The organism is Acinetobacter sp. WCHAc060033, from assembly GCF_004209125.1.
Taxonomy (GTDB): domain Bacteria; phylum Pseudomonadota; class Gammaproteobacteria; order Pseudomonadales; family Moraxellaceae; genus Acinetobacter; species Acinetobacter wuhouensis.
Map to the genome: position 1 here is coordinate 1 of NZ_SGSW01000026.1, position 54,832 is coordinate 54,832.

A 54,832-nucleotide genomic window follows, 5' to 3' on the forward strand; every position below is an offset into this window, starting at 1 on the left:
GGCGTTAGATTGGCTTACACCATTAGAGAAATTTGCTCAGCTTGTTGATTATCATATGGCTTTTGAAACTGTCGCACCTCATGTTTGAATTCGCCCCATATTTTTGCTACAGTGAACCAAATTAAGATCATCTATTTACTAGGCCTCGCATTTGCGGGGTTTTTAATGCTGAATAAAAGGAAAACTTGATGGAATTGCCCAATATTATGCACCCGGTCGCGAAGCTGAGCACCGCATTAGCCGCTGCATTGATGCTGAGCGGGTGCATGCCCGGTGAAATCCGCCCGACGATTGGCCAGCAAATGGAAACTGGCGACCAACGGTTTGGCGATCTGGTTTTCCGCCAGCTCGCACCGAATGTCTGGCAGCACACTTCCTATCTCGACATGCCGGGTTTCGGGGCAGTCGCTTCCAACGGTTTGATCGTCAGGGATGGCGGCCGCGTGCTGGTGGTCGATACCGCCTGGACCGATGACCAGACCGCCCAGATCCTCAACTGGATCAAGCAGGAGATCAACCTGCCGGTCGCGCTGGCGGTGGTGACTCACGCGCATCAGGACAAGATGGGCGGTATGGACGCGCTGCATGCGGCGGGGATTGCGACTTATGCCAATGCGTTGTCGAACCAGCTTGCCCCGCAAGAGGGGATGGTTGCGGCGCAACACAGCCTGACTTTCGCCGCCAATGGCTGGGTCGAACCAGCAACCGCGCCCAACTTTGGCCCGCTCAAGGTATTTTACCCCGGCCCCGGCCACACCAGTGACAATATCACCGTTGGGATCGACGGCACCGACATCGCTTTTGGTGGCTGCCTGATCAAGGACAGCAAGGCCAAGTCGCTCGGCAATCTCGGTGATGCCGACACTGAGCACTACGCCGCGTCAGCGCGCGCGTTTGGTGCGGCGTTCCCCAAGGCCAGCATGATCGTGATGAGCCATTCCGCCCCCGATAGCCGCGCCGCAATCACTCATACGGCCCGCATGGCCGACAAGCTGCGCTGAGCCATGGCTGACCACGTCACCCCCAATCTGCCATCGCGCGATTTCGATGTGACAGAGGCGTTTTATGCGAAGCTGGGCTTTGCGACGAGTTGGAAGGATCGCGGCTGGATGATCCTGCAGCGCGGCGGTTTGCAGCTCGAATTCTTCCCCTATCCTGACCTCGACCCAGCTACGAGCTCGTTCGGCTGTTGCCTGCGGTTGGATGATCTCGATGCCATGGTGGCATTGGTGAACGCGGCGGGAGCCGAGGAAAAAAGCACCGGCTGGCCGCGCTTCAAAGCTCCGCAACTGGAGGCGAGCGGCCTGAGGATCGGCTACCTGATCGATCCCGACTGCACGCTGGTGCGGCTGATCCAGAACCCCGACTGACCGCATGCCCGCGAAAATCAAGATTTGCGGGATCAGCACACCCGAGGCGCTCGATGCGACCATCGCGGCGCGGGCGGACTATGCCGGGTTGGTGTTCTATCCAGCGTCGCCCCGTGCGGTTACGTCGAATGTCGCGGGCGCTTTGACATCGCGCGCAGCTGGCCAGATCGCCATGGTCGGTTTGTTCGTCGATGCGGATGATGCTGTTTTATATACTCCATAAACCCTTTAAATTAATTAGGTGGTTTATGTCGCACTTCAAGTTTTACTCTGCCGACTTTTATGTTGAATTATCATTTTAAAAATGCCTTATAAAAGAAGCTTAATGTGTTTTCTTATATAGGTTTAAACATAATTGTTGTATATCTTAAATCCAATTGATCTTAAAATTTTCCTTTATTTTTTGTTATGAGTGCGAGAAAATTGTCAAAAAGGTCAATCAGACTGGGCGTTAATTTGTTTTGCATACTTTTTCCTATATCGAATTAAAGTCATATAACTAACACCATAATCTTTAGCTATTTGAGTGAAAGGGTATGAATCGTCCTTATTTTTAAGGGTATGAATTAACTCTTTTAGTTTTTCTTCTGTAATCGCAGGCGATCTTCCCTTGTATTTACCTTTCTTTTTTTTAGCTAATTTAATTCCCTCTGCTTGATTCTCACTAATAATACCCCTTTCAAGTTCAGCTACAGCGCCTAATACATGGAGTTGAAACTTATCGAACTTGTCATCTGAATTGGGGGTAAAGTTCAGGTTATTTTTGACAATATGAACAGACACTCCTTTTTTATTTAGCTTTTGAACAATGGTTACAAGGTCAATCAAGCTACGTGCCAATCTAAAAACATCATGAGCGTACACAATGTCCCCACTACGGACATAATCGAACATTTCCTGAAGTGCAGGGCGTTTGGCAGTCTTTCCGCTAAAATGATCAATAAAAGTTTTATCTAGCTCAAAGGGTAGATCATGGAGCTGTCTTTCAGGGTTTTGGTCTTTAGTGGATACACGGATATACCCCACTCTTTGAAAGGGTGTGTTTTTAATTTGATCTTCAATATCTAAATTTTCTTTTTCCATAACCAGTATAACAAAATTAGATAACCTCAATGTTATATCACATTAGATTAACAAAACAACCCTATTGTTATAGGGTTTTTAGGGTGTATTATTATATAACAATAGGGTATACCCTATTGTTATATATCTTCAGGTATAAGGAAAAATAACGATGATTAATTTTAATGATCTAAGCGAATCTGAATTATTAAGGATTGCACAGACTGGCATATCAAACCGTATAGGATTGCGTACTTCAGGACATTTGCCTGAAGATGATAGACAGGCTCTTTCAATGGAGCTTCAGGGCTTGTACGAGCAAGATAGAGAACAGTTGATACAATCAATCAAGAAACATAGTGAAGCCTATAAAAGCGAGCAGAGTAATCAGGAATGAAAATTTTTTGCTGAAGCTAATTATAAGTCTAGTCGTGATTTATGGTTGCTTGGGCGTAGTGTTTGTTTCAGAGAACTTATCAGATAACACTGTAGGCATTATTGGATTTTGTGGACTGATATTACTACCTACAGTTTATAAGTTTGTTGGAACATTCTTTAAGGCACAATGAAAGGGTGATCAATGGACAACCAATACAAACTAAGTGACGAAGAACATAGCCTTGTATTTGAGAAAATTAAAGCTGATTTTCTGAATAACTCACTGTCTATAGTCAGCCCTAAAGTCGTCATTACTGGCGGTCAGCCTGCATCGGGTAAAGGCAAGTTGGCAAGAGATTCTATAGATCAGTTCAAAGATAAAGGCGGGAGTGTAATTATTGACCCCGATCAATTAAGAGCCTATCACCCCAAGTATAATGAACTGCAAAAATTGGATGATAAAACATCTTCAGGATTCACCCACCATGATGCTAAAAAGTGGAGTTTAGAATTAATTGAAGAAGCTATAAGCCATAAGAAAAATATTGTTCTTGACCAAACAAGTGCAGATTTTCAAACCTTAAAAAATACAGTTCAAAATTTCAGAGATAAAGGCTACAAAGACGTTGAATTAAAAATAATGGCTGTGCCTGAAATTACATCACGACAAGGTATATACCATCGTTATGAAATGGAAAAGGCGCTGTATGAAACTGGGCGTTTCGTCAATATTGATATTCATAGTGAAATTTATCACAAGCTAGAAAACACAATAGAACAGTTAAAAGATGAACCCATAGTAGACAAGCTAACCGTTTATGACCGTCACTATAACGCTATTGAACAAAAGGACTTTAAAGCTGAAAGGGAAAGACCATTTTCAGATCAGGAGCGCCAACAGCATGAATATAAATGGTTCAAAGTAATAGAAGCAATGCAAACACGCTTTGCCCCATATACAGAGGTTGAGATTGTAAAGGGGCTTCAGGAAAGTGACAGACTTAAATTGAATAATCAAAAACTGGTTAGTGAAGTGACCCAAGTTGATGAAAGTACAGGTGAGAAAATGGACGTAAAAATAGTCAGTAACTTAACTAGCAACTTACTTGTTGCCAAAGATGATTTTGAAAAACAAGATGGTTATTTATCTAAAAATATCAAAGTTGATGGCGAGGACAATTTAGTTATGTTCCGTCAAAATCGAGATCATCTTGAGTTAATCAATGTTACTAAAAATGAAATGATGCTCGATAAGCCGATCGGTAATCATGATTCAAAACAACCTGAATCTACGGCATTACAGGTTTATATGGAGGTTAAAGAAAAGTTAAATAACCTTGAAAATAAAATTTTAATGAAAGTAGATGAACAGCTATCAAATAAACCTAAAGCGCCTGAAGTGAAAGGAGATAGTAAGGCTGAAGTATCTCAATTTCAAAGCAAAGCCCCAGAGCTAGATAAACACCAAATCATTAAAGAAGTCCGAATACAGCTAAAGCAAGAGGGGAAATTGGGTGCTGATTTTGCTAAGTCAGCTAATGGGCTATCCGTTGCTCATGGTGACTATATCAAGCTCAATGAAGCATACAGTCAAAAAGATGGTTTATTTAAAACCACTAATTTACCTAAAGACGCTGAAATTAAAATCACAGGTCACACAACTAAAAAAGGTGAAACCTATGCAACAGGCGTTCATAACAATTCAAATGTAGAGTTAAAAATCAGAAGTGTTGAAGCCCGCTATGGTGATCAATATGTGAAACGCTATGAAACCAATCCTGAAGTAAAACAGGCTGTAGATCAGAGAGTGATAGCACAGCAAACAACATTTAAATCTTTATCTGCTTCAAGGGTACAGGAGTTAAGCCAGTCAAGCCCAAAGCAGGATAAGCCCACTTCAGGCATGAAATTTTAATATTTCTTTCGCCAGTCATAGGGGTTAATCGGGTTAGGACTTTTCCATAACCCGATTTTTTTTGATCGAGCATTATTCTCTAAATCTATGTATGTTCTATCAGGAAGATTGTAGCGATAAGCCCAAGCGTAGCCACTGGCGACCATTGCTTTATTCACATTTAATTTATTCAAGTACAGCTCACCAAGAAACCTACCATTGTTATCAGTTCCATGCTCTTTAACGAGTACCGTTTTGTTTAAGACCATAGACATTAAATATTGTTTCGATTGTTGACCATAAGGCTGTGTAGGCGAATTTTTAGCATTATTGGCAACTTCAGGGGCATCTATGAATGACAGTCTAACCCGCCATTTAGTGTTGTTTGGTTTTGTGATACTCACAGTATCACCGTCTAAAACGTAAGTGACTTTGCCGTAATAATCAGCGTGACAGTATGCTGAAAACAAAAAAAGGGTAATACAAAAAAGCTTATTCATTTTGGTTCACCATAAAACCGTTTTAGCACGTATGGACTTGCAACTTCATTGCTTGGTCCATACGTGCTAAAACTCTTACTGTGAAAAATCATATCCCGATGCTTGGTCAAAACTGCAAGTATGCAGTCTTAACCAGGCATCTACTTTATTGAATGATTTAAGTGGGTTATGAGTGCGAGGAAATTGTCAAAAAGGTCAATCAGTAGTTTGGATTCTTTTGGCGTAAAATCTTCAATTCTTCTTTGCTAATCGCTTCGTTATTAACGATCTTGCTTTCAATTGAGTTGATTTTATCGTTTGAATTTACAGCCTTGATATAGTCAAGATCGGCTTGACTAAGCTCAGGCATAATTTCACTGGCTTGATAAATCACTACAGGTTCTTTGACTGATTCAGATTGGATCTCTTTTACTACTTTTTTAGCTTCAGGCGCTTTTGAAGTTGTTTGTGTAGTTGTGACTGTATTAATTAAAGGGCTTTCAGGTACTTTAGAAACAGATACAGTTTTTCCGTCTTTTTTAACCTCTATTTCGCCTTTTTTAGTGGTCAGTGATGTATGACTAGCCTCTATAGCAACTGGCGTTTCTGTGCCATTCTGTGCTGTTTCAGCGTATGTATTGAAAGCGATTAAGGCTAATACAGGGATTATGATTTTTTTCATAGATAATCCTAAAATTTAGACAAAAAAAAGCTAACAACCTGAATTGTTAGCTTGTGATGAAATTAGTTACCAAACCACGATTTAAAGCTTTGCGTACTGGTCACACCGCTTGAAGCATTGTTAGATGCAAGGTTAGTTTGAACAGCCGACAATTTAGCACCAATCGAGTTGATATAACCTTGTTCAATAGCAATGGCATTTGCTAAGTCTTGGGCTTCTTTAATATTGCGGGTCGAGTTAATTTTGTTCTTCAGTGTGGTTAAGTTTGCTACATGCTCATTTAAAGCATTATAGGAAGCATCACTGAAAGCAAAGCCAGTCTTAACCGTGTTGTAATTTCGCTTGTATTGATCATTGCCTAGCAATTGATTCATACCATCTGAACCAATGGTAGTAAGCACTTTGTCATAAGCCTTTTGAGCATTACCAAATGAGCCAGTCTTTTGATTGGCTACTACGTCTTGCCAAGAGCCTGAAACAACGTCTTGCACATTCTTAACGCCTGAAGTTCCGATACCAGTATTACCAGTCGTACTTTCATATTGTTTCTTCATGATCTCGTATTGCTGTTGCATTTGAACCAATTGCTTGACCATATTTGCAACGGCTGTCGGGTCGAATACAACGTCCCAAGCGTTTGCTGTGTTGGCAGTAAAGGCTAAAGCAAAAGCTACAGCCGACATTTTTATTTTATTCATTTTCATGATTTCACCCTTTCGTTAAATTCGTGTACCCACTGGGAGTAGGTCAAGTTTTCATCTTTACTCAATATTTCCTCAAGAATATTGTGTCTTAACTCATTGCCTGAAAGTATTGGGATAATTTCAGACATATTGCTTAAATCTAATTTGCTAATAACTGAATCATGCGAGTTTTTAATCATAAATTGGCGTAAATAAGGCGGTGTATTCACAACCCAATCAAATTCTGCTTGAGTACAGCCTAAGCCATTATTTTTCTCATTACCCATATATGTAGCGACATTCGCTTTATCATTCGGCAATAGAATTGATGTTTTAAACTGCCCGATCAGATCGTCATCTCTTGTAATGACTTCAGGCGTTGGCGTAACAAAGATCATCATACCGTTACGTCTACGGTACGTGGTTAGCATGATTTTAAGCCATGCTAAGTTAATCGGATTGCTGATATATCTTTGACCTTCTTCGACAACAACAATAAAGGGCTTGCCCTCAGACATGGATATATCAATTTGATGGAAGATATACATAGACATAGCGCCTAACACCACATCATTATCAATGACATTTTTCATTTCATAGCCGAAAATTCGAGCGCCATCAATTGAGAAATTGTCACTTTCATTGTCAAAAATATTGGCATAAACCCCATCATTAACCCATTTTGACATGCGTTCAGCCATGTTGTTATCTTCAGCCATACCAAACAAGCCAATAAAGTTTCTAAGCCGTCTAAGGTGCTTTTCATAGCTATAAACAGCATCTACAACGTCTTTGATCTTGTTTTCTTCAGCAGTGCTTAAAGGCTTTGGATTACCATTATCGTTGTAGTCTTGAGCCATAAAAGAAAATAGATTTCTTAGAAACAAACGGTTTTGTTCCGTGTCATCTAACTGCAATGGATTCCAACCAGTTTTAACCATTTCACTTAAAACAGTATGTCGCCCGCCCATGCTTTTAATCCAAACTGAAGCTGAATATTCAAAATCAAAATGAAAAATATAAGGCTTAAACTTATCTGAAGCAGTCAAAAGCGTATTAATTACAGTAGTCTTACCGCCACCAGTACCAGTCGTGATACGAGTATGACCTACATCATGTTCATGGAAATTGAAGTAGTAAGGCGTATTACTTGTCGTTTTAAGCTGAATGACATTCTCACCCCAATGGTTGCCATCTTTTTTGCCAGTAGAACTATTGTGCATACTGGCAAAGCCCGCAAAGTTAGTCGTGTTAATAGTTGCGGGTCTTTGGAGTAAGTGATAGTTGCCAATCAACATAGAGTAAAAAGTAGGTTCAGAAATTAAATCTTCTTTTTTAGGTATCATGTGATTGCGCTGAAATGCCCCGCTAGTTTTCTGCATTGCTTCTTTAAATTCAGATGGGGTCTTAGAGGTAACTAAAACATTTAATGAATAAATGCCGTTTAAGATACGCCCTGAAGCTAAGTCATCAATGGCAACATTAATCGCTTCAATTTGAGATTCTGACTTGTCTTGAGCATTTTTTAATTGGTTCTGACGAGTTGTACTCATGCTGATAGATTTACGTCTGTCCATCATCATGAAAGTTTGAGAAATAATTAAAGGATGATCAACTTTTAGAAATTCATCTAACATGGTGTGATCGCTACCCTCTGGATAGCTAGGAGTAGGCAAACTATAGATTGCCCCTGCCGTTAATTCACCGCTTGGGTGATAGAATTTAATAGTTCCATCAGGCGCAAAAACTCTACGTGTATAGCCTAAGTAGTTTCTGATTTCAGTTGGATGAAGTGGAATTTCTGCTTTTTCTAAGTTTAATAAATAACCGAGAAAATTCACTGTTTCAGAATACAAAACGCTATCTTTTGAATAAGTGCCTAGCTGTCTTGGGTTCGCATCTTGCAGATACTCTTTAAACATACTTACTGCATTATTTAATTCGGCAATCATTTGTTCTTCATTATCACTTCTGAAAAACAGATTTTTAAGACGAGTTAAAGGCGGGTCACTTGGGTTAGATTTTCGGACAAGCAACGACACATAAATATCATTTTGAAACATGCGTTCATTAGATAGTTTTTCATAATATTTTTGGTTAAAACTATCTGAAAATTCATTGCCATTTGCAGGCGGTATTTCGGTTTTAACTTCGTGACGATCATAATAAACGCTAACAACAAAACGAGAGCCAAGTTGTTTAAACATATCTGCACGATATTTTTTTAAAGTCTTTAATTGAGCATAGCTTTTAGTTTCATACGGAAAGCCAGTAATTTTTAAAACCGTAAAAATATCACCATTAACTAGCTTAATATCATGTTCATTGATTGGGCTTAGATAAGGTAAATTATTGATTTCCATTTGTTCAGCACCCGCTAATTTCTTTTGACTATATTCAATATTTTTATCGTCAGCTTTTGCGTGAGAATCAAAACTATAGCCACCAAAAACTTTAGTTCGCTGAAGTCTACGTTTGATCGAAAACCATAAATATTGAATCCCTCTATCTTCTTGGTAGGTCACTACAACCAACAATAAATAGATTATTCCCGATATTATTAATCCTAATTTTAGGTTGCCAATTAGTGCTAAAAAGCACGTAGCAAAACCACAAATTAGGAAAAAGTAAGTGAAAATATCTACAGGTATATTTGCCACCCTTGCAGTTCGGGCAAGACCCGCAAACAGCAAGTCTTTTTCTTCGTTTTTTTCAGTGGTTTTGCTCATGGCTCACCTATTTAGTTAAAGAAGAAATTACCAAGATCAGGGGCAACGAAAACAAGGATACCTGCAACGATTAAGCCGATACCCCAACGCTTAACTTTCTCACTACCACCGCCAAGCATTGTGATTGCCAAACAAATAACACCAGTCACGAAAGCGACTGCTGCGATAATGACTAATTCATCATTAAATTGGTTAAGCTTTTGAGCAAATTTTTGACCAAACGCAGCATTTGCCAATTGAGCATAAAAAACAGCAAATAAGACAATTGCGTATTGCTTAGGATTGAGTTTATTTAAAAGATTCATGATCTATTCCTTAAAATACTTGGACGTATTGCCCTTTGTTAAGAGTTTGAACAAACGATGCTTGTTGCACGTTTGGTTGATTGCTTGGTTGATTATTTACACGCAGGCGCACAGGTTCAGATTGTGCTGAATAGCTATTGTTTTCTGTACTTTGATTTTGACTTGCGGAGTATTGCGGGTACTGATTTTGTTGCCATGAAGCGAGAACTAGAATGTCACTTTTTCGACTGGCTTCAGTAGGGTTATTATTTGCAGTGTAAGTTTTAAATGAACCACCCCCATTTAGTGTTTGGTATTTACTGGATACAAGGCGTACATAGTTTTGTGTTTCACGGTAAGGGGGAATACCTCCAAACTTTTCAACTGCCCCATGCCCTGCATTGTATCCAGCAATCATTTTTGTAAGATCACCATTAAATCTTTTATTCAGGAAAGCGAGATAACGAGTACCCGCAATAATAGACTGTTCAGGTTCATATAATCGGCTAGGGTCTACACCCATTAAACGAGCTGTAGAGGGAATGACTTGCATCAAACCCCTAGCATCTTTATGTGATCGAGCATTTGGCTTAAAGGCGCTTTCTCTTGCCATAATTGCCGTTACTAAATTAGGGTCTAAACCATTGGCTACAGAATGTTTGTGAATAAGATCATCATAAGGTGACGCATATACAAACAGTGGCGTACTGCAAGCTAAACCGATTATAAGTTTTTTAAACATTGTCATTATTCCTTATAGAGTTATAACAGTATAACTCTACTAGCTTAATCAATAAATGGTCTATTTGAAAATTTATGTTTCTCTTTAAAGAACTGGTCTAAAGCGATAAGATAAATTAAGTTTTTGGTAAGTCTGCGGTTCTTAAATTCTTCAGGAACTTTTAATTCACCACGCTTATATCTCAAAAAGTGTTCGTCCATTTCTGCGAAAAATTCATCACTTACATAAAGTTGTTCACGTTTCATAACTTGTCCCTAAAATTTCTATACAGCCAAAAAAGAATCCGAAACTTTAGCATAGGTGCGGTATTTCATCGTTACTAAAGTTGGCGGGTAATGTCCTGAAAACTTCATATAAAAGTGCAGAGGTTTAAGACTGCTTATTTCTTCAGCTTTAACTACATTTTCTTTTTCTTTTACAAGTTCAGGTCTTGAATCTTTATTTGCAGATTTCATTTTCCTTAATACTTCAATTGCACCGAAAGCTTTTTCATATTCTTGGGGTGTATAAGTGTCTTGAGAGTTGACAGCACAGACACCAAAAGAAGAAAAACAACCACGTAGCGTAATAGAGAATTTTTCTCCATAGATCGTGATTAATTGAGCCAGACTTTGAATGCCTGCTAAAGCAATAAGTCTATGTTTACGTCCTTTAGTTAATACTGCTTCGAGATACGATAAACGGTTCAAAGAGCCGAGTTCATCTAGGCAGAATATAAAATCAGAATAGTTATCAAAGTCAGATAATAAAGAACTACAAATAACGTCAGTCGCACAGCTAACTAATGGTTGCAATGCAGTTAATTGATCTTCACGCCAAGTAATAAAAATATTGCCAGTACCATGCTTTAAATAATCCCTAAACGAAAAATCACCAATTTTAGAATGAGTGTGAGGGCTTAAATATGTAGTAACAATACTGCGTAAAGTACCGACTAATTCAGAGTTGCCAAGTAAGCTGTAAGCTTGAGTACCTACTAAAAACTCTTTGAGTTTATCGTCACTTGAAATTAATAAAATTTCTAAAAATTGTTGTGTCTGCTGTTCTCTAGTAAGTTCATCCATTTCTAAAACTTTGGTCATGGCAGACTTAACAATAGTACGAGCCATCGTATTAAAATTTTCGTGATTTGCGTCTGAAGATTTAGGAATGATTGTCATTGAATATGTTTCAATGTCATAAGAATTTTGTACTTCATTAATCACTGACCAATGGACTGATCGAGCATCGAAAGGGTTGAAAATAACATCACCTTTCTTAGCAAATAAACTTGCGTAAGTTCCGTTAGGGTCAACCACAATTAAGCGGGTTTTACTGCGAGAATCAGCAACACAAGAATCTAAAAAATCACTGATTGAAACTGACTTACCTTGACCAGTACCACCAGTTAAAAGGAAGTGTTTATATTTTAAATCTTTAGGAACAGGCATACCGCAAAAACGGATTTGGTAATCTTTTTCTTTGGTCATTCTTCTTAATTTGAATGGGCTTACTAATTGCAAGCCCCGAAGAACACGAACGTATCTTTCGCCCCCAAAAGGTGTTTTATTGTTTTGAAAATAAAACCAAGCCAAAGCACTACTAATAACCAAAGCCAACAGCAATATTAAAACGTATAAAGGCGTTTTAAACGTCAATGGAATTGCATAAAGAATAGCTTGGACTTTATGATCTTTTGGGATAATAAAAAACTTCGGTAAAAAAATAGCCCATGTTGTAATCACAGTGATTACAACAGCTAAAACAGCGTGACCGAAGATTTTTTGCGATTGATCATTCATTTTACTGTCCCCAAGAATTTTTGAACGGCTTGATGGGAAGCGACCTTATAAGAATCCATGCTTGACTGCATCATGAGCATGTTAGCTTTAAGCTTCGCTTGATTGGCTACCAACATACTGTTTTCAATAGCAAGGGCATTCGCCAAGTCTTTTGATTGCTTTAACGTATTGGTACTTACTTGAGCCAACGACTTTAGGTTTTGCATATTACAATTTACTTGTGTCCAAGCTACTTCAGCGTCTACATAAGCTGTGTTTACACGGCTTGCAGTTATGTTTTGAATCTGTGCCAATTCCTTGCTTGCATATACACCAGTATTGGTCGCAATTTGACGTTGCAATTCGTTGTAGGCGTTTTGCTCTTTAGGTGTATTGAAAATATTAGTCGGTTGAGCATCAAAGCCATTAGGCAATTCAAAGCCTGCAATTTGCATCACATTGGTAAGAAGTCCTAGCCCTGCAAGCCCTTTAGTCACACTGTCATATTGCCCTTTCAAGACTTGAATCTGCTTCATTAATTCTTGAACTTGTAGAACTGCATCGGCATTTTTTGTCGGGTCAAAAACTGTTTTACCTACGCCACCAGTTACAGGGGGAACAGGCGGTAGGTTGATAGGTGAATCAATATCAACTTGTTCTGCTTCAGGTAGCTTTACAGGCTTACATGCGCTTTGTGTTTCTAGCTTGGCTTGTATCTTCTTCTGATTACTGTTTTCTATGCCAGTCGTTGCAGGCTTGCCACCTGAAGTAGTCCCGCCTTTAATTACGTTGCCACCAAAATATGAACCAGTACCGCCATAATTTCTATAAAACTGGGCGATCTTAGGCACATAGTCTTGCGTTTCTTTAGGCATAACTTTTTTATTACCTTTCAGATACGAACGTAAATTACCCATACCCCAGTTATAGGCATAGAGTGCATGGGGCATGTTGCCGAATTGCTGATTTAATTGCTTCAGGTAACGAGTACCCGCATTAACATTTTGTGTGGGGTCATTGGGATTGGTAACGCCCAAAGAACGAGCCGTTGCGGGCATAAGTTGCATTAAACCTTGAGCGCCTACGCCTGACTTAGCAGTATTGTTATGCGAAGATTCTTTTTGAATTACTGCATGAATTAAAAGCGGGTCATATCCATATTTAGCTGAAGCTGAAGTCACAATATCGTTGTAAGGTAAATTTGAAGCAATAGTTGCCCCGCTTAAACCTACCAGTACCAGTAGCGATAGTTTTTTTAATTTCATTTTCATTATTCCTCTACCGCAACGAGGACAGTTTAACCAGGAACTACGTTACCTGTTTAAACTTGGCCCGTTGCTATTTCATCACTTAGCCACAGCCAAACGGTTAGCTAGATCAACTAAGGTTTTATAGTGTGAGCCTTGTTCACCCATTGATAACTCATAGCACCCGCCATTTGCTTGAACTCGCATGAAGTCGTGAGCTTGGCTTGTATTGTCAGAAATGGTCGGAGATACAAACAATGCTTTTGCGTTAGGGATGCTTACTGGCAATTCACCAAATAACCCCACTTCTTGCGGTACACAAGCAGGGTCAATGCTGTAATAAACTTTAAGATCGGCACATGCTTCGTTTTGGCAACTGGCATCACTTGAAAATTTATAAGTGACATAGTTCCCTTGATTGGGAGCTTCAGGCACATAAGTTAATTTATTGCTTTGAGCAAATGACTGAAGAACTTGGGTAAATGTCTGCGGTAACTGTGCTTCAGCAGACAAACTAATTAAGGCGCAAAGAGCAATAGTTGTTTTTTTCATGGCTTAGTCCTTTTTAAATTTGTATGCTTGGCTTGGGTTATCAACATCGGTCAGAGTAATAACACCGCCCTTTTGTTCCATTAAGAAAGCGTCTTGATTGTTATATTGAACAACCATTTTTTTATCTTTCTCTACAGCCGATAATGCAACATCACCCCATGAGTTTTTTAAGGTAACTTGAGTACCTTTATTGGCAACGATAAGCCCGCTACTCATGCCTTGTTCTTTCTCAAATGCTGTTTGATCAATACGATTGTATTGTCCGTCCAAGCCCTTAGATGAGCAGGCAACACTAGCTAAACTAAGCAACGCTAGAAAAATGTGTTTTTTCATTTTTGAAATCCTCATAAGCTTTAAAATAAATAGCTGAACAGCCATAACCGCCTGTTTCTGTTCTTCCAAGTTGAACAATAATGTCTACACTTTGTTTAACAAAAGATTTAACTTGGTCACTGGTTAATGTAGTGCCTGCCATAAGAACCATAAGCGTTAAACGCTCAATAGCATTAAGTGGGTCATTGGCATGTAATGTCGCAATTGAACCGCCATGCCCTGAAGAAATTAGGTTTAAATAAGTGAATGCTTCAGCACCTCGAATCTCACCCAGTAAAATGCGTTTTGGATACAAACGCAGGCAAGCTTCCATTAATGACTGTGCATCGACTTTAGCTTTACCCTGTCCACCTCTTGAATAATAAAGTTGCAACGTATTTTCATGCGGAGGGCGTAACTCCTTAGCATCTTCAATAGTGATTAGTCGTTCGCCCAGTGGTATGCAGTCATGAATAATGGAGTTAAAAAAAGTTGTTTTTCCTGAACCTGTACCCGCAGAAATAATGATATTTTTTTCATAACCCACCGCTTTACGAATGAACTCATGAAAGTTTCGGGCTTCGTATAAATCGAATAGCTCTTGATCTTTTGCAGTGATTTTTGCAAATGGTTCAACAGAATTTAAAACTTCCTCATAAGCTGAAAATGGCAGACTTAAAATACTTGGTTTACGAATAGATAAGCCGATCGACCCGCCAGTTACGGCAGGGTCACGGACAAATTGAATACGGAAAAATAAACCCTCATGTTGCGGTGATGCAATTTGAGCAGAAAGCAAAGGCTGTGCTTCTGAAATTGTTTGATTGGTTTCAGTTGCAATGCCTTCGGCTAATCGCTTCAAAAGCGCATAGGTAAGGTTAGGATTCTCTTTTTTAATCATGTCCCTTGTACCTTTCATAGCAATGAAATATTCCAAAGGCTTATTAACTGAAATTTCAGTAATTTGATCATTATCAAGATCATCACCAAAAGCTTTTTTCAAATCTTCAAGTACAAGGATTGACATAATTAAGCGCCTTTCTTATTGGTTTAAAATAGTTGAAAAGTCCAAGTCTTTAGCAACTAGAACTTTAATGCGTGTGCCGTGAGCGACTGTAATAGTCGGAGGAATTGACAAGTTACGTTGTAGAACACGGTCAGCTTGATTGCCGAATGAGTTTGCAACTTCAGTACGATAAGTCTGTGAAGCATTGTTTTGGTCGCTACTGCTAACACCTGCATTACTTACACCCGCACCAATAATGCTAAGTAAAGTAGCTGTTCCGAATATGCGCCCATAATGGTTGTTCACTTTACCGCCTAAGCCTGCGATACCAAGACTGTTAGTGCTTGGGCTATCGAGCATAATTTCTACGCCATTAGGTGTGATTGCACGATTCCAAACCGCCCCGATTTCTGCTTGTCCGTCATTAACAATTGATGAGTATTGACCGAATAAACGAGTACCCGCAGGCAGTAAACGATTACGTCCTTGTTCGCTATAAACATCATTAGTTACACGAGCAATAATGTTGCTTGGTAAATCGCTTTTAACAGCAGTTTCTAAAACTGCATCTACGATCTTGCCTTGTTGTATAAGCATTCTACGATCAGCGTTATAACTTGCATGAGCAATAGGCGCTTTTTGATTAGAAGTGCTTGAATCAAAACGACCACCCATAGAACCCGCAGTGCTATTTGCAATGCGTGGATTTACATTGCTTGCACCCGCTTGGTTGCCATTGGCATTAGATTGTTGTGAAGCTTGCATACCCATAAATAACGGTGCAAGTTCAGGCGGTATGCCTGCCATTGCACTAGCATCACCATTAGGGCTAACACCGCCACCTTTACCGCCATTCTCATTAACCATGATTCCAGACTTGTAGCGGGCGTTTAAAAGGGCTTGTTCTTTAGCCATAGCATCTTGTCTAGCCTGCTCTTGTTGCATTGCTAGTTGTTGTTGCTGTTCAGCTAATTGACGCTCCATTTCGAGCTGTTCAGGGCTTTTTTCAGTAGGGTTTACAGGGTCAGGGGTAGTCGCAGTTGGGATTGGTTGCGGATTTCCGAATCCGAATCTATCCATGCCATTAAAATTACTGCCGTCCATCCCTGTTACTGGTTTAGCAACAGCACTTTCTACACCGCTTTCTACACGGCTTTCTTTGTTCTTTTGCAATTTCAGATAAACGCCAAAAATTACCAAGCCAATAATGAGGGCTAGTAAGCCACCGAACTTAACCAATTTGCCTATGTCTATATTTTTAACAGACGTTTTAGGCTTATTCTCAAAAGCATCTTGACGTTCAAAATCATCTTTACCATGTTCTTTTTTTTCATCATGGAAAACATGATTTTCAGTGCTGAAGTTATCTTGGGTTTTAAAGTCATCGTTACCCAAATTTTTATTTTCATTTGTCATTTTATTTTCCTCCAATCACTTCAGGTTTACGGAGAATACAAACGTATTCTTTGCCAAGTCGCAGAGTGAAAGCATCGTTTACTTTCTCAATCACGATTACATCCCCCTCTTGTCTTGAGTTGGTAAGTTCTTCGTATCCCTCACCATTAACCGCATAAACTGCGGGACGAGGTGAATTTTTCGCAATACGAATAAATGTGAATTGGTCATCATCACTTACGCCAAGAACTTTAATAGATTTGCTTTTAGTGGCATCCATTCCCCATTTTTGGCTTGTCATAGGCAGTTCACCTAAAGCGGGACGAGGTGCATTTTGTTGTGCCAATTGAATACAAATAAGATAAGTAATAAAGAATATTGAGATAATTGTGGGATATTGAGGGATAAGTTAGGATTTATTGGGATAGATTTTGAAATGTTTTTGCGTATGTTGCAATAGAGTTTGGGGGAAAATTTGGCTGCCGATGGTTTAATCCATGGCAGCCATTTTTATTACTCGTCTGTTGGAGTGATTCTTTCGATACCACAGCGTTTGCACCAGCTGCGTAGATGGTTGATGATCATATCTGCGTGATGGCTGCTTAAAAACTGTAATGCACTTACACTTACCTTATTTTCTACAAACTTAGCCAAGGCTTTCTCGCTTCCGTTTCGAACTTGGCCTGCGTTATACAATTCAAGCCATAGATGGCGTATAAGGCGGCTTTGTGGGTCGCTTGCAAGGTTATTTACGCCAGACTTATTCTTAGATTCAACAGCAAAACCGAGCTGTTTAAGTCGATTCAGAACTGCATCCAACTGTTGGATCGTCATGTCTTTAGAGCTGGTTTTACCTGTACAACTTTCAAGTACTTCACGGTATAGCTCATCATCAAGACCAAGCTGAGTTTTACCGACATGAATGAGCTGAATAAGCTTGGATTTTTTATTGAACTTCATCTTTTTCACCTCGCTGTGCTTCTAAAATTGATGGTGGTACGGATGTATCAATTTTTTGGTCAATTACGGCATAGCATTTATATGTCTTAGAACCAACAAAGAAACCGCCAAGTCGTTCACATTCTGAGGCAATTTTATTGTGAGCAACTGAGTCTGACCAAAGCCATGCAATTATGAAACCTAGAATGAAAGTCCCCATATCAAACTCCTGCCATTGCTTGAAATAAACCTAAAATTGCAAGAAATGCCAATGCTAGTGAAGCACTAGCTTTGAGTTTATAAGTACGCTTTTCAAATACTGTTAAACCAGTGTTATTGCGTGTTACCCAAGACAGTTTTGCATCCTTAAAACAGGCCACTAGCCCCATTAAGAAAACTGCAAAATATGCAAGTACTGTTAGCCAACTCATTAACTCAGTCATGATGAGCCTCCAATACGCTCATATTGTTTGCCACCATTCATGGCTTGATTAAGCTGTGCTGATTTTCCAGATTGTTTGCCTGCATGATAGTCATTGGCTGCGCGATCATTTAATGCTTTACCTTTATTACGATCTTTAGGCGTGAATGATCCGAGTTTTGAATGGGTCTGGTTCATATACTTGGTGATGCGATCTTTTGTGTTGGCTGGTGTTTCAATATCTAAGCCAGTAATTAAATACTTAACTGAATCTACCCAGCCTTCACAGAATAAGTCTGCCCGACGTACCTTATTTTTTTTAACAGTGACACGTTTTAAAGTTGTTTCAATAAAGTTCTTTCGCGATCGAATGACTTGGCGATAAAGCACGTCAAATGTATAAGAGGCAACTTCAGGTGCTGGATCGACACCGATAAATGTCCATGAGGCCTTGATTCCCCATGCGCTACTACCAGAACTGAAAATAGGTTTACATTGCATTGCTCTAGCAATCAGCAAAACTAAACTAGCTTCCCAAGCTTGTGGGGTTTTAGTCGCCTTGCTATCACAACTGGCTTCTACAATATCGAGCAAATCAGGATCAATCTGGAACTCTCGCATCAATGCTTGTGCTTGACGTAATGCAATCGCAGCCTCGTTTTCATTTGCTGATTTTGCCAATGCCAAACACTTTTTGATTTTTAAAATAGCTTCTTCTCGAGTCATGCTCATTACGATATCTCCTTAATACTTTGAACAACTTCGGGTGGTAATTTTTCTAAGTCTTCACGTGTGATCATTTACATTTCCTAAAATTTGGGTTAAAAAAATCCCGCCAAATGGCGGGACCTTTGGCAATTCAGGCTTTAGCCTGTGTTTCAATTAACAAAGTGTTTCTGGTTGGGCTATAGCGCGAACCAAAGCCATGATTCCTTGTTGAATATCTGTCTTAGCGATTGCGGCCCAACGTAAAGGTTCGGCAGCTTCAAAACGACGATACTCATCACATTCTTTAGAGCTGCCTGAATAAACGGTGTAAGGTCTGCCTTCAAATTCCATTCCCTTAATCGAACGGCACGCTTCTGCAAGCTTGTATTCAGTATCAGTATCTAAACGTGCCGTTAGTTCTTGCTGTAATTTAAGCAATTCAGCACCAGTAGTTTTGATACGATTAATTAAGTCGATTTCTTCTTTAGAAAGTTCTCGATAGTCCTTTATTTTTTGATTTTCCATTATTTCACCGCCTCTTTAAGTGCTTTACCAGCTTTGAAAGTTGGAACTTTTGATGCTGCAATTTGAATCTCTGCACCTGTTTTCGGGTTGCGTCCTGCACGCGCAGCACGGTCAGTTACTTTGAATGTGCCGAAGCCTGTTAATGTGATTTCACCACCTTTAGATAGCTCATCAGTTACAGCAGCTTCGAACGCCTGAAGAGCCTCTGCTGCTTTGGCTTGAGTTAATTCAGCACGTTCAGCAATTTGTTTAATAACTTCAGATTTAGTCATGGTTTTTTCCTTTTTAGGGTTGGGGTTTAAACGCTTGCAAAATCAAGCGAAATGGGTTGGTATTTACCGTCTTTATCGCGTTCGTAAAAACGCACATAACTTTTGCTATCAACAATGTTGATACTGTCGCCAATGGCTTCCATTGCTTTAATCCACTTCGGATCGTCAATCTTGTGGCGACGTAGACCAAGGACACGACCTGTAGAAATCTTTCCTTCACGGTCAACTTGGAAAGCATCATTGATCAAGGTTTTGATATGATCATTTGAATCTGCGGACCAAGATTGAATACATTCATCAATTAAAACCTTGGCTGCTTGAAGGCGCTCATCAAAGCGAATTGAGTCTTGGATCTGACGTACAATTTTGTATTGACCGTCGAAGCTATACAGCGTGATATTGCCTTTATTGCCCGCAACATGAGCGCCATATTGCTCAAGTGAAAGGTCAATAAATGCTTCGATATCACCAAAAGCCACAGCCTTAAAATCTTTCAACATTTGACGTGTTGCTTTGACTTTGCCAATCAAGCTGCTGACAACTGCATCACGCTCAACATCAATTGGTTTAATGCTGTTGATGGGTACAAGGCGACCTTTGCTGTCTGCTCGGTAGCCTTCGGGGATTTGGGTTTGTGCGTTCATATTCTTTTTCCTTGCTTTACTGTTTAAGTGCGTTTGCGCACTAAGACATAATCGTTGCTGATCAACTGGTTTAAATTCTTTGTAAACTCAGCACGTTTACGATCTGTCGCTTGCTGTTTAGCCCATTTATTAAAGGCCGCTTGTACAACCTCCAGTTCAAACTTGCCTTGGGTTTCTTCAAAAATTTCAAACTCTGGGTAGTGTTTGTTTAGCTCCGCATACTCTTTGGTTTTTTTAAAGAGATGAACAAAGCGCTCTATCTTTCCTTTACAGCGTGAATAACTTAAGTTCATGGCTCTTTAACCTCTTAAATGTTTAGCTTGTGATTCAACACATGTTTGGCAGTCTATACAGCGAGTTACACCTCCAAGGGTTCTACGCTGTGTGGGTATTTCTACACCACAGTCTTCGCATTCAAAGTTACTGGTAGCATTGAACTGAGAGCGTCCTTCAAGTGATTTCCGTAAATGCTCTTCAGTGATGGCACTAGCTACGTCTGCAAAATCAGCCATTACATCCCCCAAGTACTGCTACAAAGGCAGTGAATAAAAGATAAATTGGGCAGTTGATTAGCATGACGTTGGTTAAGGTAAAAGCCATGTTAGACCTCCATGACTAGGTCACCAGTAATGACATCTGAGCCAAGTTCTGCTGCTGCGTTTAATGCGCCTGTTAAAAGGTTGCCAACTGCAAGTGGGTACAACAAACTTTCATGTTGGTTTTTGCGGCCTACATTGCGGGTCAGTTTTGTGCAAATAGCATCTACCCCTGACTCATCAATAAATTCAGACAGCTTGCGATCCGCAGCCTTACAGCGGTGTTGCAGGTAATCCACCAAAGTGGTTTGAGTGAACGGTTCAAGTGTCACGATTTCACAGCGTTGAACAACTTCTCGAACTTCTTGGTTGTTTTCAGCCAACTTGAGCTTAAGTTCGTCTTGACCAATCAGGATGATGCTAAGAAGTGGTGTGAAGCCATTTTTAAGTTCAATGAAACGTTTAAGATGCTTCAATGTTGGGATTGGAAGACTGTGGGCTTCCTCGATAATAAGCACGTGGTGATGTCCTGCACGGCTCGACTCTTTAAGCAAGCTATGAATTTGGCGGAAACGTGCTTCAGGTGAACGTTTTGCATTGGTGCTTGGTGCAAGTGCTGACAAAATTGCTTCAGCGATATGAAGTGATTTTAGTGTTTTGCCTTTAGCATCATTGTCTTCAGTGGCTAAAACATAGGGTTCGATCAAAATGACAGGCTCACGTTCGCGCTCAACACGATCATGAAGCTCTTCACGTAAGGTCGTTTTGCCTGAGCCAGACTGTCCAACCACGGCAATAAAAGAAGTATTGCCTTTAGCAGCTTGCCACATGCTTTCACGTACATAGTTAATGTCGCTGTTGTTGAAAAGTTCTTCAGAACTACGGATATTTTCCGTAAAAATGTTCTTAAACAGCATGAATTGTTTTTTAGCTGCTGGTGTTAGGGTTTGTTTGCGTAGTAGCATAAGTTGCTCTTCCTCGTGTTGAGTTGCTGCACCCGCTGAGGCTTGGTCGTTTTCAGCTTCGGGTGCAGCAGTTAATGCTTGTTGGATTTGATCTGCGGCAATTCCTTTTGCTTCAAGAAGTTCAATGAACTTCGCTTGGAATTGTTCAGGGTGCTTTTTTGGTCGTTGACCATGATTTATAAAAAGATTGACGGTTGCTGTACTTACTCCCAGTGGTTTGCAAAGAGAGCTTTGCGAAATATCGTTATCTTTCAGCAATTTTTTTAGTGCGCTCATCGATCACTCTCCAACCACTTTTAATTTCGGTTTTTTACTTGCAGATTGAATTCGGTCAACCCAGAACTGAATATCAGCTTGTGGCACATTCCCATCTGAATATGTCGTTTTAAGCATGCTCATATATTCAGCAGTCCATGCATCCCCAACAAAACCTTTGATGGCTTTGGCTGCTTGAATATAGTTAAGTGGGGCAACCTCACGACGTTGGTTGGCTGTTGTCATTTGTTCACCAGCTTTAGGCAAGTACTCAGGGACGTGATGTTTAGTCACATGTGCATTCGGGTCGATTTGACCTTGATACGCTGGAGTACGTTTCTTGATTGCCTTGTCGACTTCTGCTTGTGTATCAGCGCCATAAGCTTGTTTCTGTATGCGCTTGCGAGATTGATCAATTTGACTATCAGGCATGCTTTGGATGTCTTCACCAATCGCTGGTGATTCTGCCAATTGTCCAAAAATGTCGTACTGATCTGGCTCACAGGTATAAATAACTTGTTCGCCTTGCTCGTTATGCATCAACACATCAATGTCAGGTGCGCGGTATGGATTTACAACCACATCGACTTTTGCACCGACATAAATGTTTGGAATATGCTTCACGCTATAGAAGTTTTCGCCATAACCTTTAATCGTATGTTGAACCGTTAAATCACCTTTAACTGTCCGTTCAATTGGAGCCGTGCTCACTAACTCCATGCACAGCTCTAATGTAGGAGCAATACGCAACTGCTCAGGGCGAATCATTTGCCAAACTTGGTTGCGAGTCCGTTTAGTACGGCTGTGAACTTTAGTTTCGTTAAACATAATGCGCCATTTGGCAGCATCAGCATTCAACTCATCCAAGCTATTAATCGTTTTGAATGTGAGTGTTGATTCATATTGGGTTTCGATTAAATTATTCGCTTGCTCAACTTGACCTTTTGCACGGCTGTTATGCGTTGCATGGGCAATAAATTCGACATTTAAACGTTCAAGCAAGTTTCTGAATAAACCTGATGTATTGGCAGAGCCTTGGTCTACATAAAAGATGAAAGGCACACCATGCAGCGGTTCTTGCAAGCTACGTTTTTGAATCGCATTTAAAAATATGTTGGTCAGATTTTCACTACTTTCGGCTCCCCATACATATTCAAAATAGATTGATCCTGATGTGTGGTCAGTAATGACATAGCGAACCACACGTTCTTTCTCAATTTTTTTAATGTTGCCTGGTTTGTTTTTGTAGAACTGACGTTCATCCATCACACATACGCCAGACTTAGGTAAATAGAACACCACACAAATCGAAGCATCACATTGCCAAACATGATTTGGGTGTAATGATCGTTGTTGCTGGTGTGCTGATGGTGTAGTCAATTGCGTAGGGTGGCAAAAGAACTGTTTCATGGCGCGACTAATGGTCGCTGCTGAAACTTTTGGTGCCTTGCCACTATCACTTGCAATTTCTAAAGCAAGATTAATCGGCATGCGCTTTTTCCCTGTTTTGCTGGTTGCTGCCAACACCATTCCGCCTACAAGCTCAGCTACTTCCTGCGTCACTACTGTTTTGCCTTTGTCAGAACGTTGTTTACGCCCAGACTTGTAACCTACAGTTTCTAGTTCGCGGTAAAGCTGAGCATTGCTAATCTGTAAGTGTTTGCATGCTGTTTCTGCGATGTTCTTTTTTGCCCCAAACTCAGCATTTGAGAGCTTTGTCGCAACTTCACGTAAGTAGTCTTGTTTTGCTAAGTTTAGAGACATGATTATTCTTCCTCTGCGTTAGGAGCTTCAGATACAGCTTCTGCTTGAGGAAATAACCATTCAGGGGTGACCATATTTTCAAAGTCAATTTGAATGCCTAGGTTTTGTGAAAATTGGGCAATACGTTGATATGATGCAACTACTGACTCGTCAATACGGTCAAAGAGTTGGTGAATACCTTTTTCATTGGCTAAATCCAATACACTATTGATAGCGTTTTGATAACGCATGACAGCATTTAAAAGCATAAGGCTTTCAGTGCTTATGGTTTCTAGAGCAGCCTTTTCTAGCCCTTGGTCTTCAGATTCAGCGCGTTTTTGAATCTCTACTGGACTATTGGCTTTGCTAAGATTTGCATCAAGTTCATTGATCTTGCTGTCTTTCTTCTGAATCAGTTGGTCTTTTGCAACATTATCAGCTTTAACTTCACGGAGTTTCTTGCGTAATTCGCTTGCTGTCATACGGTCAATATCATCTAAAGTGATATTGTTTACGCTGCCACCATCGCTAAGCTCTTGAATTTCTTCATCATCTAACACCAGCAATTCAAGCAATTTTGTTTGATTTCCTGCGGCTTTCAAAACGGACAAATTGTCCGTTTTATTAAACTTAAGTGCAGTTGTCATAAAGCGACGAGCAGTACGTTCATTGATATTGAGCATTTCAGTACGTTGTTTAAATTCTCCATGCGGAGTAATTTCTTTTAACAATATAAGTCGTTTACCAAGCTCGAGGCAGGCTTCAACAGTGCGTTGTTGATAAAAACGGATTTCATCTTCAAGTGCACCTACTGTTAGAGAGCCTTGATAACCAAGCTGTATCGCTAAGCCACCTAGTTTTTGTGCATGTTCAGAAACTGCTATTTCTGTGGTTTGTTGTTCGAAGTCCATACGGCTCACCATTATTAATATGCAACGTTTGTACGTTGTTCAATTTCAGCAATACGTGCTTTAGCACGTTCCATTTCAGCGTTATGTGCTTTTGCAATCTGAATGAATGCAGGTCCCAGCGTGAATAAACCGTTTTCTTCCTGTTTGGCTAAGCCTGCTGAAATCAAAGTTTGTAAAGCGCGATGTATTTGTGACGGTGATTCATCTAGTTGTTTTGCTAAATCTTGGTTGCTAAGGCCATGTAAGCTATGACCGCGCAATGCTTTTAGAACTTTTAGAACTTTTTCTGCTGATTTAACTGTGCTCATTTACGCACCTCAGTACCTGTATAAGATGAAAGTTCTTGGCGTAATATTTCGTTATCTGCTTCAGCCATATACCAACCTGCAAAACCAAAAAAAGTCAGGCACATAAAAATTACTGCAAATAAATCATTTTTCATTGCTCTTGCTCCATGTGCGAAAATGTGCAAATATGTGCAAAGTAACTAAACAGTGACTTTTGATTCTTTTTTTAGACCTAAAGCCACTGCAATTCTGTGAGATTTTCCAAAGTTCCCTTTAGATTGACCGTTTAAAACTTTGTAGACTTCTTGCGGAGTGAAGTTATTTGCAGCTGCCCAAGCAGAAACTGGAGTACCACTCGCAAGGAATTCTTGTCTGACTTGTTCGGGAGTTTTAACTTTCATTTAAGTCACCTTTGTGTGTCTTTGTGTGTATTAAGTAGAACCTTTAAGCACACAATAGTAACTAATAAGTTACCTGTCAATACATTTGGAGTGTTTTTTGTGACTATTGGGCAAAGATTGAGAGAAGAGCGTGAGCGTCTTGGATATACGCAGCCTGCTTTTGCTGATTTGGCAGGTACAACCAAGAAAAGTCAGATCGACTATGAGAAAGATTTGACTCAACCAAAGGCGGGGTATTTAGCTGCAATTGCTACAGCGGGTGCAGATATTGGTTATATTGTTACTGGTACACCAACCAAAAGGGAACCAAATCCTCACCTTGGTGAAGGGCCAGATGGTTTTTCTTTAGTTCCAGTACATGAAGAAGTGATGATTTCTGCTGGTCACGGCAGTGTTTTATGTGCGCCTAACCAACCATCAGGTTTTATGGCTTTTCGAAATGATTGGATCAGATCTCGTGGGTTTTCAGTAAAAGACCTTAAAGTCTTTATTACACGTGGTGATTCTATGAGTCCAACCATCGAAGACAAAGAGCCCATTCTTACGAATACTGCTGAAAAAGATCCTCAAGATGGGCATATCTATGTTATTCGTTCAGGTGAAATGACATGGGTAAAGCGTATTCAGCGACAGATTGATGGTTCATTGTTATTAATTTCTGATAATAAGCTGTATCCACCGATGTCTATTAAACTTGATGAATCAACAGATGTAGATGTGATTGGTAAAGTAGTAAATTCAAGTAAGAATTTCTATTAATTAAATGATGACAGAGACTTAACATGAAAAAAGTGATCTACGGTCTTGTATTTTCAGCGCTTATCTACAGCCAAAATATTTTTGCAGTAGATGTGGAAGACAATGTAAAAAATTTTCTTAAATCTAAAGATTGGGTTAGTTTTGCTATTACTGATGATGCAATGGGCCGTGTGGTTGCGACAAGAGCGGCAACAGAAGATGTGCGAAAAAATACCACTCTTACGTTAACGTACCCAACTGTTAAAAGTTGTGGACTAATGCCTGTAGATTTAATTATTAAGCTTGATGCTCCAGTTGCAAATGCCGAGCACAAAAATATTTTTGGATCGTTTCAAATTGATGATCATCAGCCGATAGAAGTAAAGGCTATTTTGCAGAATGAAGAAGACTCTCAATTCTTATTCATAAGTGCAGAAGTAAAAGACTTTGAAAATAGAATTAAAAATAGTAAATCGTTAATTGCAAACTTTAAAGGTTATGGCGTAATGGAATTCTCATTATTAGGGGCAACCCAAGCAACCACAAATGCTAAAAATACATGCAAGAACTTTAGCTAAAAGCTTTGATGGCATACTTTACATGATTATTAAAAAAATATTTTAGTACAAAAATTGAGGATGAAATTATGAAAAAAATTCTATTAAGTTCAGTGGTTTTTCTTGGTTTACAAGCATGTACCAGTGTCCAAGTGAAACCGATTGCTGCAAGTGATGTGAATGCCATAAATGAAATTTGTATTGCTCTAAATCCAGCAGTAACTATTGATGACTTTGTCCCTGTGGTTGAGAAACGAATTAAGCATCATGGTGTAAAAACAAGAGTTCTAAGTTCCGATGAAGCACGAAAATGTACACACCAATTGCAATATTCTGCTCGTCGTTCATGGGATGGAGTTACATATTTGTCATGGGCTGAACTAAAAATTTATAAGAATGGACAACCTATAGGCGATGCTGAATATAAGCTTAAAGGTAAAGGTGGTCTGTCGCTTATGAAATGGCAATCTGTGGAAACAAAAATGAATCCTGTCGTTGATGAGCTGTTCGCTGGAAAAAATGTGAGTGTATCTAGTCCCCTAATTGCACCGCATCAAGAGCAGATTTTAGTGCCTAAGAAAATCGAGAGTCTTAATTAATAAAACATATCAGCGCTTTACATCGCCTACAAAAACAGCATAATGCCCGTAAAAGGTAACGTTTTGGTGATGTTATGTCTAAAAAGGAACTGGGGAAACAAAGTAGACAAGGTAAAGCATTGTTACTCGATTTGCGTGACCATGCTTGTCGACTCTTAAAAAACATACAAGCCGTTGATGCAAGTACTGCGGATCAAATATCAAATGAACTCATGTACCAGATCAGTCAAGACTGGGGTGGTCAGTCTATTTACATCATTAAAGATGATACCTTCCACGCTGAAGAGCGCGATATTCAAATCTATAAAGAGTTCAATGGCTATAACCATTCAGAACTTGCTAAAAAATATAAGCTGACTGAAGTTTATATTTATCGGATTGTTAAGCGAATGGCAGAACAAGAGCGCAACCGAATGCAACCCTCATTATTCGAGGTCTAAAGTTTTAAAGTAGTTTAAAAGACCCCAACCAAGTTACCTATGAAAATGCCCTTAATTAATTCTAATTAGGGGCTTTTTTATGGGTGAAAAACTCGGTTTCGACCAGATATTTGAGCGTTGTATGGGGCACGAAGGTGGCTATGTAAACCACCCTAAAGACCCTGGTGCAGAAACAAATTGGGGAGTCACTATCGCAACAGCCCGTGCCAATGGTTACCACGGTGCAATGCGTTCAATGACACGCCTTCAGGCAAAAGAAATCTACCGTAAAGCATTTTGGGAACGTGCCAAATGTGCACAGTATCACTCTGCAATTGGTTTTCAGCTCTTTGATGCAGCCATTAATCATGGCATTGGCAATGCAATCCGCATGCTTCAACGTGCTGTAGGTGTAGCCGATGATGGCAAGGTTGGACAACTCACACTTGAAGCAATCAATCTCAAATCACTTGATGATGTACTTGTTCTATTCAATGCAGAACGTCTTGAGTTCTATAGCAAGCTAAAAACTTTCGATACTTTTGGTCGTGGCTGGAGTCGTCGAGTTGTAAGCAATTTACGTTATGCCGCTGGAGATACACCATGAAAAAAATTACACGTAAAGTTCCCCAGTCGGTCAAAGTGAAGCGTCGGATTGATACGGCCTTAGCAGAACAAGAAGTAATGCATAAACGCCATATTCAAGCATTGCAACGCAAATATGGCGAACAAATCTCTCTGCTTGAAATTAACGCAGGCCCAGCGTCAAAGCCCTCTGTGATTGTCCATAATTCTGATATTGATTGGCGTGAGAATTCACAAAAAATTGCTGAAGTTGTTCGGAGAAACAAAAGCCAATTTTTACCAATCAGGAAAAGTGGGAAACGCTCAGGTTTAATCGTGGCTAACTGGCGTGATAGCTGGAAATGGCTAACGATTTGGGGTTCAGCAACCATCGTGGGTATTAATGCATTTTATGCATCACTTCCGCCTGAATTTATTGACTCTCTGCCCGAACATACTCAGTCCACCATCAATGTGATTGGCGGTATTGCTTTATTGCTAGGTCGATTTATCAACCAAAGTAAGCCTAAAGCATTACCACCTGCGGAGAATCAGGATGTTTGAGACTTTCAAAATTGGTTTTGGTGAAACCCAATGGTTGGTGATGACGGCCCTTGGTTTATACACATGGTTTATCAATAAGCAAAGTGCCTCTGCAAAAGAAATGCTCGATATTCGCTTACGTGTGACTGAGCTTGAAAGTGCAGTGAAAGACATGCCTTCAAAGCTCGAAATTGCGCGTTTAGAAGGACAAATCGAGACGGTTAAAACCCAATTAAATTCTGCCAATAGCAACATTGAGAAAGTACATGGCGGTGTTAAGCGGATTGAAGATTGGTTAATTGAGAAAAAAATGTGAGGTCGTATGAACTTTGAAACTAAATTAAAAGAAGAGATGCGCCTTGTGATGCTTCGCCTGTTGAATGAGTTGCCGTCTTATCGTGGAAACAGTTCAACTCTGCATAGTGGGTTAAATCACTATGGCTTGAGCTTTAGCCGTGACCAAGTAAAAACTGAACTGTACTGGTTGAAAGATCAAGATTGTCTTGATATTGAAATGGATAGTCCAGCTGTGGTTGTTGTGAAACTCACTGAGCGTGGACAAGATGTTGTGGAAAACCGCACTCGAATTCATGGCATCAAACGCCCATCTGCATGAGGTGGATTTATGTCAAACACGATTAAGAAATTACCCGATGAGCAGCGTCAGTTTGTTGAAAAATTACTGCGTGAAGACCGTCTAACACTCAATGAAATGTTAGATGAAATTCGTGCTGAATTTCCTAGTGCGACCATTCCCAGCCGATCTACCCTAGGACGCGCAAAGAAAAATTTTGCTGAAGAAGCAAAACGCATGCGTGAAATTCAAGCTGCTGCTGAAGTGCTGGTCGCTGAATTTGGTGAAGATGTCGACGATAAGGCTGGTGCATTACTTACTCAAGCCATTACCACCTTGACCACTGATATTGTTCTAACTGAATTAAAAAATGATGGGCTTGACCCTCTTAAACCTAAAATCGGTATTGATGATGTTGGGGCCTTGGCTCGTGCTTCACGTGCTGTAATTGCGACCCGTGGTATGACTTTAAAACAACGCCAAGAAATTGAGCGTATTGCACGAGAAAAGCTGATTGCAGAACAAAAGGAAAAACTCGAGGAGCTAGGCAAATCTGGTGAAGTAGATCGAGCAGTATTAAATAAAGTCATTAAAGCAGCTTATGGTCTGGAGGTTTAAATGAGTGAACTTATTTTACCTCCAGATGAGCTGATTTTACCCCCTGACGAACCGATTCTTAAGCTCTACGACTATCAAAAACGTTGGTTGAATGACCAAGCCCGATTTAAAGCAGCGATGTTTTCACGGCAAAGTGGTAAAACTTTTACCAGTACTTTGGAAATTGCACTTGACTGTGCCAAAGCTGAAGCTGAAAAACGTCGTGTACGTTGGGTAATTCTTTCCCGTGGTGAACGTCAAGCTAAAGAAGCCATGAATGAAGGCTTAAAAATCCATCTGAATGCCTTGAAAGCGGGTTATCAAGCCTACGAATATGATTTTGATGTGGACTGTCGTGCCCTAGAAGTTGAACTTCCACATGGCAGTAAAGTCACTGCATTACCTGCAAACCCTGATACTGCGCGAGGTTTTTCTGCAAATGTATTCCTAGATGAGTTTGCCATTCATAAAGATAGCCGTGCCATTTGGGGTGCACTATTTCCAGTCGTTTCTAAGAATGGCTTAAAACTTCGGGTGGTGAGTACACCTAAAGGCAAAGGTAATAAATTCTATGAAATTATGACTGCTGAAAGTGCGGTCTGGTCACGCCATGTCGTAGACATTTACCAAGCTGTTGAAGATGGGCTGGAACGAAATATTGAAGAACTACGCCAAGGTTTAAATGACCAAGACCTATGGGAACAAGAGTACGAACTGAAATGGTTAGACTCTGCCTCTGCTTGGCTTGATTTTGATTTGATTAATAGCTGTGAAGATGAACTGGCGGGTATTCCAGAAAATTACACAGGCGGCATGTGCTATGTCGGTGTTGATATTGCTGTTCGTAATGACTTGTTTGTGATTTGGGTGATTGAACAAGTTGGTGATGTGTTTTGGACACGAGAAATTATTACCCGTAAACGGATCAGCTTTGCTGAACAAGACATGCTTTTAAATGAAGTCTTTCAGCGTTACCGCGTGATTCGTTGTTGTATGGACCAGACTGGTATGGGTGAAAAACCTGTTGAGGATGCGCAGCGTCGTTATGGATCGGATCGTGTTGAAGGTGTTTTATTTACTGGTCCAAATAAATTGACCATGGCAACCCGTGGTAAAGAATGTTTTCAAGATCGTCGTATTCGTATTCCGCAAGGTGATGATGCCTTACGTGCAGATCTACACAAGTTAAAAAAAATCCTAGGACCTACGGGGACTCCACGGTTTGAAGCGGATAGCGATAGTGCTGGGCATGCGGATAGAACTTGGGCTGGATTCCTTGCACTGAATGCAACAGATGGTGGTTGGATTTCAGACACCATTATTACTGGTCGTCCACGCACTGCAAGCAAACTTTTAAAAGGATACCGTTGATGAAAAATCAAGGTTTATATATTGGTGGTGAGTTCCTCACATTCTCAGAAGCAAAAAAAAACCAGCCAAACATCAGCCAAATTGCCTCTCGCAGTACCGTTTCGGGTTTTAGCTCCTTGGGTGCTGTTTTGCCCAATCCAGATATTGTCCTAAAAAAAATGGGCAAAGATATTAAAGTCTATAAGGACATCAAAGCCCACCCTGTAGTCAAAGGATGCTTGCGTCGTCGTAAAGCAGCAGTTAAAGCGAAAGCATGGCGAATCGTTCAAGATCAAGCATCAGATCAAGTGTTTGGGCATATCAATAACATCTTTAAAAAATTAGCCATCAATAAAATCACAGGTGCAATGTTTGATGGAACATTCTTCGGATATCAACCTTGTGAAATCAATTGGGCTTACACAGATGGTGCTTGGTTACCAATCGATATTCAGGCCATGCCACCTGACTGGTTTTTCTTTGACGCTGAAAATAATTTGCGATTTAAAGATAAAAATGCGGGACAAGCTGGCTTATTGATTGAACCCCGAAAATACCTTGTGCCTACACAAGATGCCAGTTATGACAACCCCTATGGTGAACCTGACGCTGCACTTGTATTTTGGGCAACCGCATTTATGCAAGGCGGTTTAGAGTTTTGGGTGCGCTTTACTGAGAAATATGGTTCACCATGGGTCATTGGTAAATACGGCAATAATTACGATGAAGCCAAGCAAGAAACCTTGCTCAATAACCTGTATGCCATGGTGCAAGATGCCGTAGCGGTTATTCCAGACAATTCACAAATTCAGATTATCGAAGCGGCTGGAAAGTCTGCTTCGGCAGATATCTATGAGAAATTTCTCATGTACTGCCGCTCTGAAATCAACATCGCATTGCTTGGGCAAAACCAAACCACGGAAGCCGATGCAACCCATGCCAGCGCATCCGCAGGTTCAGAAGTCACTGCCGACATTGCCGATGGTGACTGTGAAATGACAACTGAACAATTTCAGCTTCTGATTGACTGGATCGTGGATTACAACTGGGGTGGCCCTTCACCACAGTTTGAGTATTTTGAAGACTCGAATGGTGGTACAGAGCAAGCTGAGCGAGACTCCAAACTGTATGCAGCTGGTACACGCTTTACCAATCAGTACCGCATGCGTGAGTATGGCTTCCAAGAAGGTGATTTGGCAGAGCCAGCTCAAGAGCCAAGTAACTCAGTCGCATTTTCTGAGTATCAACATGTACCACAAAACTTTGCTGAAGCGACCCTACCAACATTAGAACAAGCTGCTACCGATCCACTGAATGATATGGTGGGACGTTTGCGTCGTGTAGTGCAATCTGCAAAAGATTTTCAAAATATCCAAGATGCAGTACTGACTGAATTTTCAGAAATGGATTCATCGGAAATGGTGAAAGTCATGCAGCTGGCGATGACCCTAGCTGAATTTCAGGGACGTGCGGAGGTTACAGATGAGTGAAATTAATACACGCTTGGCTGAAAGCCGTAAAATTATTGAAGAGTTTGAAAGTGTGGAAATGGCTGAATATGAATATATGGTTTCAGCCTCTTATTCAGACCCATATTGGGTTCGAGTCAAACAAGCTATTTTAGATTGTGGGGCAATGAATGAATAACTTTCAGCTCAAGTTCCAAGAGCAGATTGATTTTCTCAGTCAGAAAGTTAATTTGCCAACGGAAACGCATAATGAAATCACTTCACGTCAGCATGACCGCGCCTTTGTCGTTGCTGGAGCAATGAAAGCAGACTTATTGAATGATCTGCACAATGCAGTCAATCAAGCCATTGCGGATGGCCAGTCTTTTAAACAGTTTCAGGACGGCTTCGATGTCATTCTCGCCAAGCATGGTTGGTTAAGCAATGAAGATGAAGGCTATAAAGCATGGCGTGCTCGGGTTATTTATCAAACCAATTTAAGAACCTCACATGCTGCGGGTCGTTATAAGCAAATGACTGACTCTGAAGTATTAAAACGACGTCCATATTGGGTATATCGCCATAACAGCACAGAGCACCCACGTATTTTACATCAACGTTGGAATGGCTTAGTTTTGTTAGCTACCCATCCTTTTTGGCGACGGAATTATCCACCCAATGGCTATGGATGTAACTGTGGTGTAGATGCCATTAATGAACGCCAACTCAAAGCTATGGGCAAAACAGGCCCTGATGAGCTGCCTAGCTTTGATGATGATCGAAATGATTTTGACAGTGCTCCTGGTGCAAGTTGGTATCCTGATTTAGATAAATATCCCGAACCTATTGCTAAAGCATTTGTGTCCGAAAATATGAGTGATGGTGTGTTTGATCGCTTTATTGAGCATACGTTTGAAGCTGTCGATATGATTAAAAACTCAGGCATAGCTGAGTCTACCTTGGCTAAAAAACTTCGGGCAATCAGTACATCTGAGCAGTATCCAATTGCAGTTTTAACCGCACCACAAAAACAAGTGCTCGGTGTTAAAAGCCAAGTACTCCTATTTAAACAATCTGATGCTGTGCAGCAAATGGCAAAGTCTGCTGCGGGACTGAGTGGTGATCTACAGCACCTGTTTGATCAGGCGCAGTGGATTGTCCGTATAAGCAACACACAATTGCTTTTACATATTGTTTTCGGTCAACGCAAATTCATTGCTGAGATTCAACAAAGTAAAGATGGGCTATTCTTAAAATCCTTTAATACTGCCAGTGCCAGTGAAATTAATGCAGCAAAGAAATCAGGTACGATCTTGTCTGGAGCCTAAGCATGTTTAGTTATCAAATTAAAAGCGGCATGGTACTGGATATACTCAACCAAGTTGAAAGTACTTTAGACAATCCAAATCCGATGTTAGCTGATATGGGCGAATTTTTAACGTCCAGCAGCCAAGACCGTTTTAGGACGTCTACAGCTCCAGATGGCAGCAAGTGGCAAGCCAATAGTCAAAATACTTACCTCAGCCTTTTAGGGAACAAGCATAGCGATGATGATGGGAAGCTTAATGCTAAAGGCATCAATCGTGTTGCTAGTAAGAAACCTTTGGTGCAAAGCAATAATTTAATGAATAGCATCCATTATCAAATCAGTGGCAACTTGCTTTTAGTCGGATCAAATTTGATTTATGCAGCGACTCATCAATTCGGTGCAACCATCAAGGCGAAAAATGCGAAGTCATTAAGTTGGAAGGTTGGCGACCAATCCATCTTTGTTAAGCAAGTGGTTATCCCTGCACGTGAGTACCTTGGTATTTCTCTTGCAGATGAAACAGAATTGTATGCCATTGCTGAAGATCATCTACTATCGTAAATAATGCGATTTGAGGGCTGCATGAGGTGTAATAGCTAAAATGACCCATTCTCAACCTTAAAGTCGCTGTTTTTGGCTTTATAAAGGTTTATAAATATATTTTAGGGTTTAACTTTGAGGGTGATTTTAGAAATGGCAGATATTGAAGAAATCAGACGTATTGCTACAGAAGTTAGAACAGCAATGGACACATTGATTATAGAAAACAAAATTCCGCAGTGGTGTACGCCTTTTAAATATTTTCCAAATATCTGTTGTGGAGATATGAGTATCATTCTATCAACACATTTTATAAATTTGGGCTTTGATCATCCAGATTATATTTGTGGGAAACATTATGATGATGACAACATCAATTCACATGCTTGGATTCGGTTGAATGGAATTTGTATAGACATTACAGCCGATCAATTTAGTGCTGAGCAATATGACCGTGTGATTGTTGAATACGAAAAAGACTACCCATTATTAAACAAATTCCATCCTGATCGTGAAGAAACATCAAAATATACTATCGACACGGATATTCTTAGAAAAACGTATTCATTGATTCAAGAGCAATTAGAAAGGACCTAAACCTCTAAATTAGTTTAAAAGACGCGAAGTGCGTCTTTTTTTATGCTCAAGCCTCAAGAGGTTTATTTTGAGCAAAAGATGAAACCAATCAAAATTTTTAAAGTCGGCAAACATACCAGCGTGCAAGGGGTTGTAAAAGACTATACCCGAGACATGCTGGCAACTTGTGTTACTGCTTATAACCCACAAACACATGAAGCCCCGTTAGTTGTTGGGCATCCAAAGACTGAAGACCCTGCGATGGGTTGGGTCGATCATTTAGAACTTTCTGACGATGGCTACTTACTTGCCTATCCAAAACAAGTTCCTGCTGAGTTTGCTGAAAGTGTAAATGCAGGAAAGCATAACAAAGTTTCAGCCAGTTTTTATTTGCCCGATTCACCAGCTAATCCGACACCAGGAAAACTTTACCTACGCCATGTCGGCTTTTTAGGTGCGCAACCGCCTGCCGTAAAAGGTCTAGGTACTGTTCAATTTGCTGAAAATGAAGATGGCGTAGTGGACTTTGCTGATTGGGGACACAGTCTTGCTGCTGACCTATTCCGCAAAATCCGTGAATGGTTAATTGACGAAAAAGGATTAGAAGATGCGGACAAAATCGTACCGAATTGGCTGGTTGAGTCGTTGCATGAGTATGCTGATCGCAATCCTACCGAAGTTGCCTCAAGTTTCGCTGAATTTGCGGAAAACATCGGACTTGTACTTCCGCAAAAAGATAATCCAACGCCTACCGTTGATCATGCTGAAGTTACCAAAACCGCCCGTGAAATTGAACTTGAACAGCAACTGGCACAGGCTAATGCAACGCTTACAGCGCAAAAGATTGCGGAACAGCAATCCGTGGCAAGCGACTTTGCAGAAAGCCTTGTAGAGGCGGGCCAACTTCCACCTAAAGTTAAAGATAAAGCGATTGCACTTTTAGTCGCTTCACAAGCAACTGAACAAGTGGTGAGCTTTTCTGAAGGTGAAGTATCTATTGCTGAAGGCTTAAAAGCCTTGTTGTCTGACCTACCAAAAATCGTTGAATTTCGTGAACACAACCCGAAACGACAGGTCGACCCAAAAATTAACAATCCTACAAACCCACTGATTGCTGACGCTGAAAGTCGTTCAGCACGTTAATTCTGACCAATTTTAGGAGTCAAACATGCCTAGTTATAACCAACCAAAAGTTTTGGGTGATGTGCTGCTTGTAGAAGTAAAAGCAGGTTGGACCAAACAAAACGGACTTTTATCTGCGACAGCCGTATTTCTTGCCATTGGCGTGGTACTGGCGCAAAAAGCCGATGGTGAATTTACCCCAATTGATTTTGCAGGTGCTGCACCATTAAACAAAGCTGCTGCTGTATTGGCAACCAATGTTGATGAATCAGCTACTGCACAGAAAGCTGTTTTTATTAAACGTGGTGCAACAGTAGCCAAAAATGAATTGGTCTGGCCTGAAGGTGCAACGGATGAACAAATTAAAACGGCTTTGGCTGAACTTGAAGCTTTGGGCATTGTTGCGCAAAACGCACATTAAGCCTGAAATACTTTAACCCTTTTAATTTTCAGTGAGAAAAAACATGAATTTAGCTGATTTATTTACACCCTCAACGTTGACCAAAGCCATTAATGCTTTGCCAAAGCCACCAAGTATGTTGGGTGATAAAAAGATTTTTAAAGTGATTCCAGTAAAGACTGTGAATGTCACGATTGAATCGATTAACGGAAAATTGGTATTGGTCAATAATACAGATCGCAATGCTGATCCTGACCACAAAGGCAATAAAAAGCGTAAACGCATTACCTTGGAAATTCCACATTTACCCAAAACAGCACAAATTTTGCCTGATGAACTTAATGTTCAAACTTTCGGTGAAGATGGTTCTGAAGGAACTGCACAAGCCCAAGTGATCAATGACAAGTTACAAGGTCTAAAAGATGACATTGAAGCGACCAAAGAGTTTCACCGTGTTGGTGCGATTTCGGGAATCATTTTAGATGCAGATGGTACAACGGTAATTCATAACTTGTTCACGCTTTTTGGTGTATCACCTAAAAACATCAATGTTCAATTTAGTGTTGATACGACTGATATTAATAAACAAGTGTTAGATGGCAAGCGTCATGCCCAGAAAAAATTAGGTGGTGCAATTGTACGTGAATGGGTTGCTTACTGTTCATCTACTTATTTTGATGCATTGACTGCACATCCAAATGTACAGAAAGCATATGCAAATTGGCAAGCTGCTGAAGACCGTTTGGGTGGTGATAATCGCTCTGGGTTCACGCATGCAGGTGTCACTTGGATTGAATACGATGTGGAGGTTTTAAACGAAAAAGGTGAACCAACAAAATTCATCAAAGATGGTAAAGCGCGTTTAGTGCCAATCACCAATGATCTTTTTGCAACTTACCTCGCACCAGCCAATTATAACGAAGCAGTCAATACGCTTGGTTTAGAGATGTATGCCAAAGCTGAAGAACGAAAAATGGGGAAAGGTTGGGAATTAGAAGCTCAGTCAAATCCATTATCTGTTTGTACTGCACCTGATGCCCTTGTCGAATTCTCTGCAACCTAATCTGGAGCATAGGCCATGTACTGTACGGTTGATGATGTTCAAACACTGGTGCCACTGCATACACTTCGCGCTTTGACGCAAGACGATCCATTAAATGAAAACTTTGATGAATCTATTGTGATTGCTGCAATTAAGTATGCTTCAGACAAGATTGATGCTGCGGTTCGTGGCCGTTATCCACTTCCGCTTCCACAAAAAGTCGATTTGTTAAAAGAGCTGGCACTCGATTTAGTTCGTCATCGACTGTACAGCCGTCGCCCTGATGGTGCCGATCTGCCTGATGCTGTTAAAGAAGGGAAAAAGTCTGCTGAGGCTGATTTGATCAAAATTCAAAATGGCCAGCTTTCTCTGGGTATTGAAAACTCAAAAAAAGCTGTGGATGAAGTCGGCCCTTGGCGCGTTAAAGCCCCAAAACGTCGTTTTGAAGGAGGGTTTTACTGATGGATGAATCGATTACTCAAGACATTATTGGTGATGTCGTTGCTCGCTTAAAACAGCATCATCCGACCTTGTCTGTGGTTGAAACACCTGACAATCCTTCAACTTACGCACTTCGTCATCCTGTTGGGGAAATTTTGGTGCAGTACACCAGTAGTGATTTTGCTGAACCAGATAACACTGGTGGTAATTATCCTGGTGCACCTGTTGTAGATCGTCCCCAACGTCGTCGAGTGAATATTCAACTTACGCTTGTTCTAAGGTCGTTGACTGGTGCAAATGGCACCACGGTCACATTAGACCAGGTTCGAAACAGTCTTAAAAAATTCCGTCCACGCCACTGCCTTACTCAAGTCTACTTTTTGGGTGAAGGTTTTATTTCTGAAAAACAAGGCATTTGGCAATACGGACTCAGAACAGCCGTTGAGCTGTGGGAGAAATAACGTGTCAAAAGATGAAATTAAAACCGTCAAAGTGAAACTGTTAAAAGACCACCAACACGGGCAAATGCGTTATAGCGAAGGTATGGAAATTGAAGTGCCTGAGCATGATGCAGAGTGGTTAAAAAATTTAAAGATTGCAGAAGATGCTAAGGCTTCTGTGGCAGCGGCTAAATCTGTAGAGGAAAAATCAGCATGACCATGAAAGATTTTGCATTCCAAGGAAAGATCTACCTTGGTGAAAACGTAAATGGCCGTCCACGTAACCTGAAATGGGTTGGTGACCAAAGTTCTTTAAACTTCGCTTTATCAATTGAAAAAGAAGAGCGAAAAGAAAACTGGTCAGGTAATAAAGGTACGTCCGTTGTCAATATTCAATCAAAAGCTGTTAGCCCAGAGCTCGTACTGCGTGAATTAACACCTGACAATATTTTACTAGGCGTACATGGCAAGCTGAATAAAGTTTCTGCTGGTTCAGTTACCAGTGAGTTATTACCTACTGGGTTGGTTGCAGATGAAATTATTTTGCTCGATAAAGGTAATATTTCTAATTTAGCCCTTACTGATAGCACAGCAGTTACACCTAAAACCCTAGTTGAAGGGACTGATTACGCAATTGAATCCCCACACTCAGGGTTGATTAAAATTCTAGGTGTGGCAGCACCTTTAACTCAACCATTTAAAGCAGCCTACAGTCATGGTGGCATGACGAGTGTCTCTATGCTGACCGCTCAACCACCCGTGCGTTATTTGTACATGGAGGCAATCAACACTGTAGATGGTCGTCGTGCACGTGTGCATTTGTATAAAGTGCAATTTGACCCTATGTCGCAGTTGCCATTGACCAGTCAAACCTTGTCGGATTTTACTCTTAATGGCGCAACTCTCATTGATGCAATCAATACGCTTGATGACACCCTTGGTGGTTACGGCAAAATCGAATGGCTAGATGATGAGGTCGGACCATAATGGCTGAGCGCGTAAAAACGGAAAGCCGTGAAACTTCAGCAGCTGAAAAAGCTGCTGAGGACTTAACGGTCATGTTCCCTGACTCCAGTCTTACCATTGCTGGTGAATTGATCATTGTGGCTGAATATCCATTTATGCAGTGGTTGGAACTGAAGCCATTGCATACAGAGTTTTTAGATGAGCTGGCTGAATTGGTTGGGCATTCTGAAGAAGGTATTTTGATTGATGACCTAATGGAATTTTTTGAAAATCAATTTCAGCATGTGCAAGCCTTGATCTCTGCCAGCATTAGCAAACCTAAAGAGTTCTTTAAACCCTTAAAAAGCGCTGAAGTTGATGATCTAACCCTGATTTGGTGGGAAGTAAACAAGCATTTTTTTTTAAGAAGCGTACAGCGAACACTACGCAAGCAAAACAAAGTACTGCTCGATGGGCAGACATCTTCCAAACCCTAATCTCCAATGGCCATGATAAAGCAGCTTTGCAGCGTTACACACAACGTCAGTTAGAGCTGTTTTATGCCACCATTCTGCGTCAAAAAAATCATGCAAAAGCTGACCTCATCGAAGCAGTCAACCAAGGCTTTGGAGGCGGTCCCGAACTCTCTAAATACCTAAAAACACTGCGAGGTAAATAATCATGGCGAATAAAAACTTAAAAGTTGCCTTGCAAGTACAGGCCGACTTAAACCAAGCAAAGCGTGAGATTGGATCTCTTAAGGCTGAAATTAAAGACACCAGCAAGGTGGCAGATGCAGCAACAGCATCACAAGCCAAAACGTCGAAAGCTGTTGCTGTTACAGCAGATGAAGTCAAAAAGCTATCAGGTGCAACCAATTTAAAAGATGGCGTAAAACAGCTTTCAGACTATGAAAATTGGCTCAGCAAAACATCTGTAGCATCCAAAAATGTCGCTGATTCTAACAGTCTGATTGAGAAATCTATCACCAGTCTAACGCCTCATCTCACTGCTTTAATTGGGCTTTCAGGCGGTTTTATTGCTGTTGCTGTAGATACCCTGAATAAAGCGGTTGAGCTGAAAAACCTATCAAACCTAAGTGGAACCAATGTAGAACAGTTTCAATATTATGTTGCGGGTGCGAAAAAGGTCGGGATTGAACAAGAAAAGCTAGGTGATATTTTTAAAGATACCCGTGACAAAGTTGGTGATTTCATTGCCACTGGTGGCGGTGAACTACAGGACTTTTTTGAGAATGTCGCCCCTAAAGTGGGTGTTACCGCTGAGCAATTTAAAAAGCTGAGTGGACCTGAAGCATTGCAGTTATTCTTTAATACCTTACGCCAAGCTGGAGTATCTGAAAATGAGATGGTGTTCTACCTAGAATCCATTGCAGATGAAGGCTCTGCTTTAATTCCACTTTTAGAGCAAGGTGGTGCTGGGTTTAAGAAATTCGGAGATGCTGCAAAAGAAGCTGGGGCGATTCTAAGTCAAGACACTGTTGAAAATGCCGTAAAAGCAAAAAGTGCTCTGGGTGATTTTCAAAATAGTGTAACTGGGGTGACCAATACTTTGGTGGCCAATGCTGCTCCAGCCATCGTATTTGTTGCGGAAAATTTGGATGTGCTCGTTCGTGCTGGGTTGATTGTTGCTTCTGTATTTGCTGGACGAATGATTACAGCCACTGCTGCAACGACTATTGCATTTATTGCGGGTCGAATAGAAGCGATTAAATATCAAATGGCTTTGGCCAGTATGGCAGGTATTGCTACAACCACGGCAGCCCGTTTGACTGCTTTAAGTACAGTATCTCGGTTACTTACAGCCGCAGGTGGGCTACCAGGACTCGCAATTGCCGCTGCGGGTGTTGCTGCTAGTTTCTTGCTCATGCCGAGCAGCTCGGATGAAGCTACTGAAAGTCTGGAAGATCAAAGTAAATCAGTCTCGGATCTGGCTGAAGAATATAAAAAGTTAGAAGCTACACAACAGCGTGTTTTATTACGTGAAGCAATTGCCCAAACTGAAAAACTCACGGTTGCTTACAGAGAGCAAAAAAATGAACTTTTAGGATTGGTTGATTCAATTCGACATAGTTCAGATGTCAGCGATGAATCCAAGAAAAAAGCAGAAGCCTTATTTGAACAGTACCGCCTAGGTAAAATCACAGCGGGTCAATTGGCAACAGGCATCAACGGTTTGAAGGATGTGAGTGATAGCCTAAAAGGTTCTATTGATAAACAAGCAGGTTCAACCAATAAGGCAGCAACAGAACTCAATAAGAAAAATCAGGTGGTCTCTGCATATGGTGGTCAAGTTGCATCAGCAACGATTTTGACTGATGGTATGGGTGAAAGTCTTAAAAATGTAGGATCAAATGCAGATAGTGCAGCCACAAAAGTCAAAGGTCTTGGTAAGGCTTACGATGACTATGTAGCAAAGCTAAGCACTACAACGATGGACAATAAAATGATTGCAGGGTCTATGCAATCTGGAGTGTCTGAGCAAGAAGCACGCATGCGTCAGGAATTACTTAACGCTAAAAATGCTGACCCTAAAGCGACTCAAACTTTTGGTGCATTAACACCTGCCGAAATTGCATCCATTAAAAGTAGTATTTCAGCTGAAGAAAATGTAAAAGACATTGCAGAACAGCGTAAAAAACAGGAAGAAGCTGTCACCAAAGAAAAAGAGAAGCAGAAAAAAATTGCCGAACAGACGGCATCGATCAATAAAACAGTTTTAGCTCAGTCAAAGCAATATGACTATGCATCCAAAGAAAAAGCACGAGGCCTCCCAAATGGCCTGTTGTACGCAGTATCAACTCAAGAATCTGGTGGAAACCCTAATGCTCGTTCACCAGTAGGTGCAAAAGGTGCATTTCAATTTATGCCCAAAACAGCAGATCGTTTTGGTCTTTCAGATCGAACAAATGTGAATGCATCAGCAGATGCAGCAGCTAAATATCTTGAGTTTTTATGGGAAAAATTCAATGGAGATTTAGACAAAGTCATTATGGCCTATAACGCTGGTGAAGGTAATGTTCAATCTGGCAAGGCTTATGGGTTTAAAGAAACGCAAGATTATCTTGTAAAAGTTAAGCGCAATTTGGCGGCCATTAATGGTTTGAATGATGAAAATGCTCAAGCCAATTTAAGCAAAATGGTAGCGGCAGAAAATGAATTACAGAAGCAGCAAGTTCAACAAGAACAAAATCGAATCTCTCTCCGGGAGTCGTATTATTCTGATGAGGAAAAAGCACTTTCTGAACATAATAAACGTATATCTGATCTCAATAAGGCTGGATATTCAGACACTGAATTGAAAGCGCTTTTAGAAAAAGAAAATCAACGTTATGAAGATGTGCTGAGCAAACGCCCTGAAATTTTAAAGCGTGTGCAAGATTCTTTGACTTCATTAAATGAAAGCTTTTTACGATCTTCAGATAATGACTTACAAGCTGATCTAAACGCTGTAGATGAAAAATGGAAGCAGCCTAAAGCAGACCTTGCAAGTTTGATGATGTCTGAACCCGATCCATTACAAGCCAATGAATACCAACAAATGTTGGTCAAAATTGATTTTGTGATTGATCAAGAAAAGCTCACATTGCAATTTAATGATGCAATGAAACAGCTAGAAGAATTGCAAAGTCTGCGCTCACAGCGCCAAGAGAATTTAAAAATTCAAAATGATGCGGGTCAGATTTCAAGATTTCAATACTCAGATGGTTTGGATGCAATTGACGCTGAGATGCTTCCCACTATGCAAACTTTAGCAGACCAAGCCAAGGTCTTAGCTGAAAATCTTGGAGATGCTTTTTCTGTTGCAAAAATTGAAAATTTCACTGCAAGTCTTGCAAATGTTGATACAGAGTCTAAAAAATTCCTGCCTACACTTGGTCAAATAGAGGAAAAAATTGCAGGCGGTATGACCGATGCAATTATGGCTTGGGCAGATGGGACACAGTCGGCTGGCGATGCATTCAAACAATTTGCATCTGACTTCCTCCGTGAAATTGCTCAAATGATTTTAAAACAGATGATTTTTAATGCGATTAAAGCGGCATCATCTGCTATGGGTTACTCAGACGGTGGATTAGTCACAGGCTTTGCTAGAGGTGGGTATACAGGCGCAGGTGGTAAATTTCAACCAGCAGGTGTCGTGCATAAGGATGAATTTGTGATTCGCAAAGAGTCTACTAGCCAACCCGGTGCAAAAGAATTTTTGTGGTCATTTAACCAAAATGGGATGGAAGCTTTAAACAAGTTTAAGGGTTATGCCGATGGCGGTTTGGTTGATGCACCAAATATCTCAGTCCCTGATATTCAAGCCCCGAAATTGAATGATCCTGCTGCTCAGATCGCAAGTGCCACCAGTTTTAACGCGAACCAAAATTTCTATTTGGTCGATGACCCAGCACGGATTTTAGACGTTCTTAAATCTGGTGCATCACAAGAAAATTTAGTGGTCATGATGTCACGTGACCCTGCTAAATTTAAGTCTGCCCTTAAAATTGGCTAGATTTTTTATGTTCTTGCGCTTCAGTTTAAGCAGTGCTTAAACCTCGCTCAAGTTCTAAATTAGTTTAAAAGTCAAATTTCAGATACTCCGCCACACTAGGCGGAGTATCTGTTTTTGGACTGTAAAAATGCCTCATGCAATTGGTTATGTGGATAACGGTGGCGGCACACTCGCTCACTATAAAATGCTTGAAAAAATCCGTGATGTTGCAGTGGCATCCACTTTTTGGGAGGTCATGCGTTATGACACCAGCGTTGCAAACCGCGAGCTTATCTTAAAAGGTAAAGGTTACACAGGTACTGAAGAAATTTATGTCGGTGTCCGAACCTATCAAGATGCATCGGCTGATTATTACAATCTTTGTGTTGCCACCTTCACTGGCTATGTACCCTCCAATACTTTTGATACTCAACCAGGCGTTAGATTGTCTGGTGTGCCTGCTCATAACCAGCGTATTGATTACTGGCTCACGGTAAATCCGCAACGGATCGCATGCTGTATGAAAGTCGGTACGCCCGTGTATGAGCATTTCTACATTGGAAAGTTTTTCCCCTATGCCCGCCCTTCTCAGTACCCATATCCAATTGTCTGTGCTGGCATGCTCAGCGGTGCGGCTGCAACACGTTATTCAGATATTTCACACTCGATGCCATACAAAGGCAACCGTGTGAATTTAGGCATGCGCTTCAATACAGGTCTGTATTTACAGCCTGAAACGCATCCTTGGAATAACACTTATTTGGCGGGAACCACCCAGCTCCGTGACACAAGTGATAACTATCCATTACTCCCAATTATTTTAAATGATGCCAATGGTATTTATGGAGAGTTGGACGGTATCCGCTACGTCAGTGGCTTTAATAATGTTGTTGAAAACACATGTGGACCTGACTGGGTGGTTATGCAAGATGTAAGCCGTACTGGGTTTGCAGATTATATCGCTATGAAATTAGACGCATAAGGAGTTGAAGAATGGCGTATTACAGTGGGCAGGTTGCAAGTTATCAAGAGTTATTAGATGTTTTAGTGGCTGCATGTATAACTGAAGGTTGGACCTGGGCTGATGGGATTTTAAGAAAGAATGGCTGTTACATTAAGTTAGAAGTAATCACTTCTGGCACTGCTACAGGAATTAGAGCCACGGGCGGTACAGGTATTTCAGGGAGTAGCCTTTTAAATCCAGCACCAACAAGGCCTCGAATGGGGAACCCAGGTATCGTAAATTTGATTCAATTTCCAGTGGTTTATCACATTTTTATTTTTGACGATGAAGTTTATTTTAAGATTAAATTTGCTAACACATTCTATTATCTGGCGTTTGGAAAAGTAAATCCAGCATTATTGGAAAATGGAACATGGATTTCAGCAACAGCTTGTGGTGCTGGAAATAGAACAGACACTAATGGAAGTATCCGAATAGGTTCAAGTGGTGGTGGTGCGGGTGGTGCATACAATGCAAGCGCTGCTGCACCATTTTGGAATAATAACAATTATAGTGATGATTGGAGTAATTCAGTACTTTTCCATGACCTTGATGGGGTTAAATGGTCTTCAGGAAATAAGAATGCAGTGTCCGCCCTTTTTATAAGTCCTTTACTTGATCGTATTCCATCTCTCTGGACTGGAGAAGCAATTTTTCTACCAATAAATATCTATTTAGACCGACCAGCTAATAAAAAAAGTTTGGTATGTCAATTTCAACATTCTAGAACTCTTAGAATTGATAACTATGAACCTGAGCAAATAGTCAATCTTGGCAATGAAAAGTGGATGATTTTCCCATTTTACAAAAAATATTCTGTCAATAGGGGTGGTGGCTTCGATATTGATCACACTGGCACTTTCGGTTGGGCTATCCGATATGACGGACCATAAGCCATGGCAAACCTCAATTTTTGGCTTTCTCAAAGCCCACTGAATCCTAATCATAACCCCTTAATCACTGTCGATTTTGAGGGCTTTACGGGTGAACAATGGTATCCCTACCACGAATCAATGGTGTCTGTTGCTCCTGTTTTTGCGCTCACCACACATTACCCAGTCGAAGCCAATGGTCGTGCCATTCAATACGTTAAAACCAATAGCTATTTTGATGACTTTTACAACCGCATCCATATTTCACCAAGTGCATTAGAGCTGGGGAATGTCGCATCTGAGCAAGTCAGTACAGTTAATTTATGGAATGCCTATTTAGTCAATCAAAACCTTCAAAGCATTGATGGTATTGAGGAAGGCTTAAACGTATCAGGGCAGCCAAGTCCACCATTCACATTTACGGCACTACAAGAGCGTGCATGGAATGTCAGCATTCTGCCTGATGGACCATCAACCATCGACACCAATTTAGTTTGGCAGTTCGGTGAAGACCAAGCCACCTTACACATCACGGGTACACGTATTGTTGCTTTTGGCTGGTTGGTCGATTGGTCAAAACCAGTCACTGAAACCCTGCAATGGCTCACTGATATTCTGCAAAGCAAAACAGGCTATGAACAACGTCGTAGCCTTCGTATATCACCACGTATTCAATACGATGCTGAACTTTTGCTGTTCGATGCAGAGCGTCAATTTTTTGATTTAGCCATGATTGGTTGGGGAGCAAAAAACTTTGCCATGCCCATTTGGTCACAACAGCAATGGCTCACCACAGCACATGCAGCGGGAGTCATGATCATCTATTGCGATACCACTTATCGCAACTTCAAAGCAGATCGTTTGGCGATTCTTCGTGGTGACAACGCCTTTGATAATGAAACAGTTGAAATTGACAGTGTGCTGTCAGATCGACTGATTTTAAAACGCCCATTGCAGAAGTCTTGGGCGAAAGGTATGTGCCTTTCTCCAGCCATTACAGTCCGTTTGAACGGTCAACCCAACTTGGTCAAACGCACAGATCGCATGATGCGTACCGCCATTTCATTGATTGCGACTGAAACCCTAGACCATACTGAACAAATGCCCACAACGCTGTACCGCGGTTATCCAGTATTAGAACAAGTCCCGAATGAAAAAAATGATCTAACGCATTCTTATGAACGCCTGTTATCTCAATTGGATAATAAAACAGGCTTGGTGCTGCAAAAAGACCATGCACAAGAAGCTTTTGGCTTATATCAATACGACTGGATGACCGTTGGACGCCAAGAGCAAGCCACTTTGCGTGCTTTATTCTATGCCTTACGTGGCAGTCAAAAAGCCATTTGGCTACCGACCTTCAGTGATGATCTAACGGTCTTATCCATCATTGTTGCCAGTGGTCAAACTATGGATGTGCAATGGTGCGGTTATAGCCGTTTTGCCCAATCCCAATTGGGACGCCAGGACATTCAAATCACTTTGAAAAATGGCATGGTGCTATACCGTCGCATCACTGCATCTACTGAAGTAGATAGCAGCACCGAGCGTTTAGCTGTAGATGAAACCTTTCCAGCACAAATCCTGCCGACAGACATCATTCGCGTGAGCTTTATCAGTCTTTGCCGCTTATCTAACGATAGCGTTGTGATTGAACACCTGAATGACAGTGACGGTATTGCCAAATCATCGGCAACTTTTAGAGGAGTACGCGAAGCATGAGTTTTGCTGAATATGAAACGTCTTTGCAAAACGGACGACCTGTCCGCTTATATCAGTTCCAGCGTGGTCCATTGAAATGGGGCTATACCAATGCAGATCGGAATATTAGCCATCAAGGTATTACGTTTAGAGCACCTATAGGTGGAATTTCTGATGATGGTATCCGTCAAACGGAAAATACTACTTCAGATCTTCTGACTCTCACGATGTCTGCTGAACTTGATATCCCTAAAATGTATCGTATCGTAGCGCCAGCTCAGACCATTAGTGTAACCATTTTTGATTTGCATTATGGTGACAATGGTTTTCTCGTTGTTTGGATGGGCATGATCGTCGGGGTGAAATTTCCGAATGATTTTACAGCCTCAGTGCAATGCCAGACTTTAGCTGCATCATTAGAACAAACAGGACTGCGTAAAACATGGACACGCATATGTCCACATCAACTCTATAACCCCGACTGTGGTGTAGCTCGTAATTCCTTCCGTACCGATGGACAAATTAATTCACTTGATGGTGTCAGCATTAATTTCCCTTCCGCAGCGGCTAAAACTGATGGATGGTATTCAGGGGGATATGTCGAATGGACCAGTCAATATGGCAGTGAGCAACGTGGCATTGAATTACATCAAGGTGCGGCACTGTCTTTATATGGCGGCACTTCAGGCTTAGCTGCTGGCCAAACAGTTGCTATTTACGCAGGTTGTAATCGTCTATTTACGACCTGCCAAACAAAATTTAATAACGTCTTAAATTATGGGGGGACGCCTCATTCACCAGGCAAGTCTCCATTTGATGGCACACGAGTATTTTAGGAGCAAACTATGTGGATTCAAATTGCTCTATTCGTAGCATCATTAATTATTAGTTATGCACTACAACCTAAACCACTTCAGCCTAAAGCGGCTACGATAGATGATTTTGATTTACCTACTACAGAAGATGGAACGCCTAAAGTCGTCATTTTTGGCGATGTTTGGCTTACCTCATGGTGTGTGATTGGTTTAGGAAATTACCGCAATCAAGGCATCTATAAAAAGCAGAAAGGCCTTTTTGGATCAAAACGAACCAAGACAGGCTATCGCTACTTTATGTCATTGCACATGGGGGTTTCTTTAGGTCTTGATGATTTAGTTGAAATTAAGGTCTCAGATAAAACAGCATGGAAAGGAACCATTTCATCTGCCAACCGCAGCACGATCAGCATCAACCAACCTAATTTATTTGGTGGTGATGAAGCTGAAGGTGGAATTCAAGGCAGCATGATCATTATGCGTGGTGCAGCCGATCAACCTGCATTAGCAGAGTTGGAAATGATGTATGGCACAGTCATCAGAGAAGGCTATTACGAAAATGCTGGGGTTGATTATCCTGGTAGTAAAGGTGACTGGGTTCCACCCATTATTGAACCAGCAGCTGTGCCAGCTTATCGTGGTTGTGTAACGTTTTTCTATGATGGTTTAATCTGTTCAAACTCCCCATATCCTAAGCCGTGGTCATTCCGAGCACGACGTACAACTTCTAATTGGGATGGTGCGACTTGGTATCCTGAGAAAGCGACAATTTGGATGAGTAACAACCAAATTAAAGCCATGAACCCCGCGCATATTATTTATGAGGCACAAACTAATCGTGTTTGGGGCCGCGGTTTTGCTTCAAGTCAAATTGATGTCGCAAGTTTCAAAGCAACAGCGGACCAACTCTATACTGAAGGTTTTGGCTTATGTTTGGCATGGCGTAGACAAGACAGTATTCAAGCATTTATTCAAGAAGTCCTCGATCATATTGGGGCTGCGATGTTTGTAGATCGAATGACAGGACTTTGGCGCTTAGACCTAATCCGAGATAACTATGATGTGGCGGCATTACCAAGCTTTAACTTCAGTACAGGCTTGCTTCGTATTGAAGAAGATAATAACGCATCAAATGACTTGGTCACCAATCAAACCATTATTTCTTATATTGACCCAATTACCAATGAGTCACGACCAGCACGGGCTGAAAACTTAGCCGCGATTCAACGTCATGGCATCATTTTGCAAAATAAAAATTATAATGGTTTACCCACTATAGATATCGCTGGGCGTGTTGCAGCGCGTGATATGAAGGTCGCACAAAGCAGTTTGAAGCGCTTTAAAGTTGTATTAGACCGACGTGCTTACGTATTACAACCTGCATCGGTATTTAAATTAGAGCTACCTGAACGCGGTATTAATTCAATTGTCGTTCGTGCGGTACGAGTTGAACATGACTCTATAACGAATGGTGAAATCACAGTAACAGCCGTTCAAGATGTCTTTGGTTTGCCCGCTACAAACTTCATTCAAGACCAACCTAGCTTATGGCAGCCACCTAATTTAGATCCTGTACAGATCACAATAGTTAAGCTGTTGGAAATTCCATACGCCCAATTGCTGGAAAACTTTACAGTTGAAGATATTGGCCGTATGACGAACCAAGCTTATCTCATGCCTTTAGCACGTAAGCCAAATACACTTCAGCAAGATTTCAATATATTGGCAAAAACAATTAGTGATAGTGCTTATGTGGACGTTGGTGAAGGACAGTATATTTTTAATGCCTCATTGGCTGAAGCTGTGCCTCTTGGTGCATCCTCTGTTTTGGTTACGCTCACGCAAACTATAGATGAAAGTATTGTCAGCGTTGGTCAATGTGTATTAATCGATGATGAAATATTTAGAGTTGATACAGTACTCAACACAGGTAATCAAGTCATGCTTGCACGTGGTTGTATTGATACTGTGCCAAAAGCGCATAGCCTAAATACTACGGTTTGGTTCTATGGTGATATTGCGACAGCTGCTGAACGTTCTTTCACAGGTGGTCAGGTCGTCAATTTAAAACTACTTTCAAGAACAACCACTGGAGAGTTCAGTGAAGCCTCTGCTAACACATTGAGCATTACAGGACAGAATCGCATTGCACGACCATATCCTCCAGCAAATGTTCTATTGAATGATGTGGCTTATCCAGCGACAGTGAGCACTTTAAATAAAGTGTCATGGCGTTTTCGTAATCGTGTAGTTCAAGGCACTTCCATTGTCGATCAGCAAGCCGTTACCACAGTAATTGAAGTAGGTGTGACCTATAGCATCAAGCTATATAAAAAGACTTCAAGTGGTGGTTCATTTGCACTGGTTGCTGAGAAAAGTGGTATGACTGATTCAACCCTCTATATCAACCCAGTGCCAGATCAAACAGGCACAACATTAATCGCCGATTTTAGTAATGCTGTTGCAATTCGTATCGAACTTTATGCAGTGTTGAATAGTTTAGAGAGCCTGCAAAAGCATGTGATTGATGTGGATATTGTCGTATAGGTGGTTTTAAACCAGTTTAAAAGATTTGCGGGCGAAGTAAGTCTACATTCAAAGTTCTTTAATAATTTAGTTTTATCAATTTTTAGGAGATAGGAATGTGACTGAGAAAACGTTAAGCATTGCGACTGTGGCGACTGGTGTGCTTACTACTGTAACCAAAGGTCGGACCCTCTATCAAGCAGCTGCAAATGCCATGGATGCTGTTGAGGTTCAAGGCACCTTGACTGGTGCAAAGAAGAAAGAAGCAGTCATGGCTTTTATTAAAAGCATGGTTATTGATATTGGTTCAAATTGGGATGTGTACGAGAAACTTATCTCAACTTTTATCGATCAAATTAAAACAGCCTACAACGCGGTAAAAGATCTATTCAAGTAATTGGGTGGAGATAAATACTGGGAGCTGCTCATTGCGTCAACAATAAGCAGCTCTCATGACAGGTCTAGTGTCATAAGCAAGCCCAGCAATCGCGATCACGATTGCTCAAGCATACAAAAATGAAAAGCTTTTGCACAAGGTGGAACTGTATGAAAACTAGCCCAATTATCCCTTGGATGGGTGGTAAGCGTAAACTTGCGTCGCGCTTGATTCCAAAATTTCCAAAACATGACTGCTATGTAGAGTTGTTTTGTGGAGGAGCCGCTTTATATTTTCTAAATCCTGAGCCTGCAAAGGTTGAGGTCATCAACGACGTTGATGGTGAGCTAATCAATTTATATCGCGTTGTTCAGCATCATCTTGAAGAATTTATAAAGCAATTCAAATGGGCTTTAACCAGCCGCACTATGTTCAAGTGGTTAAAGGAAGCCTATTGTCCTGGTCTAACAGATATCCAGCGTGCAGCTCGTTTTTACTATCTACAACAGCATGCTTTTGGTGCTAAGCGAGTCGGTCAGAACTTTGGCTATGCACCATCAGGTCGACCTATCAATCTATGCAGAATCGAAGAGAATCTCTCCGAGGCTCATATAAGGTTGTCAGGGACTTATGTTGAACAATTAGCTTGGCAGGATTGTTTTAATCGGTATGACCGAGAGTACACATTCTTCTATGCAGACCCACCTTACTTCGATACAGCAGGATATAGTGTTGATTTCGGCTATGATCAATATAAGGACTTAGCTAATATTATGAGCAGCTCAAAAGGCAAAGTGATGGTTTCACTAAATGATCATGAAGAAATGAGAAATGTGTTCAAAGATTTTAGAATTGAATCTTTAGATATCAAATATTCTTTAACTTCCAAGGTGAGTGCAAAAAGTAAGGTTTCTAAAGAAATTGTGATCTGTAATTATTGAAATTGTTTTGCGTAGAGTGAAATGCGCGATTAGATTAATTATCTCGAAAAAAACGAAAATTTATCTCGTCGCGCATCAGCCAATAAACGATTAGTTCTATTGGCATCTGCATAGTTAAAGCGCAGTACATAAACTGGTTGTGAACTATTGAATAGATTGAAGTAATAATTTCGCTTATCAGTGATTACGGTTAAGTTTGTACGGTTCATGCCTGCTTGTGGTTTTTCCGCAGGCTTGATGAATAGACGATTACCTTGTGGGATTATTTGCCATCCAATCGTGTCACCTGAAGCAACAGTTTGGATAGTTTCATTTCCAAACTCGACAGTAGTTGAAATACCAAAAGTCGTTGATAGTTCAACAACGTGGCTTTCAGAATACGGAACAACTTTAATGCGGTTATCCGTTTTCAAACCAACAGGAATTTGACGAGCAAAAGTTGGCGCTGAAGCAATGCACGTTGCTGTAAGTAAAATGCTTATAAGGGTCTTTTTCATATCCGATTACCTTATTAATTATTAGAAGTCTGTGCCACAGGCTCAGAAGCAGTGCTTGCTTCAGGTTTAGGCAATGGTTGAGTAACTGGGTTTTGAGTAACTAACGCATCATTTGATGAGTTTTGCGTTAAGTTCCAGTTCTTAAACTTCACGCCAAATGGGTTAATCCAACGATCTTTTACGTTGAGATCGTCAAAGTTGTCAGTGATATAGTCAGCCGTCACTGTGTAGCTGTACTGGCGAATTTCAGCACCTTTAATAACGGTTGTTTTAAAGTTGGCTTGAACTTTATTGTTGCCAAGAAAGTTGACAGCAATAACTTTAGGAGTGATTGAGCCAGTTTCACCTAGTTGGTTGTAAGGTGAGTTTTGATTCATTCCGCTAACTTCATTTTCAAAGTCGGTACGATCTTGGCTATCTAAGAAAATAGAAGCTTTGCTGTACTGTGCAGAAAGTTGGTCTTTACCAACTTTGCCGTAATAGCCATAGCGATTGCTGATAGTGTCCCAAAAGTAGGAGGTCACTAATTTTTCAATAAGTTTAGGGTCAGTAGTTGAATCAAACTTTTCTACACTGGTCATAATTCCAGTTTCAGAATCAATTACAGCAATCATAGGAACTGGTTGTTTTAAAGGTGTTAATCCTTTAATTGCGATACCTTGAGCAACATTACCTATACCTAGAACGGTCGCCAAACCAAGAACCCAAATAGTGATTTTACCGTTACGATTTTCAGACTTTTTAGTATTGTCTTGAATCTCTTTAATTTGAGCGTCTAACTGCGCTTTTTCTTGTGGTGTCATTAGCGTTTACCTCCACGACCAAAACTTTTAACCATATTGGTGCCTGAACTGGTGATACTTGAAGTCGCACTGGTTGAAGCTTCAAAGCCACTGCCGACCAAAGAAATTGCAATTTTTGGAACAAGCCAAAACAGCCCAATAACAACGATCAAAACAATTACCATGATGAAAGCCCCAGTAAACGTACTGCCGTTTTCATTAAGGTTTTGAATGCCTGCGACAACTGAAGTAAGCACTAAGTCACAGCTCACAATCAGCAAAAGAAGAACAACAAGAGGGGTTAAAATTGCTTGTAGCCAGTTTGTGGCATATCTGCGAGTTGCAGGGAACATTGCACATGCAAGAAAAATCGGTGCAACTGCGATTAGAATGCCAATAATGACTTTACAGATAATCCAAATTAAGAAGAATAAACCGCAGACAATGCAGGCTAAACCAAAAATCAAGCTATAGATCAGGACAAAGAAGAAGCCCGAAACGACATTGGTAATACCTGTATCAATGTTATTAAAAGCTAATGCGATAGATTCAAAGATAATAGATACAAAAGACTGCAATGTTGTTTTTGAATCTGTACCTGTCATTTCAGTAATCAGGTTCGGTACATCATCGAGGAATACTTCAGCAACGTATGGAAAGAAAGCATCCCATGAAAATACGATTGACCAAATCAACAGCATAATAACGAAAGTGGCTATCACACCCTGAATTTCTACAGCCATGCCTAACATCATTTTAATAGCTTGGAACGAAATCCAAATAATGATAAAGCCTGCAAAAACTGGAATGATTGGAGCTGTGACTTTCTGATAGTAACCTTGCAAATTGTCTTTAATGTTTTTATCAACACCAGTAATCAGACTATCAACAACCTTGTCTAATTCAGACATACCATTTTTGGTAACTTCAGATACATTCTGCGATATTTGATTAGAGTTATACGCACCGTTAGAACCGCCAGTCGTCCCAGTAGGTGTACTGCCATTGCCTAAATCTTGTGGATTGGTAAAGTTATCGACCGCATAAGCCGAGCTAAAGCTAAAAAAACTAAACAGAAGCAAGAAAGCATAGATAATCTTTTTCATAGTGACCTCAGCGAATTACTGGAATTTCGGGCGGGTTTTTTGAAGTCTTTAAGAAAAAGTTTTGTGTATCTGATTTTCTTAATTTTCCGTCTGAATAGACAAAACAATCACTAGCCAAAGAGCCTTCATAGCAATATGTATCGTCTTTAACGAATGTTAAGACCCCGCTTGATTCACCAGTAAATTTAGGCAACTTTGCAGGGTTATATTGGTTCATGTTTTGGATTTGATAATTGACTTTCTTTACTGGGAAATTGCCCTGTTTATCAGCTTCAGAAATCACATAGTACGAATAAAAAAATTCAGATTTTGGAGTGTGTTCGGGAA

General features: G+C 40.6%; 71 protein-coding genes (1 of these 71 cut by a window edge). 37 read left to right on the forward strand and 34 right to left on the reverse strand.

Annotated elements, in window-relative coordinates:
• Positions 1–188 precede the first annotated feature (188 nt).
• The 3 genes from EXE10_RS12475 to EXE10_RS12485 are packed head-to-tail and all read left to right on the forward strand — an operon-like array spanning position 189 to position 1,593.
• Entirely contained in the window at positions 189–1,001 is an 813-nt protein-coding gene (locus EXE10_RS12475) for a subclass B1 metallo-beta-lactamase NDM-1 (protein ID WP_004201164.1), read from the forward strand.
• A 3-nt stretch (positions 1,002–1,004) separates the two neighbouring features.
• Positions 1,005–1,370: a bleomycin binding protein Ble-MBL gene (ble, locus tag EXE10_RS12480; protein WP_004201167.1), complete on the forward strand. Its 366-nt coding sequence runs from the start codon at positions 1,005–1,007 to the stop codon at positions 1,368–1,370.
• A gap of 4 nt (positions 1,371–1,374) precedes the next feature.
• A complete protein-coding gene (locus tag EXE10_RS12485; protein ID WP_069120563.1) occupies positions 1,375–1,593 on the forward strand; it encodes a hypothetical protein in 219 nt (72 codons plus the stop codon).
• A gap of 212 nt (positions 1,594–1,805) precedes the next feature.
• On the opposite strand, the gene EXE10_RS12490 is transcribed toward EXE10_RS12485, so the two are convergent.
• The gene (locus EXE10_RS12490) at positions 1,806–2,453 is read right to left on the reverse strand and encodes a recombinase family protein (protein WP_004993315.1); all 648 of its coding nucleotides are present in this window, start codon (positions 2,451–2,453) and stop codon (positions 1,806–1,808) included.
• Between the two features lie 151 nt (positions 2,454–2,604).
• Here EXE10_RS12490 and EXE10_RS12495 point away from each other — a divergent pair, with 151 nt between their 5' ends.
• Together EXE10_RS12495 and EXE10_RS12500 are read left to right on the forward strand one after the other, a co-directional pair.
• Entirely contained in the window at positions 2,605–2,829 is a 225-nt protein-coding gene (locus EXE10_RS12495) for a hypothetical protein (protein ID WP_015056389.1), read from the forward strand.
• A 183-nt stretch (positions 2,830–3,012) separates the two neighbouring features.
• Positions 3,013–4,725, forward strand: coding sequence for a zeta toxin family protein (locus EXE10_RS12500; RefSeq protein ID WP_015060705.1), 1,713 nt, complete (start codon positions 3,013–3,015; stop codon positions 4,723–4,725).
• Here EXE10_RS12500 and EXE10_RS12505 read toward each other — a convergent pair.
• The 29 genes from EXE10_RS12505 to EXE10_RS12640 form a co-directional block, all read right to left on the reverse strand.
• The gene (locus EXE10_RS12505; RefSeq protein WP_015060706.1) at positions 4,722–5,204 is read right to left on the reverse strand and encodes a thermonuclease family protein; all 483 of its coding nucleotides are present in this window, start codon (positions 5,202–5,204) and stop codon (positions 4,722–4,724) included. The genes EXE10_RS12500 and EXE10_RS12505 overlap by 4 nt on opposite strands.
• A 199-nt stretch (positions 5,205–5,403) precedes the next feature.
• Positions 5,404–5,865 carry a hypothetical protein gene (locus tag EXE10_RS12510; RefSeq protein WP_015060707.1) on the reverse strand — a complete coding sequence of 154 codons (462 nt, stop codon included), beginning with the start codon at positions 5,863–5,865 and terminating at the stop codon, positions 5,404–5,406.
• A 62-nt stretch (positions 5,866–5,927) separates the two neighbouring features.
• Positions 5,928–6,569 (reverse strand): type IV secretion system protein, encoded by a 642-nt coding sequence (locus tag EXE10_RS12515; RefSeq protein ID WP_004999358.1) that lies wholly within the window; start codon positions 6,567–6,569, stop codon positions 5,928–5,930.
• Positions 6,566–9,277, reverse strand: a complete 2,712-nt coding sequence (locus EXE10_RS12520) for a VirB4 (protein ID WP_015060708.1) — start codon at positions 9,275–9,277, stop codon at positions 6,566–6,568. Before EXE10_RS12520 ends, EXE10_RS12515 begins: the two co-directional genes overlap by 4 nt.
• Positions 9,278–9,288: 11 nt before the next feature.
• Positions 9,289–9,582: a TrbC/VirB2 family protein gene (locus tag EXE10_RS12525; RefSeq protein ID WP_017480461.1), complete on the reverse strand. Its 294-nt coding sequence runs from the start codon at positions 9,580–9,582 to the stop codon at positions 9,289–9,291.
• 10 nt (positions 9,583–9,592) lie between these two features.
• Positions 9,593–10,303 (reverse strand): lytic transglycosylase domain-containing protein, encoded by a 711-nt coding sequence (locus EXE10_RS12530; protein WP_017480462.1) that lies wholly within the window; start codon positions 10,301–10,303, stop codon positions 9,593–9,595.
• Between the two features lie 44 nt (positions 10,304–10,347).
• Positions 10,348–10,548: a hypothetical protein gene (locus EXE10_RS12535; RefSeq protein ID WP_004999346.1), complete on the reverse strand. Its 201-nt coding sequence runs from the start codon at positions 10,546–10,548 to the stop codon at positions 10,348–10,350.
• An 18-nt stretch (positions 10,549–10,566) separates the two neighbouring features.
• Complete coding sequence (locus EXE10_RS12540) at positions 10,567–12,084, reverse strand: type IV secretion system DNA-binding domain-containing protein (RefSeq protein WP_015060710.1); 1,518 nt, start codon at positions 12,082–12,084, stop codon at positions 10,567–10,569.
• On the reverse strand, positions 12,081–13,328 hold the full coding sequence (locus tag EXE10_RS12545; protein ID WP_017480463.1) for a lytic transglycosylase domain-containing protein: 1,248 nt from the start codon (positions 13,326–13,328) through the stop codon (positions 12,081–12,083). The genes EXE10_RS12540 and EXE10_RS12545 overlap by 4 nt, the downstream gene beginning before the upstream one ends.
• Before the next feature lie 81 nt (positions 13,329–13,409).
• Positions 13,410–13,862, reverse strand: a complete 453-nt coding sequence (locus EXE10_RS12550; RefSeq protein ID WP_004999340.1) for a hypothetical protein — start codon at positions 13,860–13,862, stop codon at positions 13,410–13,412.
• Positions 13,863–13,865: 3 nt separating this feature from the next.
• On the reverse strand, positions 13,866–14,195 hold the full coding sequence (locus EXE10_RS12555; protein ID WP_004999338.1) for a hypothetical protein: 330 nt from the start codon (positions 14,193–14,195) through the stop codon (positions 13,866–13,868).
• On the reverse strand, positions 14,164–15,201 hold the full coding sequence (virB11, locus tag EXE10_RS12560; protein WP_015060713.1) for a P-type DNA transfer ATPase VirB11: 1,038 nt from the start codon (positions 15,199–15,201) through the stop codon (positions 14,164–14,166). The genes EXE10_RS12555 and virB11 overlap by 32 nt, the downstream gene beginning before the upstream one ends.
• Positions 15,202–15,216: 15 nt before the next feature.
• Positions 15,217–16,596 carry a TrbI/VirB10 family protein gene (locus EXE10_RS12565; protein WP_005000433.1) on the reverse strand — a complete coding sequence of 460 codons (1,380 nt, stop codon included), beginning with the start codon at positions 16,594–16,596 and terminating at the stop codon, positions 15,217–15,219.
• A 1-nt stretch (position 16,597) separates the two neighbouring features.
• A complete protein-coding gene (locus EXE10_RS12570; RefSeq protein WP_228256829.1) occupies positions 16,598–16,876 on the reverse strand; it encodes a TrbG/VirB9 family P-type conjugative transfer protein in 279 nt (92 codons plus the stop codon).
• 212 nt (positions 16,877–17,088) lie between these two features.
• The gene (locus EXE10_RS12575; protein WP_130113586.1) at positions 17,089–17,535 is read right to left on the reverse strand and encodes a gp16 family protein; all 447 of its coding nucleotides are present in this window, start codon (positions 17,533–17,535) and stop codon (positions 17,089–17,091) included.
• Positions 17,522–17,734 (reverse strand): hypothetical protein, encoded by a 213-nt coding sequence (locus EXE10_RS12580; protein ID WP_130113587.1) that lies wholly within the window; start codon positions 17,732–17,734, stop codon positions 17,522–17,524. The genes EXE10_RS12575 and EXE10_RS12580 overlap by 14 nt, the downstream gene beginning before the upstream one ends.
• 1 nt (position 17,735) lies before the next feature.
• On the reverse strand, positions 17,736–17,957 hold the full coding sequence (locus EXE10_RS12585; RefSeq protein ID WP_130113588.1) for a hypothetical protein: 222 nt from the start codon (positions 17,955–17,957) through the stop codon (positions 17,736–17,738).
• Entirely contained in the window at positions 17,954–18,667 is a 714-nt protein-coding gene (locus EXE10_RS12590) for a DUF2786 domain-containing protein (protein ID WP_130113589.1), read from the reverse strand. The genes EXE10_RS12585 and EXE10_RS12590 overlap by 4 nt, the downstream gene beginning before the upstream one ends.
• A 150-nt stretch (positions 18,668–18,817) precedes the next feature.
• A complete protein-coding gene (locus EXE10_RS12595; protein WP_130113590.1) occupies positions 18,818–19,168 on the reverse strand; it encodes a hypothetical protein in 351 nt (116 codons plus the stop codon).
• A complete protein-coding gene (locus EXE10_RS12600; RefSeq protein ID WP_130113591.1) occupies positions 19,168–19,440 on the reverse strand; it encodes an HU family DNA-binding protein in 273 nt (90 codons plus the stop codon). The genes EXE10_RS12595 and EXE10_RS12600 overlap by 1 nt, the downstream gene beginning before the upstream one ends.
• Positions 19,441–19,466: 26 nt before the next feature.
• Positions 19,467–20,084, reverse strand: a complete 618-nt coding sequence (locus tag EXE10_RS12605; RefSeq protein WP_130113592.1) for a DUF3164 family protein — start codon at positions 20,082–20,084, stop codon at positions 19,467–19,469.
• Positions 20,085–20,107: 23 nt separating this feature from the next.
• Positions 20,108–20,377 carry a hypothetical protein gene (locus EXE10_RS12610; protein ID WP_130113593.1) on the reverse strand — a complete coding sequence of 90 codons (270 nt, stop codon included), beginning with the start codon at positions 20,375–20,377 and terminating at the stop codon, positions 20,108–20,110.
• A gap of 6 nt (positions 20,378–20,383) precedes the next feature.
• A complete protein-coding gene (locus tag EXE10_RS12615) occupies positions 20,384–20,608 on the reverse strand; it encodes a TraR/DksA C4-type zinc finger protein (protein WP_416346106.1) in 225 nt (74 codons plus the stop codon).
• Positions 20,609–20,685: 77 nt separating this feature from the next.
• Positions 20,686–21,861, reverse strand: coding sequence for an ExeA family protein (locus tag EXE10_RS12620; RefSeq protein ID WP_130113594.1), 1,176 nt, complete (start codon positions 21,859–21,861; stop codon positions 20,686–20,688).
• Positions 21,862–21,864: 3 nt separating this feature from the next.
• Entirely contained in the window at positions 21,865–23,607 is a 1,743-nt protein-coding gene (locus EXE10_RS12625; RefSeq protein WP_130113595.1) for an integrase catalytic domain-containing protein, read from the reverse strand.
• A complete protein-coding gene (locus tag EXE10_RS12630) occupies positions 23,607–24,494 on the reverse strand; it encodes a DUF3102 domain-containing protein (RefSeq protein ID WP_130113596.1) in 888 nt (295 codons plus the stop codon). The genes EXE10_RS12625 and EXE10_RS12630 overlap by 1 nt, the downstream gene beginning before the upstream one ends.
• Before the next feature lie 14 nt (positions 24,495–24,508).
• Positions 24,509–24,802, reverse strand: coding sequence for a helix-turn-helix domain-containing protein (locus EXE10_RS12635; RefSeq protein ID WP_130113597.1), 294 nt, complete (start codon positions 24,800–24,802; stop codon positions 24,509–24,511).
• A complete protein-coding gene (locus EXE10_RS21490; RefSeq protein WP_165383014.1) occupies positions 24,799–24,936 on the reverse strand; it encodes a hypothetical protein in 138 nt (45 codons plus the stop codon). Before EXE10_RS21490 ends, EXE10_RS12635 begins: the two co-directional genes overlap by 4 nt.
• Positions 24,937–24,981: 45 nt before the next feature.
• Complete coding sequence (locus EXE10_RS12640) at positions 24,982–25,182, reverse strand: DNA-binding protein (protein WP_130113598.1); 201 nt, start codon at positions 25,180–25,182, stop codon at positions 24,982–24,984.
• A gap of 99 nt (positions 25,183–25,281) precedes the next feature.
• Here EXE10_RS12640 and EXE10_RS12645 point away from each other — a divergent pair, with 99 nt between their 5' ends.
• The 32 genes from EXE10_RS12645 (at position 25,282) to EXE10_RS12790 (ending at position 52,120) form a co-directional block, all read left to right on the forward strand.
• A complete protein-coding gene (locus EXE10_RS12645) occupies positions 25,282–25,941 on the forward strand; it encodes an XRE family transcriptional regulator (RefSeq protein WP_130113599.1) in 660 nt (219 codons plus the stop codon).
• Positions 25,942–25,964: 23 nt separating this feature from the next.
• Positions 25,965–26,498: a hypothetical protein gene (locus tag EXE10_RS12650; RefSeq protein WP_130113600.1), complete on the forward strand. Its 534-nt coding sequence runs from the start codon at positions 25,965–25,967 to the stop codon at positions 26,496–26,498.
• A gap of 68 nt (positions 26,499–26,566) precedes the next feature.
• Positions 26,567–27,076, forward strand: coding sequence for an Sbal_3080 family lipoprotein (locus EXE10_RS12655; RefSeq protein ID WP_130113601.1), 510 nt, complete (start codon positions 26,567–26,569; stop codon positions 27,074–27,076).
• 74 nt (positions 27,077–27,150) lie between these two features.
• Positions 27,151–27,516, forward strand: a complete 366-nt coding sequence (locus tag EXE10_RS12660; RefSeq protein ID WP_130113602.1) for a Mor transcription activator family protein — start codon at positions 27,151–27,153, stop codon at positions 27,514–27,516.
• A gap of 79 nt (positions 27,517–27,595) precedes the next feature.
• Entirely contained in the window at positions 27,596–28,102 is a 507-nt protein-coding gene (locus EXE10_RS12665) for a glycoside hydrolase family 108 protein (RefSeq protein ID WP_130113603.1), read from the forward strand.
• On the forward strand, positions 28,099–28,623 hold the full coding sequence (locus EXE10_RS12670; RefSeq protein WP_130113604.1) for a hypothetical protein: 525 nt from the start codon (positions 28,099–28,101) through the stop codon (positions 28,621–28,623). Before EXE10_RS12665 ends, EXE10_RS12670 begins: the two co-directional genes overlap by 4 nt.
• Positions 28,616–28,918 (forward strand): DUF2730 family protein, encoded by a 303-nt coding sequence (locus EXE10_RS12675; protein WP_130113605.1) that lies wholly within the window; start codon positions 28,616–28,618, stop codon positions 28,916–28,918. The genes EXE10_RS12670 and EXE10_RS12675 overlap by 8 nt, the downstream gene beginning before the upstream one ends.
• Before the next feature lie 6 nt (positions 28,919–28,924).
• Positions 28,925–29,218 carry an ArsR family transcriptional regulator gene (locus tag EXE10_RS12680; RefSeq protein WP_130113606.1) on the forward strand — a complete coding sequence of 98 codons (294 nt, stop codon included), beginning with the start codon at positions 28,925–28,927 and terminating at the stop codon, positions 29,216–29,218.
• 9 nt (positions 29,219–29,227) lie between these two features.
• The gene (locus EXE10_RS12685) at positions 29,228–29,794 is read left to right on the forward strand and encodes a phage protein Gp27 family protein (RefSeq protein WP_130113607.1); all 567 of its coding nucleotides are present in this window, start codon (positions 29,228–29,230) and stop codon (positions 29,792–29,794) included.
• On the forward strand, positions 29,795–31,144 hold the full coding sequence (locus EXE10_RS12690) for a terminase large subunit domain-containing protein (RefSeq protein WP_130113608.1): 1,350 nt from the start codon (positions 29,795–29,797) through the stop codon (positions 31,142–31,144).
• Complete coding sequence (locus EXE10_RS12695; protein ID WP_130113609.1) at positions 31,144–32,613, forward strand: DUF935 domain-containing protein; 1,470 nt, start codon at positions 31,144–31,146, stop codon at positions 32,611–32,613. Before EXE10_RS12690 ends, EXE10_RS12695 begins: the two co-directional genes overlap by 1 nt.
• Positions 32,606–32,770, forward strand: a complete 165-nt coding sequence (locus tag EXE10_RS21495; protein ID WP_165383015.1) for a hypothetical protein — start codon at positions 32,606–32,608, stop codon at positions 32,768–32,770. The genes EXE10_RS12695 and EXE10_RS21495 overlap by 8 nt, the downstream gene beginning before the upstream one ends.
• Positions 32,763–33,899 carry a phage minor head protein gene (locus EXE10_RS12700; RefSeq protein WP_130113610.1) on the forward strand — a complete coding sequence of 379 codons (1,137 nt, stop codon included), beginning with the start codon at positions 32,763–32,765 and terminating at the stop codon, positions 33,897–33,899. Before EXE10_RS21495 ends, EXE10_RS12700 begins: the two co-directional genes overlap by 8 nt.
• Before the next feature lie 2 nt (positions 33,900–33,901).
• Entirely contained in the window at positions 33,902–34,441 is a 540-nt protein-coding gene (locus tag EXE10_RS12705) for a phage virion morphogenesis protein (RefSeq protein WP_130113611.1), read from the forward strand.
• A 132-nt stretch (positions 34,442–34,573) separates the two neighbouring features.
• On the forward strand, positions 34,574–35,017 hold the full coding sequence (locus tag EXE10_RS12710; RefSeq protein ID WP_130113612.1) for a hypothetical protein: 444 nt from the start codon (positions 34,574–34,576) through the stop codon (positions 35,015–35,017).
• A 78-nt stretch (positions 35,018–35,095) separates the two neighbouring features.
• Positions 35,096–36,139 (forward strand): peptidase, encoded by a 1,044-nt coding sequence (locus EXE10_RS12715; protein ID WP_130113613.1) that lies wholly within the window; start codon positions 35,096–35,098, stop codon positions 36,137–36,139.
• 25 nt (positions 36,140–36,164) lie between these two features.
• Positions 36,165–36,539, forward strand: a complete 375-nt coding sequence (locus EXE10_RS12720) for a head decoration protein (RefSeq protein ID WP_130113614.1) — start codon at positions 36,165–36,167, stop codon at positions 36,537–36,539.
• 43 nt (positions 36,540–36,582) lie between these two features.
• Positions 36,583–37,581 (forward strand): major capsid protein, encoded by a 999-nt coding sequence (locus EXE10_RS12725; protein WP_130113615.1) that lies wholly within the window; start codon positions 36,583–36,585, stop codon positions 37,579–37,581.
• 15 nt (positions 37,582–37,596) lie between these two features.
• Positions 37,597–38,022 carry a DUF1320 domain-containing protein gene (locus EXE10_RS12730; protein ID WP_130113616.1) on the forward strand — a complete coding sequence of 142 codons (426 nt, stop codon included), beginning with the start codon at positions 37,597–37,599 and terminating at the stop codon, positions 38,020–38,022.
• Positions 38,022–38,462, forward strand: coding sequence for a Gp37 family protein (locus tag EXE10_RS12735; protein WP_130113617.1), 441 nt, complete (start codon positions 38,022–38,024; stop codon positions 38,460–38,462). Before EXE10_RS12730 ends, EXE10_RS12735 begins: the two co-directional genes overlap by 1 nt.
• A gap of 1 nt (position 38,463) precedes the next feature.
• The gene (locus EXE10_RS12740) at positions 38,464–38,658 is read left to right on the forward strand and encodes a hypothetical protein (RefSeq protein ID WP_130113618.1); all 195 of its coding nucleotides are present in this window, start codon (positions 38,464–38,466) and stop codon (positions 38,656–38,658) included.
• Positions 38,655–39,428, forward strand: coding sequence for a hypothetical protein (locus tag EXE10_RS12745; protein WP_130113619.1), 774 nt, complete (start codon positions 38,655–38,657; stop codon positions 39,426–39,428). The genes EXE10_RS12740 and EXE10_RS12745 overlap by 4 nt, the downstream gene beginning before the upstream one ends.
• Entirely contained in the window at positions 39,428–39,883 is a 456-nt protein-coding gene (locus tag EXE10_RS12750) for a DUF6631 family protein (protein ID WP_130113620.1), read from the forward strand. Before EXE10_RS12745 ends, EXE10_RS12750 begins: the two co-directional genes overlap by 1 nt.
• A gap of 26 nt (positions 39,884–39,909) precedes the next feature.
• Positions 39,910–40,065, forward strand: coding sequence for a hypothetical protein (locus tag EXE10_RS21500; protein ID WP_165383016.1), 156 nt, complete (start codon positions 39,910–39,912; stop codon positions 40,063–40,065).
• 2 nt (positions 40,066–40,067) lie between these two features.
• The gene (locus tag EXE10_RS12755; RefSeq protein WP_130113621.1) at positions 40,068–43,907 is read left to right on the forward strand and encodes a transglycosylase SLT domain-containing protein; all 3,840 of its coding nucleotides are present in this window, start codon (positions 40,068–40,070) and stop codon (positions 43,905–43,907) included.
• Positions 43,908–44,034: 127 nt separating this feature from the next.
• Positions 44,035–44,868 carry a hypothetical protein gene (locus tag EXE10_RS12760; RefSeq protein ID WP_130113622.1) on the forward strand — a complete coding sequence of 278 codons (834 nt, stop codon included), beginning with the start codon at positions 44,035–44,037 and terminating at the stop codon, positions 44,866–44,868.
• Between the two features lie 11 nt (positions 44,869–44,879).
• Positions 44,880–45,782: a hypothetical protein gene (locus EXE10_RS12765; RefSeq protein WP_130113623.1), complete on the forward strand. Its 903-nt coding sequence runs from the start codon at positions 44,880–44,882 to the stop codon at positions 45,780–45,782.
• A gap of 3 nt (positions 45,783–45,785) precedes the next feature.
• Positions 45,786–47,483, forward strand: coding sequence for a hypothetical protein (locus tag EXE10_RS12770; RefSeq protein WP_130113624.1), 1,698 nt, complete (start codon positions 45,786–45,788; stop codon positions 47,481–47,483).
• Positions 47,480–48,298 carry a phage BR0599 family protein gene (locus EXE10_RS12775; RefSeq protein ID WP_130113625.1) on the forward strand — a complete coding sequence of 273 codons (819 nt, stop codon included), beginning with the start codon at positions 47,480–47,482 and terminating at the stop codon, positions 48,296–48,298. The genes EXE10_RS12770 and EXE10_RS12775 overlap by 4 nt, the downstream gene beginning before the upstream one ends.
• Before the next feature lie 9 nt (positions 48,299–48,307).
• Positions 48,308–50,824, forward strand: coding sequence for a hypothetical protein (locus tag EXE10_RS12780; protein ID WP_130113626.1), 2,517 nt, complete (start codon positions 48,308–48,310; stop codon positions 50,822–50,824).
• A gap of 97 nt (positions 50,825–50,921) precedes the next feature.
• Positions 50,922–51,200: a hypothetical protein gene (locus tag EXE10_RS12785; RefSeq protein ID WP_130113627.1), complete on the forward strand. Its 279-nt coding sequence runs from the start codon at positions 50,922–50,924 to the stop codon at positions 51,198–51,200.
• A 149-nt stretch (positions 51,201–51,349) separates the two neighbouring features.
• The gene (locus EXE10_RS12790; RefSeq protein WP_130113628.1) at positions 51,350–52,120 is read left to right on the forward strand and encodes a DNA adenine methylase; all 771 of its coding nucleotides are present in this window, start codon (positions 51,350–51,352) and stop codon (positions 52,118–52,120) included.
• Between the two features lie 38 nt (positions 52,121–52,158).
• Here EXE10_RS12790 and EXE10_RS12795 read toward each other — a convergent pair whose 3' ends face one another.
• The 4 genes in view from EXE10_RS12795 to EXE10_RS12810 are tightly spaced (at most 14 nt apart) and all read right to left on the reverse strand, a layout consistent with a single transcriptional unit that may run on beyond the window.
• On the reverse strand, positions 52,159–52,617 hold the full coding sequence (locus tag EXE10_RS12795) for a TrbG/VirB9 family P-type conjugative transfer protein (protein ID WP_228256830.1): 459 nt from the start codon (positions 52,615–52,617) through the stop codon (positions 52,159–52,161).
• A 14-nt stretch (positions 52,618–52,631) separates the two neighbouring features.
• Entirely contained in the window at positions 52,632–53,420 is a 789-nt protein-coding gene (locus EXE10_RS12800; protein WP_005000436.1) for a VirB8/TrbF family protein, read from the reverse strand.
• Positions 53,420–54,505, reverse strand: coding sequence for a type IV secretion system protein (locus tag EXE10_RS12805; RefSeq protein WP_005000437.1), 1,086 nt, complete (start codon positions 54,503–54,505; stop codon positions 53,420–53,422). The genes EXE10_RS12800 and EXE10_RS12805 overlap by 1 nt, the downstream gene beginning before the upstream one ends.
• A gap of 7 nt (positions 54,506–54,512) precedes the next feature.
• Positions 54,513–54,832, reverse strand: partial view of a hypothetical protein gene (locus tag EXE10_RS12810; RefSeq protein WP_005000439.1) — the 3' portion only. It continues 100 nt past the right edge of the window; only the last 320 of its 420 coding nucleotides appear in the window; its start codon lies beyond the right edge, outside the window; its stop codon occupies positions 54,513–54,515.

What these genes read in the sequence shown, in the direction of transcription:
- EXE10_RS12475 (WP_004201164.1), top strand. Translation starts at nt 189, where the DNA reads ATGGAATTGCCCAATATTATGCACCCGGTCGCGAAGCTGAGCACCGCA.
- ble (WP_004201167.1), top strand. Translation starts at nt 1,005, where the DNA reads ATGGCTGACCACGTCACCCCCAATCTGCCATCGCGCGATTTCGATGTG.
- EXE10_RS12485 (WP_069120563.1), top strand. Translation starts at nt 1,375, where the DNA reads ATGCCCGCGAAAATCAAGATTTGCGGGATCAGCACACCCGAGGCGCTC.
- EXE10_RS12490 (WP_004993315.1), bottom strand. Translation starts at nt 2,453, where the DNA reads ATGGAAAAAGAAAATTTAGATATTGAAGATCAAATTAAAAACACACCC.
- EXE10_RS12495 (WP_015056389.1), top strand. Translation starts at nt 2,605, where the DNA reads ATGATTAATTTTAATGATCTAAGCGAATCTGAATTATTAAGGATTGCA.
- EXE10_RS12500 (WP_015060705.1), top strand. Translation starts at nt 3,013, where the DNA reads ATGGACAACCAATACAAACTAAGTGACGAAGAACATAGCCTTGTATTT.
- EXE10_RS12505 (WP_015060706.1), bottom strand. Translation starts at nt 5,204, where the DNA reads ATGAATAAGCTTTTTTGTATTACCCTTTTTTTGTTTTCAGCATACTGT.
- EXE10_RS12510 (WP_015060707.1), bottom strand. Translation starts at nt 5,865, where the DNA reads ATGAAAAAAATCATAATCCCTGTATTAGCCTTAATCGCTTTCAATACA.
- EXE10_RS12515 (WP_004999358.1), bottom strand. Translation starts at nt 6,569, where the DNA reads ATGAAAATGAATAAAATAAAAATGTCGGCTGTAGCTTTTGCTTTAGCC.
- EXE10_RS12520 (WP_015060708.1), bottom strand. Translation starts at nt 9,277, where the DNA reads ATGAGCAAAACCACTGAAAAAAACGAAGAAAAAGACTTGCTGTTTGCG.
- EXE10_RS12525 (WP_017480461.1), bottom strand. Translation starts at nt 9,582, where the DNA reads ATGAATCTTTTAAATAAACTCAATCCTAAGCAATACGCAATTGTCTTA.
- EXE10_RS12530 (WP_017480462.1), bottom strand. Translation starts at nt 10,303, where the DNA reads ATGTTTAAAAAACTTATAATCGGTTTAGCTTGCAGTACGCCACTGTTT.
- EXE10_RS12535 (WP_004999346.1), bottom strand. Translation starts at nt 10,548, where the DNA reads ATGAAACGTGAACAACTTTATGTAAGTGATGAATTTTTCGCAGAAATG.
- EXE10_RS12540 (WP_015060710.1), bottom strand. Translation starts at nt 12,084, where the DNA reads ATGAATGATCAATCGCAAAAAATCTTCGGTCACGCTGTTTTAGCTGTT.
- EXE10_RS12545 (WP_017480463.1), bottom strand. Translation starts at nt 13,328, where the DNA reads ATGAAATTAAAAAAACTATCGCTACTGGTACTGGTAGGTTTAAGCGGG.
- EXE10_RS12550 (WP_004999340.1), bottom strand. Translation starts at nt 13,862, where the DNA reads ATGAAAAAAACAACTATTGCTCTTTGCGCCTTAATTAGTTTGTCTGCT.
- EXE10_RS12555 (WP_004999338.1), bottom strand. Translation starts at nt 14,195, where the DNA reads ATGAAAAAACACATTTTTCTAGCGTTGCTTAGTTTAGCTAGTGTTGCC.
- virB11 (WP_015060713.1), bottom strand. Translation starts at nt 15,201, where the DNA reads ATGTCAATCCTTGTACTTGAAGATTTGAAAAAAGCTTTTGGTGATGAT.
- EXE10_RS12565 (WP_005000433.1), bottom strand. Translation starts at nt 16,596, where the DNA reads ATGACAAATGAAAATAAAAATTTGGGTAACGATGACTTTAAAACCCAA.
- EXE10_RS12570 (WP_228256829.1), bottom strand. Translation starts at nt 16,876, where the DNA reads ATGACAAGCCAAAAATGGGGAATGGATGCCACTAAAAGCAAATCTATT.
- EXE10_RS12575 (WP_130113586.1), bottom strand. Translation starts at nt 17,535, where the DNA reads ATGAAGTTCAATAAAAAATCCAAGCTTATTCAGCTCATTCATGTCGGT.
- EXE10_RS12580 (WP_130113587.1), bottom strand. Translation starts at nt 17,734, where the DNA reads ATGGGGACTTTCATTCTAGGTTTCATAATTGCATGGCTTTGGTCAGAC.
- EXE10_RS12585 (WP_130113588.1), bottom strand. Translation starts at nt 17,957, where the DNA reads ATGACTGAGTTAATGAGTTGGCTAACAGTACTTGCATATTTTGCAGTT.
- EXE10_RS12590 (WP_130113589.1), bottom strand. Translation starts at nt 18,667, where the DNA reads ATGAGCATGACTCGAGAAGAAGCTATTTTAAAAATCAAAAAGTGTTTG.
- EXE10_RS12595 (WP_130113590.1), bottom strand. Translation starts at nt 19,168, where the DNA reads ATGGAAAATCAAAAAATAAAGGACTATCGAGAACTTTCTAAAGAAGAA.
- EXE10_RS12600 (WP_130113591.1), bottom strand. Translation starts at nt 19,440, where the DNA reads ATGACTAAATCTGAAGTTATTAAACAAATTGCTGAACGTGCTGAATTA.
- EXE10_RS12605 (WP_130113592.1), bottom strand. Translation starts at nt 20,084, where the DNA reads ATGAACGCACAAACCCAAATCCCCGAAGGCTACCGAGCAGACAGCAAA.
- EXE10_RS12610 (WP_130113593.1), bottom strand. Translation starts at nt 20,377, where the DNA reads ATGAACTTAAGTTATTCACGCTGTAAAGGAAAGATAGAGCGCTTTGTT.
- EXE10_RS12620 (WP_130113594.1), bottom strand. Translation starts at nt 21,861, where the DNA reads ATGAGCGCACTAAAAAAATTGCTGAAAGATAACGATATTTCGCAAAGC.
- EXE10_RS12630 (WP_130113596.1), bottom strand. Translation starts at nt 24,494, where the DNA reads ATGGACTTCGAACAACAAACCACAGAAATAGCAGTTTCTGAACATGCA.
- EXE10_RS12635 (WP_130113597.1), bottom strand. Translation starts at nt 24,802, where the DNA reads ATGAGCACAGTTAAATCAGCAGAAAAAGTTCTAAAAGTTCTAAAAGCA.
- EXE10_RS21490 (WP_165383014.1), bottom strand. Translation starts at nt 24,936, where the DNA reads ATGAAAAATGATTTATTTGCAGTAATTTTTATGTGCCTGACTTTTTTT.
- EXE10_RS12640 (WP_130113598.1), bottom strand. Translation starts at nt 25,182, where the DNA reads ATGAAAGTTAAAACTCCCGAACAAGTCAGACAAGAATTCCTTGCGAGT.
- EXE10_RS12650 (WP_130113600.1), top strand. Translation starts at nt 25,965, where the DNA reads ATGAAAAAAGTGATCTACGGTCTTGTATTTTCAGCGCTTATCTACAGC.
- EXE10_RS12655 (WP_130113601.1), top strand. Translation starts at nt 26,567, where the DNA reads ATGAAAAAAATTCTATTAAGTTCAGTGGTTTTTCTTGGTTTACAAGCA.
- EXE10_RS12660 (WP_130113602.1), top strand. Translation starts at nt 27,151, where the DNA reads ATGTCTAAAAAGGAACTGGGGAAACAAAGTAGACAAGGTAAAGCATTG.
- EXE10_RS12665 (WP_130113603.1), top strand. Translation starts at nt 27,596, where the DNA reads ATGGGTGAAAAACTCGGTTTCGACCAGATATTTGAGCGTTGTATGGGG.
- EXE10_RS12670 (WP_130113604.1), top strand. Translation starts at nt 28,099, where the DNA reads ATGAAAAAAATTACACGTAAAGTTCCCCAGTCGGTCAAAGTGAAGCGT.
- EXE10_RS12675 (WP_130113605.1), top strand. Translation starts at nt 28,616, where the DNA reads ATGTTTGAGACTTTCAAAATTGGTTTTGGTGAAACCCAATGGTTGGTG.
- EXE10_RS12680 (WP_130113606.1), top strand. Translation starts at nt 28,925, where the DNA reads ATGAACTTTGAAACTAAATTAAAAGAAGAGATGCGCCTTGTGATGCTT.
- EXE10_RS12685 (WP_130113607.1), top strand. Translation starts at nt 29,228, where the DNA reads ATGTCAAACACGATTAAGAAATTACCCGATGAGCAGCGTCAGTTTGTT.
- EXE10_RS12690 (WP_130113608.1), top strand. Translation starts at nt 29,795, where the DNA reads ATGAGTGAACTTATTTTACCTCCAGATGAGCTGATTTTACCCCCTGAC.
- EXE10_RS12695 (WP_130113609.1), top strand. Translation starts at nt 31,144, where the DNA reads ATGAAAAATCAAGGTTTATATATTGGTGGTGAGTTCCTCACATTCTCA.
- EXE10_RS21495 (WP_165383015.1), top strand. Translation starts at nt 32,606, where the DNA reads ATGAGTGAAATTAATACACGCTTGGCTGAAAGCCGTAAAATTATTGAA.
- EXE10_RS12700 (WP_130113610.1), top strand. Translation starts at nt 32,763, where the DNA reads ATGAATAACTTTCAGCTCAAGTTCCAAGAGCAGATTGATTTTCTCAGT.
- EXE10_RS12705 (WP_130113611.1), top strand. Translation starts at nt 33,902, where the DNA reads ATGTTTAGTTATCAAATTAAAAGCGGCATGGTACTGGATATACTCAAC.
- EXE10_RS12710 (WP_130113612.1), top strand. Translation starts at nt 34,574, where the DNA reads ATGGCAGATATTGAAGAAATCAGACGTATTGCTACAGAAGTTAGAACA.
- EXE10_RS12715 (WP_130113613.1), top strand. Translation starts at nt 35,096, where the DNA reads ATGAAACCAATCAAAATTTTTAAAGTCGGCAAACATACCAGCGTGCAA.
- EXE10_RS12720 (WP_130113614.1), top strand. Translation starts at nt 36,165, where the DNA reads ATGCCTAGTTATAACCAACCAAAAGTTTTGGGTGATGTGCTGCTTGTA.
- EXE10_RS12725 (WP_130113615.1), top strand. Translation starts at nt 36,583, where the DNA reads ATGAATTTAGCTGATTTATTTACACCCTCAACGTTGACCAAAGCCATT.
- EXE10_RS12730 (WP_130113616.1), top strand. Translation starts at nt 37,597, where the DNA reads ATGTACTGTACGGTTGATGATGTTCAAACACTGGTGCCACTGCATACA.
- EXE10_RS12735 (WP_130113617.1), top strand. Translation starts at nt 38,022, where the DNA reads ATGGATGAATCGATTACTCAAGACATTATTGGTGATGTCGTTGCTCGC.
- EXE10_RS12745 (WP_130113619.1), top strand. Translation starts at nt 38,655, where the DNA reads ATGACCATGAAAGATTTTGCATTCCAAGGAAAGATCTACCTTGGTGAA.
- EXE10_RS12750 (WP_130113620.1), top strand. Translation starts at nt 39,428, where the DNA reads ATGGCTGAGCGCGTAAAAACGGAAAGCCGTGAAACTTCAGCAGCTGAA.
- EXE10_RS12755 (WP_130113621.1), top strand. Translation starts at nt 40,068, where the DNA reads ATGGCGAATAAAAACTTAAAAGTTGCCTTGCAAGTACAGGCCGACTTA.
- EXE10_RS12760 (WP_130113622.1), top strand. Translation starts at nt 44,035, where the DNA reads ATGCCTCATGCAATTGGTTATGTGGATAACGGTGGCGGCACACTCGCT.
- EXE10_RS12765 (WP_130113623.1), top strand. Translation starts at nt 44,880, where the DNA reads ATGGCGTATTACAGTGGGCAGGTTGCAAGTTATCAAGAGTTATTAGAT.
- EXE10_RS12770 (WP_130113624.1), top strand. Translation starts at nt 45,786, where the DNA reads ATGGCAAACCTCAATTTTTGGCTTTCTCAAAGCCCACTGAATCCTAAT.
- EXE10_RS12775 (WP_130113625.1), top strand. Translation starts at nt 47,480, where the DNA reads ATGAGTTTTGCTGAATATGAAACGTCTTTGCAAAACGGACGACCTGTC.
- EXE10_RS12780 (WP_130113626.1), top strand. Translation starts at nt 48,308, where the DNA reads ATGTGGATTCAAATTGCTCTATTCGTAGCATCATTAATTATTAGTTAT.
- EXE10_RS12790 (WP_130113628.1), top strand. Translation starts at nt 51,350, where the DNA reads ATGAAAACTAGCCCAATTATCCCTTGGATGGGTGGTAAGCGTAAACTT.
- EXE10_RS12795 (WP_228256830.1), bottom strand. Translation starts at nt 52,617, where the DNA reads ATGAAAAAGACCCTTATAAGCATTTTACTTACAGCAACGTGCATTGCT.
- EXE10_RS12800 (WP_005000436.1), bottom strand. Translation starts at nt 53,420, where the DNA reads ATGACACCACAAGAAAAAGCGCAGTTAGACGCTCAAATTAAAGAGATT.
- EXE10_RS12805 (WP_005000437.1), bottom strand. Translation starts at nt 54,505, where the DNA reads ATGAAAAAGATTATCTATGCTTTCTTGCTTCTGTTTAGTTTTTTTAGC.